Source organism: Nocardia aurea (genome assembly GCF_003123685.1).
Classification (GTDB): Bacteria; Actinomycetota; Actinomycetes; order Mycobacteriales; family Mycobacteriaceae; genus Nocardia; species Nocardia aurea.
This window is the reverse complement of sequence record NZ_QCYJ01000132.1, coordinates 57004-114674: the sequence shown is the minus strand read 5'-3', so window position 1 is coordinate 114674 and position 57671 is coordinate 57004. Positions and strand designations below refer to the sequence as shown.

The following is a 57671-nucleotide window of genomic DNA, read 5'->3' as shown; positions in this document are numbered from 1 at the left end:
ACCAGCGGCGTAGACGCCCTCGGCCCCGGTCGCCAGGAACTCGTCGCAGACCACACCATCGTCGACACCGACACCGCTTCCAGCGAGCCAGTCGGTCGCGGGCACCGTACCGATCCCGACAACGACCAGGTCGGCGCCCAGGACGGTCCCGTCAGTGAGACATACCCGCGCGACTGTGCCGCGTTCTCCCTCGATCGCGGCCACCTCGGCACCGCAGGACACTTGCGTTCCGTGTGCGCGATGTATCCGTGTCAGCGCCGCACCGAGATCGGGGCCGACCGATCGAGTCAACGGGGCGGTTCGAGCTTCCACGACGGTGACGGGCAGGCCGCGTTTGCGTGCTGCGCAAGCGACTTCCGAACCGATGAACCCGCCACCGATGACAACGGTGCGGGCGTTCGCGTCCAGGGCAGCGCGCACCGCGTGCGCGTCATCGTGGGTGCGCAGGACGTGTACCCCCGACAGCGTCTCCGCGGGCCCGGGAATTCGGCGCGCGGCGGCACCGGTTGCGATCACCGCGGCGCTGTAGTCGATCGAGCGTTCGCCCACCGTGACGGTTTTCCGATTCGTGTCGATCCCCGTCGCGGCGGCGCCGAGCACCAGTTCGACGTTCAAGTCCTCGGTCAACGTCTCGTATGCGCGCAACCGGGTGGACTCCGGCAGCGGTCCCGCCTCGAGGATTCTCTTCGACAGCGGAGGGCGGCCGTAGGGCAGGTGCGGTTCTTCGCCGATGAGCGCTATCGCGCCGCCGTAACCCGCGCCGCGAGCGGCTTCCGCTGCCCGTAGGCCCGCCAGTGACGCGCCGACGACGATCAGTCGCTCGACCGTCATCGCTAGTCGTCCTCGAGGCGTAGCGCCTCGGTCGGGCATCCCGCGACAGCGGCGCGTACCGCAGCGCCAATCTGCTGGGGTATCTCGGCGCGCCGAACCAGCAGGGCACCGCTCTCATCGATTTCGAAGATCTCCGAGGCGAACGACTCACAGATACCGAGACCCGCGCACCTGCTGTAGTCGACGGCGACTTTCATGACGGCACTCCTTCGCGGCCGGTCGATGCACTCCGCATCGCAGTCAAACATAACATAACTCATGATATGTTTGCAAAGGTCGGCGCCGTTTCCACCGGATTGCCACCACACTCCAACGAAGGAGACAATTCATGTCCGAGCCAGCACCTGCGCACACATCGACGCCCACCACCGCGCATCCCACTCTCACGACCACCTCGAACACCGAGATCACGGCAGCGGTCCAGCGGCTGCGCACCCGATTCGCTACGGGGCGCACACTGTCTGATCAGTGGCGCAAGGACCAATTGCTCGCACTGGAGGCCCTGCTCGTCGAACGCGAGCAGGAATTCATCGCCGCGCTCGCCGCGGACCTGGGACGCCCCGCAACGGAGGGATGGCTGGCCGACCTGGCACCTGTGATCGCGGAATCGCGCTATGCGCGAGGACATCTGAGGTCATGGATGCGGCCACGCCGTACCGGGATTCCGTTGAGCGCGCGGCCCGGCCGTGCCTGGTACCAGTACGAGCCTCTGGGGGTAGCCCTGGTCATCGGGCCGTGGAACTATCCCGTCTTCCTCACCCTGGCACCGCTCGTCGGTGCGATCGCAGCGGGCAACTGCGCCATCGTCAAACCGTCCGAGCACGCCCCGACAGTGTCGGCGTTGCTGGCCGAACTGATTCCGAACTATCTCGACCCGCAGGCGTTCGCCGTGGTCCAAGGGGCGGCAGAGCAGACACAACAATTGCTGGGCCACGGGTTGGACCATGTGTTCTTCACCGGCGGCGCACAGATCGGCAAGGCCGTTATGGCCGGTGCTGCCGAACATCTGACGCCGGTGACCCTCGAACTCGGCGGCAAGAGTCCGGTCATCCTCGCCGAGGACGCCGACCTGCGGGTCGCAGCGCGCCGCATCGCCTGGACCAAGGCGATGAACTCCGGCCAGACCTGCGTTGCCCCGGACTATGTGCTCGTCCATCTCGATCAACGCGAGCAGTTCATCACCGAATTGCGTCGCGCGATCACCGATTTCGGAGCCGACCGCGATACGTTGCTGCCTTTGGTGCACTCCCGGCACGCCGCGCGCATCGCGGACATGCTGAACAGCAGCGGTGGCCGGATCGTCCACGGTGGGACCGTCGACGCCGATCGAGCGCGGGCCGAGCTGACGATCGTGATCGATCCCGATATCGACTCACCCCTGATGACCGAGGAGATCTTCGGACCGGTTCTGCCCGTGATCACCATCGACTCTCTCGACGCGGCGATCGCTCACGTCCGTGGTGGCCCCAAACCACTCGCTGTCTACCTGTTCAGCTCCGACCGTCGAACCCAGCGGCGCATCCTGACCGAAATCAGCAACGGCAGCACCGTGATCAACCACCTCATGTTCCAGGTGCTGGTCCACCAACTCCCGTTCGGCGGGGTGGGAAACAGCGGAATGGGCGCATATCACGGCCGCTGGGGATTCGAGACCTTCAGTCACCGCAAATCCGTCGTCCGCAAAACGACCTGGCCGGATCCGAATATTCTCTATCCGCCCTACACCACCGCGAAGAAGTGGCTTCTGCGACGCGTGTTCTGACCTTTCGAAACAAACACCGCGACCGGCCTCACCACACGGGCCGGTCGAACTCGTCCCCGGCCCTTCACCCGGCAGCCCGACCGTAATACGCGCGGAGCGCGAGTATACTGAGGCCGATCATGTCGGGCAGTGTGTCCGCGCTATTTTAGGGAGACTGATATCCGTTGCGGTTGTCGGTGACACGAGAAGATTATTTCGAGGCCGCGATGCGGATACTTGCCGATCGAGGACACCACTCGCTCAAGATGTCGACCCTGTGCAAAATGCTGAATGTGACAACGGGATCGTTCTACAACTATTTCGGAAATTGGGCGAATTTCGTCACCGATCTTCTGGAATATTGGGAGAAAGAGCGAACCGATCGCATCGCCGAACTGTCCTCCAGACCAGCTGATCCCAGTGACCGGGTCCGCCTGATGAAAGAGCTGGCCATTCAGGTCCCGCACGGGGCGGAAATCGCCATACGCGCGTGGAGCAACGGTGATCCGATCGTCGCAGAATTCCAGCGCCGTGTGGATCACAGCCGGTTCGAAGCACTGCGCACCCTGGTACGCGATCTGATCGATGACGAGGCAAAGGCGGATCTGCTCTCGGTGATGGGTATCAGCCTGCTCATCGGCATGCAGTCCTGGCGCTCACCGGTCGATATCGAAGAGCTGCACCGCGTGTTCGACGAGTTCGAAGGCGTCATCACCCGATACGCGGACAACAGCGTGCACTGATGCCCGCGAGGTCGATCGCGTTCCGGACGATCCCTACTGCTGTCGGTTCCGGTGATCTTCGACGAGTCCGCGGACACCGGACTCGTAGGAGTCGCGGGCCGCCCGATCCGGACGGTCGAGAACGTGCGCGGCGCCGACATTGCGGCTGATCGCTTCGGACCAACGCCGAGGAACCAGCGACATCAGCGTATAGAGCAGTCGGCCCGTCACAGGAACCCACGCCTCGAAGCGCGGCTTGGCGATCACTTCGACAATCGCGTTCGCGACATCGGCGGCCTCCACCGTGCGCTGGCCCTTCACGGTCGACAATCCCGCCCCCAGTTGGGTATTGACGATCATCGGTACAACGCACGACACTTCGACACCACTGTCGCGCAGTTCGGCGCGAGCCGCTTCGGTGAAACCGATGAGTCCGTACTTCGACGCGCTGTAGGTCACCGCGCCCGCCAGAGCGACACGTCCGACCGCAGAGGACACATTGATGATGTGCCCTCCGCCACGGGCCGCCATCGACGGCGCCACCAGTTTGGTCCCGATGATCGGGCCGTGCAGATTGATATCGATGATCTTGCGGGTCAGTCCCTCGTCTTCCTCCAGAATCCGCCCCAACGGCATGATCCCGGCATTGTTGATCAAGACGTCGATAGGCCCCAGCCGTTGCTCCACCTCGGCGATGAACTCCCGGAAGGAGACACGGTCACTGACGTCGAGGTGCCCGCCGTACGCCGCGACACCCAGCCCCTCGGCGGCAGCCCGCGCTCGGTCACCGTCGAGATCGCCGAGCGCGACGGATGCGCCCTCACCCGCCAGCGCGACGGCCGTGGCGAACCCGATCCCCCGGGCACCGCCGGTAATCGCGACAACTTTGCCGACATGGGATCGCGCGGTCTTGGATCTGAGCATCGGTGACTTCCTTGTCTTCGAATCGTCGACGAGCCAGGACCGAACCGGACTCGACACCGAACAACGCCACTCGCTCGGCCGCCGGGGCGGCCAACAGGCATGAATCATAACATAATCTATCTTATCTATGTGGCCTACTCGAAGTTTCCCATAAGCCGCATTCACTTGGCGGCTATTCCGGTGCGGCAGCCGTTGCCGCGGCAGCAGTCCGCTGACCTGCCTGGCAGATCGGTCGCCACTTCCGCACCCGATCGATCACCGTCTGCGGGATGCTCCCGTAAATGTCATGTGGCCGGCGTAGGTTCTGCGGGCGGGCGGGTCTTTGCGTAATAGACCTGCTCGAGCGCGGAGTCGTTCAAGGCAGCGCATGAGCCTCCGGACTCTCCCCGGGGGATTCAGCTACCCATCCCGACACTCTCTTCGGACCACCGACGCGTCGTGCTGGTGGTAGTCATCGTGGTAATCGATCCGTCTCTCGCGCTACAACCCTGAGTTGCTGTGAACCAGCGGACTCACGTCAGGCTGACACATAGGGCCTTCCCGTAATCGGACAGCTCCGGGGTTGTCGCCGGGTGGGCGCCGAACTCACGATTCAGGACTGTGAACTGATCCATTCCTCAATAGCCAGCGGGACCGGGCCGTGTTCGAAGCAGATGACCACTGAGCCATGGCGTGTCGAGGGGGCTGGGATATCAGGGTCACGGCAGACGCCCGAAGATGTTGCGGTGGTGGCGATTTCTGTGTCCATACCTGCGCTTTGTGACATGCCTGCGCCACCCCCGCTACCACCTCCACCGTTGAAACTTTGGGTTGAACCGTGGAAGCCTCCGCATCCACCCGGGTTGCCACCTCCACCGCCGCCTCCACCGCTGTGGTCTCCATTAGGGGAACCGCCGCTCCCACCGCGGCTGTCCTCGTTGGAGGCTCCCCCGGACGGACAGTTCTCGGCCTTATCTGCAGCAACCTGACCCGGCCGCCCAGCACTACCTCGGTATGGACTGGCGATGATGTCCGGACTGCCTCCGGGGACCGTACTGGTCGACGCACTGTCCCCGCCGTGTCCTGCTGCGCCCGCTGTTCCGCACCCCACACAATCCGGCCTGCTGTCGACTGTGCCCCCTGGGCCTCCGCGGTAGCCGTCGCCCTGCCCGCTTCCGGCCGCGCCACCGCCGCCGCCGCCGGCGGCGATGATCAATTGACTCTCGTCGGCGGCCCGGATCTCTGTGGCATCACCACCTGCACCACCGATACGGCCATCCTGTAACTCGGGGGCGCTGCGCCCGACGATAACGGTCAGTTGTTCGTGCGGTTTCACCATGAACCGCGAGGTAACCTGCGCTCCCAACCCGCCGGACCCACCCACCGCACCTGCAATTCCGTTTCCGCCCTTACCGCCCTTGCCTCCGATGGCAGTAACGACGATTTCGGTAACATTGAACGGGGGGACAGTGAACGTGAACTTCTGCTCAGCAGGGGTGAACGGTTCCTTTGCGGGGTCCAGCATGAAGGTGCATCGGGCGATGCGATTGGTATTGGAGAACCACTCGTCCCAGGTAGGCAGGTCGCAGTTGTCCCACCTGGGTGGCTCCGCCGATGCCGGTGGCGGACTGATAATCAGCGATGCCGCAGCCAGAGTGACGGCGCACGCGCCGATAATTGCTCGCCCGACGAATCGACTGCGCGGGCGAATCGCCGGAGGGGCTGTCACTTGGCTGACTCCTGTACATGCAAAAACCGTCCACTTGAGTAGCCCATGGAAGCAATGTCCTTCCGGCAGTTGGAGGAACAACGTATTTGTTGGCAAATCGTCCGTGTTTGCCAGATCCGAACCCATCGACATTTGGGAAAAACGCCGTGCCTGCGCTTATGCTATTTCGCGCATCTGACCCGAACGAGCAGAAACCGTTCCGGAGCCCATCGAACGTAGACCAGCCACCCTTGAAGCGAACCAGGACACGCCGTCGCTGCCCGCAGGACACGCCGCTCTATCCGAATCCGCATGTCCGCCGCTGTCGAATACGGTTCTGTCACTGGGAAAGGCGATTCGAAGCTTGACTTCGGCAGGTCGGATCCAGGTGGCACCGATGTCCTACAACACTCGTGCGACCCGCAGAAGACATGACCTAAGCACAGCTGGAGGACGTCGGGGCGACGCCCTCCCGGGACATCCTCACAGGCTCCGCCGCCAGCACATCGCCCCCGAGGCCCCGAACAACCCGGTCGGTAGCTGGTTTCACCCGATCAACCATCCCAGTGGTGATGAATACGTTGCACCGCAGTTCAGCCCGACACACCGATTAGTTCTGAACTGATTTGTAAGCAGGGTGTCGGCAACGCCTCCGCGTTCAGCACGGCACCCTGACCATCGAACCCGGCGCACCGTCACATCGCGCCGAGTCCCGCCCCCGCGGCCGACGATCCATCATCGAAATCGACGCCGGTTCGCTGGGAATCGAGGGCGGAATGCTCAAGTTCAATACCACCGCTGGTCTCGGGACCGCCTACAGCATATGGAAATCGGCCGTCGCCGGGCTGGCGGAACTGAGGATTCAAAGGTGTTTCCGGCCCGATTCGCCGACAGGGTGTTCAAAGGGAAGGTGCTGTAATGGCAACAATTGATGTCGTGGCTAGATCGAAACGAACCTCAACGCCACATCGCGCACTGCGCGGGCTTCTTCCTCACTCAAGAAGAAGTCAGTGCAGCCTGGAAGCGCGTGCAATACCCTTTTGTAGAAGTCCGGGCGGCTGATCCCGAATCGAACCAAGATCTCACCTGCGGGCGCTCCGCCGTAGGGGGCCCAAATCCGTGCGAGTTCGAGGATATCTCTGCGATCGACCGGACCCATCTGCGACCCTCTATCTCGCATCGGAGATCACGGATTGGTCGGTTCGCTCCGATCGACAGTGTTCCGGTCGGTGAGCACCGTTTCCGCGCAGTGTCATGACAGGCGCTCGATGACCATCGCCATACCTTGCCCGCCACCAACGCACATCGCCTCCAGGCCGATGGTCTTGCCGGTAGCCCGCAATCCGTTGAGCAAAGTCGTGGTGATACGGGCACCCGTCATCCCGAACGGGTGGCCAAGCGCGATGGCACCGCCGTGGACATTCAATTTCTCACCGAACGGATCGATGCCCAGCGTTCGCGCCGAGGGAATGACCTGCGCGGCGAATGCTTCGTTGATCTCGACGAGATCGACGTCTCCAATGGTCATTCCGGCACGGGCCAAAGCTTGCCGAGATGCTTCCACCGGGCCCATACCCATGATCTCGGGAGACAACGCGGTCACTGCTGTCGAAACGATTCGTGCCAGGGGAACGATCCCGAGTTCGCTCGCTCGAGTGTCCGACATGACGATCAGGGCGGCCGCGCCGTCGTTGAGCGGGCAGCAGTTGCCTGCGGTGACAAGTCCGTTCGCTCGAAAGACCGGTTCGAGCCGCTCCAGAGCCTCGTAGGTCACGCCAGGGCGCGGACCGTCATCCGCACTCACAACCGATCCGTCGGTCAATCGGACGGGGGTGATTTCGAGGTCGAAGAATCCGTCGGCGATTGCCTTCTCCGCAAGATTCTGCGAACGAACGGCGAACCGGTCCATCTCCTCGCGGCTCACACCATGCAATCGTGCGACGTTCTCGGCAGTCTGTCCCATGGCGATATAGACATCAGGCAGGAGACCGTTCGTGCGGGGGTCTATCCAGTCCTCGACCCCCTGTTCGGCGTGTGCGGCCGTGCGGGCTTGTGCCTGGTCGAATACCGGATTCCGGGTGTCGAGCAGAGAATCGGAGCTGCCTTTCCCGAATCGGGAGACCGTCTCGACGCCCGCCGACACGAACACTTCGCCTTCGCCGGCTCTGATCGCGTGCAGTGCCATGCGCGTGGATTGCACCGAGGACGCGCAGTACCGGGTGATGGTCGTCCCCGGCACCGTGTCCAAGCCCGCGAGGACAGCGACTATTCGGCCGAGATTGTTGCCCTGCTCACCCCCTGGGAGACCGCAGCCCAACACGAGATCATCGACGGTCGCCGGATCCAGTTCGGGCACCTGGCTCAATGCGGCTTGGACCATCTGGGTGGCGAGGTCGTCAGGGCGGACAGTGGCGAGCGACCCTTTGCGGGCGCGCCCGATGGGCGAGCGCGCGGCCGCCACGATGACTGCGTCGGGCATGGAACCTCCAAGTGAGCATCGGTGACAGCGTTCACTCCCGCGCTGCCGCTACGGCAGCGCAGGAGCGCGGCTAGTTGTCTGCGAGGACGAAATCGACGGCCAGTGCGGCGAATTCGGTTGATGACGGGGTCGCGGTGTGGTCGAGTCCTGCGACGACAACGGTCCGCGCAGCCGGGACCGCTCGCATAAGAGGCTCCGGGTCCTCTGCGATCCGATCGTCCGCACCTACCACGAGCAGAACTTTCGAGCGGATTCCGGCCAGCGCTGCGCGGCTGATCGGACGTGGCGGCCGGCGGATCACCGCCGCCAAGCCCGCGGGATCGTTCCCGGATGCGAGCGCGTCAGCCACCACCGACCGAATGGCCTGCGGCGCATCGGAAGCGGGGCCGTGCAGCAGTGCTTGCGCCACTTCCGCACCGGCCTCCGCGCGGAAGATATTCGCGCCCACTCCCCCGACGGCGAGCCGACGAAGTCGGCCGGGTTGCTGGGTGGCGAGTTCCAGGAGCAGCTTGCCGCCGAGCGAGAACCCGATTGCATCGAGCACTCCCCGTGCAGGAAGCTCTTCGGCGAGCCGATCGGCGAGGAACTCGTAGTCGGCAGGATCGTGGGAAACGGGCCGCTGACCGTGGCCTGGCAAATCGATCTCGAGCACGGTGCGCCCTGCCGCACGCAGCGCTTCCTCGATGCGCGAGCCACGCCACGTGGTGGCGTAGGACCCACCCCAGCCGTGCAGTAGCACGACGGGAGCGGGTACACCCACCTGCGAAGTCACCGACTCTCCCCGGCGCGCAGCATGACCGAGTCGTTGTCCGGCGCCACGAACACCGCAGTGAGTTCGCGGTGTTCGATCAGCCATCCGCTGTAGGTCAGGACGAATCGGTCCTCGACATCGCAGATCGCCGAGGGCGAGGACACCGTCAGCGGAGCGACGCCGTTGGCAGCGAACAGCGAGAGCGCGTACGAGGCGTGAGCCCTCTCGCTGTCGGTGCAGGTTGCGACCAGGTTCGACACCAGGTGCCTCGACAACCGCGGACCGTTGCTCTGCCGCTTCGCATACCCTTCCGCGATCTCATGTCGACCGCGCATCGTAAGCGCAGGCATCACGCAGACTCCGCCCTCGGCGAACAACAGTTCGCTTCCTACTCCGAGTTCTCGGTCGACGTTCCACCAGCTTCGGTGAACGGCCTCGACGATGGCGTCCCGTGTTCGCAGCACGTTGTTTTCCGGTTGCATCATGACCTCGAGGGCGTCGTGGTTACGAGCCGATCGTCATGAACGTCTCGGGCATGTTGTAGGCCCAGCCGTTCATGATCTCGGGGAACTTCTCGGGGCTGGTCTCGGCCATGTAGTACTCGTGATCCTCGAACTCGTTCATCCCGGCGCTGAACTCGTTGCGGTTGCCGGTCGGGTCGAAGGCGTAGGCGAAGCAGTTGGTGCCGAAACCGTAGGTGTCGCGCGGGATCCCACCCATGTGACGTCCGGGACCGAACTCCCAGCGGTTGCCGGTCTCGACCAGGCGGTCGCTGAGCCGGAAGTAGTGGTTGCCGTCCTCGACGGCGAACGCGATGTGATGGAGGCGGTCGCTCGGGCGCTGCGCCTGCATGTAGGCGATATCGTGATCGAGTTTGGTCGCTCGGAGCCAGGATGCCGCCCACTTACCGGCCATCGTCAGCACCAGAGACTGCTTGAACCCGAGAACCATCTTCATGAAGTCCGACACCTCGCGCGGGTCGGCCTCACCGAGCAGGTTGATGTGATCGATGTCGGTCGGCCGGAAGCCGCCGTCGGACTTCGTATTCGTTTGGCCCGCAGTACGATCACCGTAGCCGACGACGAACTCCATCCGGTGTCCACTGGGAAGGTCGAACCCGAGGATTTCGCCGTGCCCGGGGCGGTCCGGCTCCTTGTACCGTTCGAATTCGACACTGTTGGCTTTCAAACGCGAGACGATCTCGTCGATATCGTCGCCGTGATCGACACCGAAGGCGAAACTGACCACGCTCTGGCCGCCGTTGATGAGGGTGAGGTCGGCCTCCTCACCAGAGCAGGCGAGCAACGCCCGTTCGGAGTTGCGGTCCAGGACCGTGAGTCCGAGGACGTCCTCGTACCATTCCAGGGCCTGTCCGAGATCAGCGACCCGCACCGCAGCGTGATCGATCCGATTGATTGCCATAGCTCCTCCTCGAGCGTTCTTCTGAGATTCATCGGCGGACAGTTCGCCCGCGGATGAGGGATTCGGGGGTTGTCGGGTCAGGGGGTTGTGAGGGCGGTCATCAGCTCGGCGGCGGCGGTCCGCAGCAGTGATGCGTCATTAGCCACGAGCACGAAGTCGTAGCGCCGCGCACGCTCACGCGCCGCGGCGCTGTCGGCACCCACGGCGGTGCCGAGTGGAATTCCGAGCCGCTCGGCGGTCATTTCCACTGCGGATACGAGTTCGCGGAATTCGGCCGAGTCCGGCGCCAGGCCGGTGGCGACTGCCAAGTCGACCGGGCCGACGAACAGTGCCCCGAGCCCCGGTGTGGATGCGATCGCGGCGACGTCCTCGATCGCGGCCCTGCTTTCGAGCTGCGGGGCAACGAAGGCTTCGGTTCCGCTCGCCCGGTAGGTTTCGGCATCGGCACCCCAGGCTCCGGCGCGGACCGTCGGCCCGAAACCACGGGACCCCTCAGGCGGAAATCGGGCGGCGCTCATCACCGCAGCCGCCTCGGCGGCGCTGTCGACGTGCGGCACCAGCACCCCCGCGGCTCCCGAGTCGAGCACCCGGGAGATGTTCGAGGGCTGCCGGTCGGGGACCCGCACGAGTGCCTGCATGCGGTGCCCACGCGCCGCGCCGATCAGCTCGTGTACGGTTTCCAGCCCCAGCGGGGCATGCTCCATGTCGATGACAACGAAGTCGAAGCCAGCGAGGGCGAGCAGTTCGACACCGACCGTCGTCGGCATCTTGACCCAGGTGCCGAATAAGGTCCGTTCCGACCGGCGCAATAGATCCGCGAAGTTATCGGTCACCGACGACCTCCTCCGACGGTGCCGGATAATCTGCGGCATTAATCACCCAGCCCGGTTGCGCCGAGAAATCGGCGCGCGGCGGGCAAAAGATGTCGACGAGTTGATTGCCGGCTTGGCTCACCGACTGACTGGTGTGCACCGTCGGGGGCGGGATTATGGCCACGGATGGGCTCGACACCCGCACGTGCTCGTCCTCGCGCCACGTATTCGAATCAGATGTCCATGGTGAGCGGATGTGGTGGATGTACTCGCCCCGCACCGCCAGCGAGCACTGCTCGAAATCGTCGTGCGTATGCGGGGACAGTCCGGCGGCATCACGCGGTGCCAGGTCCGGGTCGAAGACATTCACCATGAAGGTGCTGCACCGGAAGATCCGGGCGAAGCGTCCATTCTCATAGGGATAGTCAGCGATCCGGTACGTACGCAGCCGATATCCGCCGACCGGTGCGGGCCACGGGACGAAACCAGTGACATTGGGGTGTGGTTCCGTGTACTCATCGTGATTCGCGCATTTCGCGAGCACGTCTGGGGAGGCGGCGGAGAACATACGCACGACGTGGGTTTCTCGCGTGCACTCGATCGCACTGACACCCGGGGGCACCACGACGAGCGTCGCAGCGCTTACCTCGGTCCAATCGGTATCCGAAGTGATTCGAGCCTCGACCGGTTCCCGGGGGAACAAGGCGATGTACTCATCGGGCTGGTCGTGGCGGGTCAGGACATCACCGGCCTGCGCGATCGTGTAAGCGAGCGCGAAGTTCTGTCCACGAACCCACCAGGTGCGGCTTCCGTGTTCGGCGACTTCGGGGGCGATGCGAGTGAAGTCGAAGTACTGGGGAGCCGCACAGGGCCGCCCTGCCACAGCGGGCGCAGCCGCCAGGCGGGAACGCGGGTCGTCCTCAACGAATGCCACGACGGAACTCCGCGGCCGTGAGCGTGTTCTGCAAGAGTGACGCGATTGTCATCGGGCCCACCCCGCCCGGCACGGGCGTGAGGTGGCCTGCGATCTGTCGCGCGGACTCGAAGTCGACATCACCGCAGAGACCGTCCTCGGTGCGATGGATTCCGACATCGATGACCGCCGCGCCGGGCTTGATATGCTCAGCGCCCACGAGGCCCGGCACTCCGGCCGCGACCACGAGAATGTCGGCCGTCCTCGTCGCCGACGCCAGGTCGGCGGTGTAGCGGTGACAGATGGTGACCGTCGCATCCCGAGCGAGCAGCAGCTGGGCCTGGGGCCGCCCGACCAGATCGGATCTGCCGACCACGACAGCGTGCGCGCCCTTGATCCCAACTCCCGCCCAGTCGAGCAGGCGGATCACTCCCGACGGGGTACAGGGGCGCAGACCGGGCCGATTCAGCGCCAGACGACCAGCGCTCACCTCGGTCAGCCCGTCGACGTCCTTGTCCGGATGGATGCGAGCGATCACCGCCGCGGCGTCGAGGTGGGCGGGCAGCGGCAACTGGACCAGGATCCCGTCGACCTCGTCGTCGGCGCCGAGCTCATCGACGACTCGTTCCAGTTCTTCCTGGGTGACGTCGCTGGGCAGATGACGGTGCAGATCGCGGAATCCGGCAGCGACCGAGAGCTTGCGTTTACTCGCGACGTAGATGCCCGAGGCCGGGTCTTCGCCGACCAGGACCGTCGCCAGACCGGGTGCGATCGCCGACGCGGCAGTCCGGCCGGTCACCTCCCGGCGCACGATGCCGGCGAGTTCCTTCCCGTCGATCAGTGTCGCGGTCATCGGGCGAACACCACCGTCGAGTTGCCATACCGCAGGACCCGGTCCTCGCAGTGCCACTGGACCGCTCTGGTCAGCACCGCCCGCTCGACATCGGCGCCGCGACGAGTCAGGGCCGCGACGTCGAGTGCATGGGAGACCCGCACGACGTCTTGCTCGATGATGGGGCCCTCGTCCAAGTCCTGGGTCGCGTAGTGCGCGGTCGCGCCGATGAGCTTCACGCCACGCCCCTTCGCCTGCTCGTAGGGCCCCGCGCCAGCGAAAGCGGGAAGGAACGAATGGTGGATGTTGATCACCGGGCAACCGATGCGGTCGAGAAAATCGGCGGACAGGATCTGCATGTAGCGCGCCATCACCACGAGGTCGAAATTGCCCGACAGCAGCTGCAGTTGCTTCTCTTCCGCAGCGGCCTTGTCCTTCCGGTCGACCGGAATGTGAACGAAAGGCACGCCGAAGCTGCGCACATCCTGTGCCAGGTCGGGGTGATTGGAGACCACCAGACCGATATCGATCGGCAGTTCACCGCGGCGAGCGCGCCACAGCAGGTCGAGTACACAGTGGTCGGTCTTCGAGGCCATGATCGCGACTCGCTTCGGAATCGCCGCCTCGGTGAACTGCCACTGGACGTCTTCGAACTTGTCGGCCAGGCTCAGCTCGAAGTTCTTCTCGATATCCGCGAGGTGGACCGTCAGATCGACGCGGCGGAACGTCATGCGTAGGAAGAACCGGCCGCTTTCGGGATCCGTTGTCGCCTGGTCGGACTCGACGATGTTCGCGTCGTAATCGGCCAGGAACTGCGATACGGCGGCGATGATGCCCGGCCGGTCTCCGCACTGCAGGACGAGCCGACCGAGGTCCTTCGCGACCGCCGTGGTCGCGCCGCTGAACGTGCGGGGGGCGGGGGGCCGGCTCTCCGTTGAGCGGGCCTGGACCGTGGTTGGCATGGCTCCTCCTGCTTCCTTCGATGACACCTCCCAGTAGGTGCTTCTGGGTGGCTGACATCACAGTAGGAGCGCGGAGTGGCCTCTTTCGCCCTCATAGCAGGGGGGGAATTCGATCCCCTGGGGGCACATTTCAACGGGTTTGAAGGCCAGAGAATGCGATCGGGAACAGCGGATACGGACGCGTCAGGCGGAATCTTCTTCGGCCATCGCGTCACGAAGACCTTCGCGGGTGGCTACCCCGAGTTTGCGGTAGATATTTCGCCGGTGCCACTCGACAGTGCTCATCGTGAGGTACAGGCTCTCGGCGATGTTCCGCGTGGATGCACCCTTGGCCATGAGCGACGCGATCCGGTGCTCGCTCGGGGTGAGCGCGTTGACCCCCTGCAGGACGGCTCGGCGAGGGCGCGCGCCACTGGCGAGCAGCTCTTCGTGCGCACGACGTTCCAGAGCGACGGCGCCACATTGATGGGCCAGATCCAGTGCCCTGCGCAAAGTCTCGCGGGAGTGCACACGCTGACCGGAGCGTCGCTGTGCGGCACCTAGCTCGCACAGCGTGTGAGCGAGCTCGAGCAACGAAGCCCGAGGGTTTTCGAGGATGCGCACGGACTCGCTCAGCAACTCCATGTCAGGGCCGCCCTCGGCGGTCAACGCGCGGATGCGCAGGCAGGCACCCAAGGTTGAGGGCAGCCCGAACTCGCGCGACAACTCGACGTCGCGATCGATCAGTATGCGGGCTTGGCCGGTCTGACCGAGCGCGTTCGCGGCGAGCCCGGCGTGGGAGCGCCACGGCAACAACATGTAGCCAGGGTTGGCGAAAGTGTTGGCCTGCAACAGCGATCCGACGAGCAGGAAATCATCGAGTGCTCCCTGATACTCGGTGCGGGCGAGGCGTAGGCGGCCCCGCGCCATATAGAACCAGACGTTCAGCGTCCGGGTATCGCCGCTGCGCAACCGATCATGTGCGTCCTGAAGAACCTCGTCCGCCTCATCGAGTTCTCCGCGATCGACCAGGCAGTAGGCCAGAACACCTTGCGGAGCGGGCACTGTGGATTTCCAACCACGGCGCATGCCGATGATCGCGGCCTGGGCATCCACCATCGCGTCACCCACTCGGCCGAGCGAGTACATCGCCAGAGACCGGGCGAGTGAGACTTCCGCGAAAATAAGCGAATCACCACGTGAGCGGGCTTCGACCAGCAGGCGCTCCCCGAGGTCGGAGGCCTCCTGCCCGTAACCGCACCACGTCAGCGCCAGGATCGCGTGACTCATGGTCATCCCGTCGGATGTCGCGCGCCATAATTGCACTCCATCGCCGAGCGCCCGGAGTAGCAATTCCGCATGGCGTTGCGCACCCGGGGTACACATCGCACCGAAGACCCCGAAGTGCAGGGCGAGAAGCCGCTCCGATAACGACAACTCTGGGGCCTCGAGGAACGTCGCGGTAAGTTTCGCCGCTCGCGAGTGAGCTTCCGACGCACGATCCACCAGATAGGCCGCGGAGGCCATGAAGCCGGCCTCGTAGCGCAACGAGACTTCGGGATTGTCGGCGAAGGCGTCCGCGCCGCGACGGAACACCGTCCTCGCCTCCGCTGAACGTCCGTACCGGAACAGAGTCTGCCCCAGGGCATACATCGCCCGGTCTCGCTGGGCTGGTTCTTCGATCAATTCCAGCGCTGCTTCCAAATGCGCTAAGGCCGTGCTCTCGCCGGCAGCAGCTTCCATCAAACCGAGGTCCACCAGCAGTTTCGCGTTCTGCTCCCGATCCGCTCGTGGTATGAGCAGTGCGCGTTGGAGGTATCCCGCCGCTGTGGCGGGCGCTCCCTTCCGGCCAGCATCTCGGGCTGCCTCGTGCAGAGCCGAACGTGCCCACTCGGCAGTGGTCGGGGTACCACGCATCAGGTGCATCGCCACGTGATCGGTGGCACCACCCCCGGCCCGGATCAGTTCTGCGGCACGCAGGTGTGCCGCGGCTCGTTCGCTGGCTGGGTAACGGTTGTAGACCGCCGAGCGGATGATCGGGTGGTAGAAGGACAGATCCTGTCCGTCGGAGAAGATCTGCGCCGCGCGCAACTTATCTGCCGCCGCCGATGCCGCGGCGAAATCGAGCACCGCGAGTTCGGCCGCGTTGATCAACGAGGTGGAGGTCCCCAGTACCGATACCGCCCGCGCCAGCGTGACCGCGTCGCCGCCGAGCCCGCCCAGCCGCAACATCACGCTGCGCGCTACCGACTCCGGAGCGAGATCGGAAATACGACGAGTGAGATCCTGTCTGCTTTCGCCGACCTGCGCGGCAAGCGCCGAGACGACCTGCCCGAGCAGGAAGGGATTGCCGCGCGTCGCCGTCCAACTGTCTTCCGCGAGGTCACCGTCACCGGGAGCATCGGGCAACAGCGCCGTGAAAAGGCGTTTGGCGCCGTCCGCGGACAGCTCCTTCGGGCGCAAATTGTGATCGGCCTGCATCAGCAACCGCTCGATCAATTCGGTCTCGGCCGCCGGCTCACCGGTACGGATCGCACCGATGATGGTGATCGGCAACTCAGCCAACCGCTGCGCGAGGTAGAGCAGGAACCGTAGCGAGAGCTCGTCTGCCCACTGCAGATCATCGGCGATGAGAACGAGGTCGGTATCGTCGACAAGGTTCGCTACCAACCAGTACAAGCTGTGGATCAGATGGAACTCGTCGGTCAGGGGCGACTCGCCCCGAGCGGCGGCTGGTTCAAGCAGTGACTCCGCCAGGGCGGCGTGACCACGAAACAGCGCAACCCGCTCCGAATCGGTGGCTTGCAGTACCCGCGCCTCGAGCAGGCGACGAACTAAGCCGAAAGGATACTCACGCTCCAGCTCACCGCCACACGTCGCGAGGATCTCCACGTCCTTCTCAGCGGCGATCGCTTGGGCTGCGTCCAGCAGCCGCGACTTGCCGATCCCGCCGGGCCCCTCGATGATCAGGAGCCTTCCGTCTGCACTGCGGCCACGGTCTATGGCGGCCTCGATGACTTCGAGTTCGGCGTCACGCTCGAGCAGTGGCACTTGATGGATCAGCGGGCCACCAATCCGAGGCGACGACGTCGGGTCACTATTACGGGCGTGTCGGCCACGTTGCCGCGTTTCTCGCACTGCTAGCTACTCCGGTATCCGTCTGCCGAGCGTCGCAGCGCCTCAGCGAGCACGACAGTTGTGTCGATGGTGACGATCAGAAATGGCGCGATCCGAGATGTGATCGACGCTACTCCCTGAGCGTCAGGGCCGACGTATCTTCGCCCCGGCTCCGCCCGGCGACACCCCTGGGGTTTGAGAGCCACCCGGGGGGATCGAAGCGTCGGCCGTGACACCGGGCCATGCAGCCATGCAACGGCATGCCGGTCACCACCGGCTCGGAAGGGGGCACCGGCACCGGCACAAGCACCGATCTACCCGAAGTCGTAGCGAGGCAGAACCGCGGTTCCCCTCCCCCTGGGGCTTAAACCCCCCCGCCCGACAGGGGTGAGTATGAACTCGCGGCCTCCATAACCTGCGAAAGACCGCCCAATGTGGTCGCGGTCATATCGCCCCAGGAGGATCTCCATGAACGACCCCAGGCCATACCGCGCGTTCTCCGAGAACGCCCCGCAGATCGAGTTTCCCCCACAAATCAACCGACTCGAGTTCACCGGCTGGATGGACGAGCAGTTGTCGTGGAAAAACACCTGCTACATCGGCGACTGGACCTTCGTGCCGCAGATCCGGGTCAAAGGCCCCGATGCGCTGCAGCTGTTCAAGGACCTGTCGGTGAACAGCTTCGAGAATTTCCCCCTGCACCGCGCCAAGCACTGCGTGCAGGTCAACGAAGACGGCAAGGTCATCTCCGAGGGCATCCTGTTCCGCCACGACGAGGACGACTTCGAATACCAGTGCGGCACCCCGCAGTGGCTGCGCTACAACATCGCCACGAAGGGCTACGACGTCGAGACCAGTTTCCCGCTCTCGCACAAACTGCAGGTCTCCGGGCCGACCTCGCTCGCGCTGCTGGAGAAGCTCACCGCGACCGGACTTCGCGACGTGAAGTTCATGGCGCACAAGCGGGTTCCGCTCGCCGACCACGACACGACCTTCCTGCGTCAGGGCATGGCGGGCGAGATCGGGTTCGAGATCCACGGCCCCATCCAGCAGCACGACGAGATCTGGAACGCCGTCTACGAAGCCGGCAAAGAGTTCGGCATCCGCCGGCTCGGCCGTCGCAACCTCATGATCAACCACATGGAGGCGTCCTACCCCACCGGATGCATCCACTTCTTCAACGCCCTCGCCGACGACAGCAAGGCGGAGTTCCGGAAGTGGGTCGATGAAAACCCCCTCCCGGACGGTTGGCGCGGCACCGCGATGGAGGCATGGCCGTACAGCATCTCGACCTCCTACACCGGTAGCTGGGACGGCGACGACATCCGGGAGATCTACCGCAGCCCGGTCGAGATGGGCTGGGCCGCCAACATCAAGTTCGACCACGACTTCATCGGGCGAGCCGCGCTCGAGGAAGAAGTCGCCAATCCCCGCCGCAAGGTCGTGACGCTCGAGTTCAACAGCGACGATCTGATCGCCATGTACGCCACGCTCTTCGGCCAGGGCGATGTCATCCGCCCGTTCGAGATCCCCCATGCCCCCTACGCCATGGTCTGGGTCGACAAGATCCTGAACGCCGACGGCGAGACGGTCGGCCACGCAACCTTCCCGGGCTACAGCCTGCACTTCCGCAAGGCGCTGGCGCTCAGCTTCATCGACGTGGCCTATGCCGAGCCAGGCACCGAGGTGACAGTGCTCTGGGGCAATCCCGGCGAAGCCCAAACCAAGCTGCGCGCCACGGTCGCGACCGCTCCCTACAAACAGGATGACCGCCGACGCGACCTCTCGGCCGAACCTGCGCTCAGCGTCTGACCCGCTCCACCGAGGCAGCGTCCTCCGTGCCGGTCGGCCGGTCCACACCGACCGGCACGGGAGCACACCGTTGCCGAGACCTATCGCCCGAAGGGAATCAACCGTGCCGGAAGAGTTGTCCGACAGGCCGCTCTGGACGCCTGATCCATCAACAGCCGAGGGGTCCAACATCGCCGCGTTCCAGGTATGGCTGGCCGATCGACGAGACCTGGATTTCGACGACTACCGAGCGATGCACGCTTGGTCCGTCCGCGAGCCCGACCGATTCTGGGGGCTGCTGTGCGAGTACTTCGGCATCATCCGGTCGGGAAGCGATCACCCGGTGCGACGTGGCGATCGGATGCCTGAAGTCGAGTGGTTCCCCGACCTGCACCTCAACTATGTCGAGCAGGTGTTACGTCACGCGGACACCGATTCTGTCGCGATCATCGATGAATCGGAGCCCGGCGGCCTCGATACGCGAAAGGTGACCTGGCGCGAGCTCCGACGCCAAGTCGCTGCTGTAGCAGCATTCTTGCGTTCCCGTGGTGTCGCACCGGGAGACCGGGTGGTGGGCTATCTTCCCAACATCGCCGAAGCGGTCATCGCATTCCTCGCCACGGCGAGCGTCGGGGCGATCTGGTCTTCCTGCGGACAGGACTATGCCGCCTCCGCGGCCGCTGATCGGCTCGGTCAGCTCGAACCGGTCGTCTTGATCGCCGCCGACGGCTACCGGTACGCCGGCAAGCAAGCCGACCGCCGCAGTTCGATCGCCGAATTGCGCGAAGCCATGCCGAGCGTGCGCACCACGATCGTCGTCGCCCGACTCGGCCTGGAGATCGTTGACCTGACCGGTATCGAAACGTGGGCGGAGGTCAGCGCGGGCGAGCACGAACTCGAGCCGACGCAGGTGCCGTTCGAGCATCCGTTGTGGGTACTGTTCTCCTCCGGAACCAGCGGCCGACCCAAAGGCATCGTCCACGGTCACGGCGGGGTCCTGATCGAACACCTGAAGCAGATGACCTTCCATCTCGACCTGCGACCCGGAGACACCTATTTCTGGTATACCTCACCGAGCTGGATGATGTGGAACTTCCAGGTCGCGGGACTTCTCGTGGGTGCGACGATCGTCGCCTACGACGGCAGCCCCACTGCTCCGACTCCAGAGCAACTGTGGTCGATCGCGGCGCGACACAATGTCGCGGTGCTCGGCACGAGTCCCGCCTACCTGCAGGCGTGCGAAAAGTCTGGTAGCCGACCAACTTTGGGGCGCGACCTCCGCGCCTTGAGAACTCTCGGTGCCACCGGCGCGGTACTGCCCCCGGCATCATACGAGTGGGCCGCGCGAGAACTGGGCGGCCGAGTGGCGTTGGCTTCCACGACGGGCGGAACCGACGTCGTCAGTGCCTTCGCCGGATTCGTGCCCACCGTGCCGGTTCGGATCGGCGAATTGTCGGTACCGTGCCTCGGCGTCGCCCTCGAAGCGTGGGACAACGAGGGCCGTCCGGTGATCGATGAAGTCGGTGAGCTTGTAGTAACGGCTCCGCTGCCGTCGATGCCGCTGTGTTTCTGGAATGACGCGGAAGGCGCACGCTACCGCGCCGCCTACTTCGACAGCTGGCCCGGCGTGTGGAGGCATGGCGATTGGATCACGGTGACCGAGCGGGGGTCGGTCATTGTGCACGGACGTTCGGACGCCACTCTGAACCGCAACGGTGTGCGGATGGGTAGTTCCGATGTATATCAGGCGGTTGAGAAGCTTGCCGAAGTCAAGGAATCACTGCTGCTCGGCGTCGAGTACCCGGACGGCAAATATTGGATGCCGCTGTTCGTTGTTCTTGCCGACGGCGTCGAACTTGACGACGATCTTCGGGGTAGGCTGCGCACCGCAATCGTGGAGGGAGCCTCCCCGCGGCACGTCCCGGACGAAGTTATCGCGGTACGCGGCATCCCCCACACCAGGACGGGAAAGAAACTCGAGATTCCGCTCAAGCGGCTGATGCAGGGCGCCGATCTCGGTGACGTCGCCGATGCCAGATCCATCGATGACCCGGCGCTGCTCGAGCTGTTCGCGGCGATCGCCGCCGAGCAGCAGATTCGGCGGGGTAGCCGCGAAGAAGTAAGCCGATGAACGAGTCCGAGCACAGTCTTGTGCGCGTGGAGATCGCCTCGTCGCTAGCCGTGCTGACCCTCGCACGACCGCGCAAGTTCAATGCCTTCGACCTCGCGATGGCGCGGGACCTGCTGGACGCCGTCCGGCAAGTCGATCATCTCGCGCGCAGCGGAGCTGCTCGCGCGATAGTCTTCGCCGCTGAAGGCAAAGTGTTCTCCGTCGGAGGCGATCTCGGGTATTTCACCGAAGGTGACGATCGTGGCGAGCGGATGCGCGAGGTCGCCACCGCGTTGCATCACGCGGTAGATATCCTCACCACTACCCCGGCCCCGGTGGTGACCGCGCTGCACGGTGTCGCGGCGGGAGCGGGTGTCGGCTTGGCCCTCGCCGGCGACATCATCCTCGCCGGACCGCAGGCCCAACTGCGCCTCGCCTACACTGCGGCGGGCCTTTCGCCGGACTGTGGCGCGTCCTGGGCCCTGATCCGCATCATCGGATCAGCACGTGCGATGGATCTCGCGCTGACCAACCGCGCACTCGACGCGGCCGAGGCGGAGAAGTGGGGTCTGGTGAGCCGGCTCACCGACTCCGACGATGTCACAAGCGAGGCACTGACAATCGCGCAACAACTCGCCACCGGGTCGGTCGACGCTCTCGCGACGACCAAGGCCTTGCTGCGGTCGAGCCTCGCACACACGCTGCCGGTGCACCTGGACTCGGAAGCGGACGCGATCTCCCGTCTCGTGGACAGTCCGAACGGCCGCGAGGGAGTCGACGCCTTCCTGGCCAAACGCACTCCCACATTCGGCTGAGCGGCAGCAGGGCGGGCGGACCGGTGCTGCGTGGAACCGAGTGGTCAAGATTCGATGACCTGTGTGCGGGAACTGCCTGGCTGTTCCCCGCGATCAAGACCAGTCTCGTCGCCTGGCAGCATCACGAGGTGCCAGCCGTGCTGGCCGAAGTCGAGAAAGCTACAGCGGACGGCCGGTGGGCGTGGGGATTCGTATCCTACGAGGCGGCCAGCGGTCTCGATCCCACTCTGCTTGCTCACCCACCGATCGACGGACTGCCCCTGGCGTGGTTCGGTATCACCGTTGCACCGCTGCCCGCTCCAGCTCTGAGGACCGGCCCCCACCGCGACTACACCGCTGGTCCCTGGGGCTGTGATTGGCCAAGAGCGACGCATCGTTCTCGGGTTGCGGCGGTGCGGGCAAGGATCGCCGAAGGCGAGACCTACCAGTGCAACCTGACCACCCGACTGCGCACCGATCTGCGCGGCGACGCCCAAGACTTCTACTCGACTATCGCGCTCGGCCAGCAGGGAGCCTACAACGCCTATCTGGATCTCGGGCGGTACGTCATCGCGAGCGCCAGCCCGGAACTCTTCTTCGAATTGCATGCCGATCGGCTCACTATGCGACCGATGAAGGGCACCGCTGCGCGCGGCCTGACGGACGCCGAGGACGCCGTGATCCGCGCCCAGCTCCAAGCGAGCCCCAAGGAGCGAGCCGAGAACATCATGATCGTCGACCTGATCCGTAACGATCTCGCCCGGCTAGCCACGATCGGATCGGTCTCGGTCTCCTCGCTGTGCACCGCGGAGCGCTACGAGACAGTTCACCAGCTGACCTCCACCGTCACAGCGCGGCTTCGGCCCGATCTGGGCTTGGTGGATATCTTCCGCGCCTTGTTCCCCTGCGGATCGGTCACCGGCGCCCCCAAGTGCAACACCATGCGCATGATTCGACACCTGGAGGACGACGCCCGCGGCGTCTACTGCGGCGCGATCGGTGTGATCGCTCCTCCTGATCACCGATTCCGGGCCCGTTTCAGCGTCGCGATCCGGACCGCACTTATCGATCGGGACACCAGCAGCGCGGTCTACGGCAGCGGAGGCGCGATCACCTGGAGTTCGGACCCCGACGACGAATACGACGAGCTGCTCACCAAAGCGAGGGTTCTGCACGGGTGGCAGCACAAGGCACCGGAAGACAGTCGGGCGAGGGTGAGTACGGGAGACAGCAGCGCGAACATGCCTGTCAGTCAGGGACGACGGCGATCAGGTGCTCGACCAGCCTGAGGAGCAGCGAAATTCGCAGTCACGTCGTCTCGCATCGCACCACTGCACCGCCAGCCCCGAGTCGAGATTCAGAGCGTCCCGGACTTCGTCGGCCGGATACAGCGGGTAACCGTCCAAATGGTTGACTCCAACGACGAACGGGGCGTTTGTGGCGTTTCGAGATAGTCGATGGCGACGAAAGAGAGCCAAGTGGCGGGGGTCGGCCAGCACGATTGCGCCAAGGTCGCCGCCGGACAATTCTTCCGACAGGACCAGTAACGGTCAGGCCAGGAGTCCCGAGAATGGACCACCATACCGATTGGCAAGGATCACGACCCAAGAAACAGACGTTCGCATGGCAGACGAGGCAGCAGTCGCAGGTCATCGAGGGTGCTGCGGATCAGTTCGATCGTGCACCACCTATACCGCGTCCAGTCATCGATCACGTGGCGTGCCGCCGCTACATTGGCCGCGTAGTCGAAAGGCATACCCCTGAGCCAAATCCGTAGATGCACATCACCACCCGGCGCTGACCACCCATCAATGCTCATGGCATGCCGTAGCGGTTAGAAAACCTGACCAGGATGCTCGGCTCACCGACGATACGACGTTCGCACGGGTACGTCCGCATCGCTTGTTGAGCCCTGTTTCTTCTAGTGACTGTCATGTGAAACCTTCCTGATCGAAGTTCAACATTGCCGTTGCAGTGCCCGGGTCAGAACCCACTGCCGGTGGGCATCTGCGACGCCGCTAGCTGTTCTGAGGACATGTCACCGTGTCCGCGGGCGCTACTTGTGTGATCAAGAATTCGACCAGGGTGAGTAGCAGTGCCTTGGTCGAATCGCGGTGTCGTGCATCACACGGCTGAATCGGAACCACAGCGTCGAGGTCCAGGGCGGTGCGTACTTCGCCTGGGCTGTAGGTCGGACCGCCGGTGAAGCAGTTGACACCAACAACGAAAGGAATGCCTCGGCGTTCGAAGTAGTCGACGGCGGCGAAGGAGATATCGAGGCGGCGTGGGTCGGCGAGGACGACAGCGCCGAGTGCTCCTCGTGCGAGTTCGTCCCACAGGAACCAGAAGCGATCCTGGCCCGGGGTTCCGAACAGGTACACCACCAACTCCTCATCGATGGTGATGCGTCCGAAGTCCAGCGCTACGGTCGTGGTGGTCTTACGGTCGACTCCGGTGATGTCGTCGACGGCGAAGCCAGCGTCGGTGAGTAGTTCTTCGGTGCGTAGCGGTGGAACTTCGCTGATGGATGAGACCATTGTCGTTTTGCCCACACCGAATCCGCCGGCGATCAGGATTTTGGCGGACCTCGGAGGTAAAGGCTGATCCGTTGTGGACTCAGAGTTTTCGAATGCCATTGAGCACCGCCTGCAGTAGATCTCGGTCACGGGAGATGTCGCTCTGTGGCGGCGCGGGTGGACGATAGGTGAGATAGCCCCTGTCGATCAGTTCGCTGATCAGAATTTTCGTCACGTACAGCGGAAGCTGTAGTTGGGCTGCGACTTCGGCCACGGATTGTGCTTGAGTGCACATCCGCACGATGTTGGTGTGCTCGGGTTCCATCCGAGCAACGCCGCGGTAATGCTCGACCGTCACGACGAGTGTGATCATGTCGAGGTCGTGGCGCACAGTTCCGCCGTGTCCGCCCGTCACAGCGTACGGGCGGATCAGAGGACCAGCGTCGTCTTCGAACCACGACTCGCGCGCGGGCGTCATTGTCGTGATTCGACCCGGCTGAATTCGCCGTGCCGCTTCGCCGCTGACAAGTAGGTTCCCAACCGCTGCACGGTCTGGTTCATCTCATAGGCGACCATTCCCATGTTCGCCGACTCGTCCGCCCACAGAGCCAGACACGCGTTGGGACCACCCGTGGTGACGAACATGACAGCTTCGTCGAGTTCGATGACCGCTTGCCGCACGCTGCCACCGGCGAAGCGACCGCCGGCGCTACGCGCCAACCCGTGCAGTGCCGACGCCATCGCGCAGAAGTGCTCGGCATCGTTGCGCGTGATGGTGCTGGAGCGCGCCATCAGGAGCCCGTCGGTCGATAGCAGTACCGCGTTGCGTACTCCGGGCAGTCGTTGCACGAGTTCCTCGAGAAGCCAGTCGAGGTCGGTGGATGCCGAGGGTGTCATGACGATTTCTCTTCCTCTTCGTTGGCGGTGGCCGGGCGGTTGATACGGCCTTGTCGGGTTCCATTGGCGATCGCCGACATCAGGTCTCGTGCCTGCTCCGCAGTGCGTGACCCGGCCGCGTTCGGTGCGGGCGCATCCACGCTGACGGTCTCGGCCAGTTCCGGAGCGAGACTCTCTTGACGGCGACGGCGTGGAAGCGCAGGCCGATCATCAGGTTCTGACACCGGTCGACGCCCGGAGCCCGACTGGACCGGAGGCTGGGAATTCGTGGGTTGCTGCCACCGGTCGAGGAGAGGGGCCTCGCCGATTGCCGGTACCGCTTCGTCCGACGCGGGAATCGGCCGAGAGTGCTCGGTGGAAGGGATCTGCTGGCGGACGTCGTCGATAACAGAGCGATGTACTGGTCGGCGGACAGGGCGCGCCGTTTCTCTCTCGGCCAATCCCTTTCCGTCGAAGGCCAGGGATCGGGGCTCGTCCCGTGAAGCCTTTGGGGGGTCGTCGGCCAGCAGCGTCGCCGGAATGAGAACCACAGCTTTGATTCCGCCGTAGTCGGACTCGGTCAGGCGTACCTTGATTCCGTTTCTGGATGCAAGCATCGACACCACGATCAACCCGAGTCGTGAATCGCTCGACAGCTGTATCAATCCGAAGTCCGGGCTGTCACCGAGCAACACGTTGAGGCGAACACGCTCGTCTTCCGGAATGCCCAGCCCCTGGTCGATGATCTCGACCACCGCGCCTTTGCCGACCACCGTCCCGGACGCTTCGACGCGAGAAGTTGGAGGCGAATACGTAGTCGCGTTGTCGATCAACTCAGCGAGGAGATGGATGACGTCCGCGACCACGGAGCCGTTGATTCGCACCTCCGGGAATCGGGTGGCCTGCACCCGCGCGTAGTCCTGGGTCTCGGCTATCGCACTGCGAACGATGTCTTGCAGCGCAACAGGATTCCGCCACTGCCGCCCCGGTCGTTCACCGCCCAAGATGATCAGGTTCTCCGCGTTGCGCCGCTCCCTGGTCGCCAGGTGATCGAGCTGGAACAACAAGCTCATCAACGCGGGGTCTTCCTCACGAGCTTCGGCGGCATCGAGGACCTCGAGCTGCCGGTGGGCCATCAACTGACTGCGATGGGCCAGGTTGAGGAATACCGCGTTGACCGCCTCCCTGGTCTTGGCTTCGGTCACCGCGGCCGAAACCGCAGCACGCTGCGCGGCATCGAACGCGTTGGCGACCTGTCCGATCTCATCGCCGCCGAATTCCAATGTCGGCAGCTCGGAGTCGATATCGACACGTTCACCGGCCCGAATCCGCTCCATTATCGCGGGCAGCTGCACATCGGCTAGAGCCAGAGTTTCCAGTCGCAACCGCTTGAGTCGCCACGTGAGTCGGTTCGCAAGCCACAGAGTCACCAGAAAGGCCGCGATCGTCACAATCAACGCGACGGCGCCGACGAGGATTGTCGACTGCGTGGTGTTCTGCGCGTTGTCGGCAGCCCGCCGCTGGACTTGCTCGTAGTAGCTGCGCCACAACGATCGGAGCCGATCGACCGACTCGTCCGAATGCTCCTGCAGGAAAACCTGGTCCACCATCGGCTGCGTGGTTGCACCGCTTCGTGATACAGAGGAACTTGTTCGGTCAGGAGCCTGGTCGCGGCTGCCACGATCGATCAGGGCGTCTTCGAAATCGGCAAGTTGCTGCCATTGTGGGTCTGTGGTGAGTTCTGTGATCTGTCCACGCAGCCGTGCGTCGTCGCCGTGGCTCAGAGTGTCGATCTCGGCATGGTAGGCACCGATCCGGCTGACGAATTCACGCAGGGTGCGACTGTCTAGTCCTTCTTCGGTCATCGCGGCCGCGGCCAGCGAATGTGCCGCAGACATGGCATCGGCTGCCCGAAACAACGCTGCGGTGTTCGCCATGGCGACAGCACTTCCGATATCGGGTGCATGCCGGACCATGATGTCGATGGCGATGGCCCCAGCACCAGTCAGGCGACTGAATGTTCTATATACCTCATCAACATTCGAAGCATCGGCATCGACACGGGTTCGCAATTCGGTCAGCTGGCGGACAGCATCGCCGAACCCGGCCCCGAAACTGTCGAACGTTCCAGGAATAACTTGACTCAATTCTCCAACCGCTGCCATCAATGTGCGGCCTGCCGCGTCCACGCGCTGCCGTTCTGTGCGCAAGTCCATCTCATCAAAAGGCCGATGCGCGGTTTGCAGCAATGTCAGCCGGCGCTCTTGCAGAATCGCTTCATTGAAGTCAACAGCGTGCGGAGCCGATTGCAAAATGACGTCGGCCCATTCTCGATCTTGGCGCGCCTGACCGATGAAATGACTCATCACGCCTGCGACAGCCGCGGCGAGCACGATACTCGGAATCAGGGCGATCGCAAGAATTCGTGAACGAACGCTGCCGAGTCGCGTCTCTCCTATCCCACGAAATCGAAGGAGACGACGGCGATGTTTCGGGGCGTCAGATATCGAGGAAGTGTTCATCGAAGGTGTCCCTCTGCTCGACGGTCGGGGACCAAGCGACCGGTCACCACCAACTCATGAAATGCGGCGCGCTTACGGGCGCAAGTACCTACTCGGCACCGCCGATGAAGTTGCATCAGCGTGTGCGCATCATCTGTGGTCAGCGCCCCGAAGAGAGGCTTGTCGCAGTGGCCGACCAACTGTCCTGGGGCGTTGGCCCGATCTGCGATATCGCCGATTTCGCCACCCGAGACCAATTCTTTTCGCCTATATTTTGGGTTGGATCTAAATAGGGTCAGTCCACCGATATAAACACCGATGAGGACCAGATATACACCGATCAAAAAATCCATGAGGTATCCGAAGAGTAGAAGGGGTCGACCAGACCGACAGAACCTGCCAGGCAGGAGAACCGCCGAAGACTCGACAATTCAACCGATCGTGCCGCCATTTGAGTTTCCGAACACCGATCCGCATTCGGTCTGCTCGCGCAATGAAAATAGCAGATCATTCGCATAACCGAATTCGCGAGAAATGCGTGTACACGTTCATGGCCCGGCCGCGCAGGAATCCGATGAGGGTGAGGCCGGTGTCCTCGGCCAGATCGATCGCGAGTGACGTGGGCGCGGAGACGGCTGCAAGGATCGGGATTCCCGCCATTACTGCCTTCTGAGCCAGCTCGAACGACACACGACCACTGACTAGCATGATGGTCCCGCGCAGCGGGATCCGGTTCTGTTCGAGACTCCAGCCTATGAGTTTGTCGGTGGCATTGTGTCGACCGACGTCCTCGCGGAGAGCCAGCAGTTCACCGCCGGTTGTGAACAGGCCCGCCGCATGCAGTCCGCCCGTAGTCGCGAAGACCTTCTGTGCGGCAGCCAATGCGTCCGGCAGTGTCGATACAGTGTGGCTCGAAACCGTAGCGATGTCGGTGGCAGGTGAGTACTTGGTGCGCTGCCGGATGGCGTCGAGGCTGGCTTTGCCGCAGATTCCGCAGGAGGAGCTGGTGTAGAAGTTGCGTTCGAGAGCGAGTTGCGGAGGCGCGATATGGGCAGCCAATTCGACGGTGAGCACATTGTAGGTGTTGCGGCCTTCAGCGTCGCGGCTGTCGCAGTAGCGTATTGCGGCGATGTCGTCGCGGTCGGCAATGATACCTTCGGCGAGTAGAAAGCCCTGCGCGAGTTCGATATCGGCACCAGGCGTGCGCATGGTGATCGCAACCGGCTTGTTGTTGATCCGGATCTCGAGGGGTTCCTCGACGACAACGGTGTCGGGCGCGACACAGTCGAATCCATCGCGGTATCGGTTGATTCGCACACGAGTCGTGACTCTGCCCATCACGAGCCGCTCTCGGCGCGGCGCGGAACCACGCGGATTGTCACAGCCTTGGAGACGGGTGTGTTGGATCCCGTCGCGACATGATCGAGTGCGATCAGCGGGTTGGTTTCGGGGTAGTAGGCCGCCGCATTACCTTGCGGGGTGGGATAGGGAACGAGTCGGAAATTCTCGACACGCCGTTCCTCGACCGAACCGTCAGGAAGGGATCGTTCGGAAACAATGTCGACAAGCTCGTCGGGCGAAAGTTGCATCGACTCCAGGTCGGCGGTATTGATCAGCAGTACCCGGCGTCCGCCCTTGATGCCGCGGTAGCGATCATCCAGGCCATAGATGGTGGTGTTGTACTGGTCGTGAGAGCGCAAGGTCTGCAATATCAGCCGTCCTGGCGGAACAGGCAGCCAGGTCAGTGGGTTGATAGTGAATTTCGCCTTCCCGGAATCGGTTTCGAAGCGGCGCTCATCCCGCGGTGGGTGCGGTAGAACGAAACCGTCGGGCTGGCGGACCCGTTTGTTGAAGTCCTCGAAGCCAGGCACGACCCGGGCGATGGCGTCACGGACGCGGTCGTAGTCAGTAACGAACGTTGCCCACGGCACAAAGTGGTCGGGGCCGAACAGTGCCTGAGCCAGACCGCACACGATCGCGATTTCGCTGCGCACCTGCTTGCCTGGCGGGGTGAGTGCCCCGCGGGAGAAGTGCACCACCGACATCGAATCCTCTACGGTAACCTTCTGTTTCCCGCCGGACTGGATGTCGCGGTCTGTACGCGCGAGCGCCGGCAAGATCACCGCAGTGGCACCGTGGACGAGGTGGCTGCGGTTGAGCTTGGTTGATACCTGCACGGTCAGAGTGCAGCTGCGCAGCGCGGATTCGGTGACCGTAGTGTCGGGAGTTGCGGCGACGAAGTTGCCGCCCATGCCGACGAAAACGCTGGCACGGCCATCACGCATCGCCCGGATGGAGTCCACGACGTCGTACCCGTGATCTCGCGGAGCTTCGATACCGAACTCGGAATCGAGTGCCTTCAGAAACGATTCGGGCATCTTCTCCCAGACGCCCATCGTCCGATCGCCCTGAACGTTGGAGTGACCGCGAACAGGGCACACTCCTGCACCCGGTTTGCCGATCATGCCTTGCAGCAACAGCAGGTTGACCGCGTCTTTGATGGTCGCGACACCATGGACGTGCTGGGTCAAACCCATCGCCCAGCAGATAACTGTCCGCTTGGAGGTAGCCAGCGCCTGGGCGGTTTCGCGGATGCGGTCGATGCTCAGCCCAGTTGCCGCCACTGCGATATCCAGGTCGAAGCCGCGTATGGAGGCGACGTATTCATCGAAGCCATCGGTACAGGTCGTGATGAATTGGTGGTCCAAAACGGCGCCGGGCCGCGCGTCGTCGGCTTCCACTAGCAGCCGCCCTAGTGCCTGGAACAGGGCTTGATCTCCGCCGAGGCGGATCTGCAGGAACTCGTCGGCGATGGCGACTCCCGTGCCCAGTACGCCGTGAATCTTCTGCGGATCCCGAAAACGCAGCAATCCCGCTTCAGGAAGAGGGTTGATCGCGATCACCTTTGCGCCGTTGGCCTTCGCTCTCTCCAAGGTCGACAGCATCCGCGGGTGGTTGGTTCCGGGGTTTTGGCCGACAACCAGGATGAGTTCGGCATGCTCTATATCGGTCACCGAGACCGATCCTTTGCCGATCCCGATCGTGTCGACCAGGGCAGTGCCAGACGATTCGTGGCACATATTCGAGCAGTCCGGCAAGTTATTGGTGCCGAACGACCGAACCAGCAACTGGTACAGGAACGCAGCCTCGTTACTGGTACGTCCGGAGGTATAGAACACAGCACGATCAGGACTTTCCAGCGCTTTCAACTGCTCGGCGATCATGCCGAACGCCTCATCCCATTCCAGCGGGACATAGTGGTTGCTGCCGGGTCGCAACACCATCGGATGGGTCAGCCGCCCCTGTTGCCCCAGCCAGTACTCGCTCCGGCCCAGCAACTCCTGCACCGAGTGCTGTGCGAAAAACTCGGGAGTCACGACTCGCGTTGTCGCTTCCTCAGCGACAGCCTTGGCGCCGTTCTCACAAAATTCCGCGTGCTTGCGGTGCCCCGGCGTTTCCGGCCAAGCGCAACCTGGACAGTCGAACCCGGATCGCTGGTTCAACTTCGACAACGTGCGCACTGTGCGCACCGCACCCATCTGCTCGAACCCGCGCCGCAACGACACCACAACAGCGCCGATACCTGCTGCATAGGACTTCGCAGGACTGACGACGAGATCATTCTCATCGAACTCGTAAGGATCGGGACGCGGCACTGACATCTACTACTTTCTCTGTGGTGTTCGGGGCGATCTACGCAGGGCGATCGCCCCGAACAAGGCACTCAGTTGGCGGCCGCGCTCGTGGTGGAACGGCGGTCTGCGCTGTCGGCTGTGGAACTCACGGACGGGCGAAGACGCACCACACCGAGGCCGATCAGGATCAGACCAAGGATCACCAACGTCACCGGGACGACGATCGACCCGATAAACAACAATCGCGACGTCGATGCTGCGGTATCGGCGGCCGCCGCGATCGAGGCACTGGTGAGCTTGGTGTCCAGCGCCATCACCGGCATGATCGCGACCTGTTCGCCGGCGATGTCGACATTGACGACGACCTTCATCGCCATGGTGCCGTCCACCGGTGTACCCAAGGTTTCGTCTACGGCGAGTGCGAGGTCAGACGCGGCCGTGTACTTGAGCGGGACCGGATCGGGCAGCGTTGCCGCAGCAGCACCGATCTTGGCCTGTACGTCTGAGGGCAGCAGCGGCGCGAGCCCCGCGAGCTGAGCTTTCGGCAATGCCGCGGGCAATGCTGAAAGAATAGCCTTGTCGCGGAGAGCCCCTGACGCCGTGATCGCGTAGCCGAGGGTGCTACGACCCGAGACGGTCGCGGCACCCGTGTACTTCATCGGAACGGTGGAACCGGTCGCGAAATCGTAAAGTTGGTAGGCGGTGCCCGAATCCGGCGATATCGGCAACCCGATGGTCAGTCCCTGATGAGGTTCGACGTCGGTCCCGGCCGGTGCCTGGGCGGCCTCCATCGACTTGCGGTCGAGGGCGTAGATGTGATTGGTGGGCAATGAAATTCCGCCCGGCGCGTTCACAGTGAAATCGTCATGCACGATCGCGGTGTCACCCTCCACACCACTGACATAGGTGTGACGGTCGACGGTGACAGGCACGTTCGAGGCCACGGCGTTCGCGGTATCTCCCGCCTGCAGAGCCGCTGCGTTGAGTAGCGTGCCCGTTCCTGCATAGTGATTGGTGACATCGAGATCGTTCGGCAACTTCGACACCGACGGGACGACGTAGAACCGCATGACCGCACCGGCCAACAACAGTAGTACGCCCAATGGAATCAGGATCTTGGCTGATCGACGTCTCGACATGGGGGTTCCTCCTCGATGAGGGATTCGCGGGCTGCCTGACTAGCGGCTCGCAGGGACAATCGGGTATTCACGTGGTTTCGCCTCTTACGGCGCCAGCAGGCCGCACGATCCTTCGTGGACGGCCCGGCCGCGTGCCAGAGCTGAGGCAACAGGCCAACACAGGGCCAGGTGGGTGGTTCGCATTCAATACCGGAGCCCATTTCGACTGCCGCACTTCTGGTTCGGCCGACCAATGGCTTGCTTTGCGACGCAACCGGCAAGTGCGGCAGTGCCTCGAATGCGGTAAACGATGCCCGACCGCGCGGAGTGGAGTTCGGTGTCGAGCTCGTCACCCCGTGTGGGTAGCCGTGTTTCAATGACCGAATCGATCGACATATCGTTTACCTGATTCACTCCAATGGTCGTCGATCCAACATGGTCGGGCACTAACCGAATCTGCTGATTAACAGTATTCGCGTGGCCTTCAGGCAGAAGCATCCAATGACCGCCTGCTTGTCGGGTGGATGCCGTACCACACCTACGTTGTTTGCTGTATGCCTCCTACGCCGTCGCGTTCGCATGAACTCATTCCGACTCGGAACAGTTCAGTCCGCTACTGATTCGCCCCAAAGGCGTTACCGCACCTCGAATGATTGGCCGTACACACACCGTTTGATGTGATGCCGCGACGCTGCGGCAGATGGCGTAGCAACCTCGCGAAATACCTGTCGAGGAATTGCCCATCTGATGGCCCTTCAAGAACTGAGTTACGAATCGCGATCGTGTCCGCCAGCTCCAATCCCCGTAAACATCAGCGTCTCGTGGAGTGTGTTGGCGCCCCGGTGCGATCACGTCGACCCGGGTGCGAATTCGACCGGCCAAGAGTGTCACCGTAAGACGCATGCGTGTAGGGGTGAATTACCCGGTCGCACTACCCCATTGTGATTTGAATCATGGAGCCGCTCGGCAACCGCCCCCGTCCGTCACGACCGATCATCGGTGCCGCGGACCTCCTCGAGCATTGCGATGGTGTCGAACGTCTCCGCGCGGAGGTCAAGCCACCCTGACGTCACGAGCATCGTTGACCACGAGAAGTTGATCGCAACAAGCGAACCGACGACAGCCCAACGGGTCGGGCGAGCTGACCGAGCTACTCGCTGACGCGCTGGGAACCTGGCCGAGGATCAGATCCCGGTCGCGATCGAGACCCCCGCGGCTGATGGTCGCGGCGTCGCCCGCGACCGGTCGTCCGGTGTTCGTGATCAACCTGATGGCAGTGGCCCGATTTTCGAGAACCTCAGAGTGCCGCTGCTGACCAAGGCCGGGGTCGCGGGCCGCGCTGCGCCGTGCAGGCCGCCAACCGACGAGTTGGAGGTGGACGAGGAAGTCTGCAAAGACCGTGACTACGTCGTCATCACCGGTTCCCGAGATCGGCGACCTAACTCACGCCAGATCGCTCGCCGAAGTCAATGCCGACCGCACCCGATTTCCGCTACGCGGCTCAGCGCCGATCACCACGGCCTCGGGCAAGGCCATCTCGATCACCCACCAGCGGATCGAGAACGCCCGCCTGGCCGCCGTCGGATGGGGGCTTGGCTACTGCGATGGTCGTGAATCATGGTCCCGCCCGAGACCACTACCGACGGCGACGCGCAGACGGAGATCGCCATGCACCCGCGATGCGCCCACGACCGTGTTGAGCTGGGCGACGCCGTGTGCTCCTCCCCTGTGACCATGACAGCGCGCACGATCCATGATTCCGCCCGCGACTGTCTCACAGATCCAGCACGAGGCGGCCGCACCGAGGTCGCGAAACGCAGATCATCATAGTGTCGTTGGCGGCGCGCTCTTCGTCGGACAGCACAGCGTCCCGGTGGTCGATTGTGCCTTCGATCACCGGAGTCTCGCAAGATCCACAAATACCTTCCGAGCAGGATGAAATGACGTGGATCCCGGCATCGGCGACCGCCCGCAGGATCGAGGTTCCCGCGGGCACCTCCAGAGTCAACTGCGATGCTCGAAGCTCGACCTCTACCGGCTGATCCTCGCCGGTATCCACAGGTTTCGGTGGCGTAAAATGCTCCACGCGCAGCGCGCCAGGGTTCCACCGCGAGCTCAGCTCTCTGATTGCGTCTAGCAGAGGCTCCGGACCACAGCAGTAGATCAGGGTGTCATTCAGCCGATGTCCGATCGCCTTTTCCAAGTCGAGCCGCCCATGTTCCTCCCGTGGGAAGAAGCTGACTCGGTCGCCGAATGAGGCGAGCTCGTCGGTAAAGGCCATTGTTTCGGATGAGCGACCACAGTAGTAGAGGTGCCAGTCGGCGCCAGTTCGGTCGGCCTCGGCGACCATCGGCAAGATCGGTGTGATGCCGATGCCGCCCGCGATGAATACATATCGAGGTGAAGGATGGAGCGGAAAGTGGTTGCGGGGCCCTCGCACTCGGACACGATCACCCGGTGCAACGTGGTCATGGATCCAGTTCGACCCGCCCCGCCCATCTGGTTCGCGCAGTACGGCGATGCGCCAGGTGCTGACCGAGCGGTCATAGCCGGTGAGGGAGTACTGCCGAGCCGAGCCGTCCGCGACGAAGACATCGATGTGTGCGCCCGGACTCCACGGCGGCAGCTCATGCCCCTCGGAGACCCTGAATCCGATCTCCACCACGCCGCTCGTCTTCGTGATCCGTGAGCTCACCTCGAGCATTGCATCGAGCTCCGCACCGTACGGGGACACCGCCTGCTCAGTAGCCGAATCGATCGACATTTCGCTCACCTCACTCGCTCTCGCGGCCGTCGATCCGACTCGGTCGGACATTGACCGTTGGGATACCGACGCTATTCATTGCGGCTGGCACGCAGAAGCGCGCAACGTCCACGTACTGCGGGAGTATCCGTCCCAGGGCATATACGTCATTTGTCTCGTAGGGCGCGGCGATTCCGGTCATGATTCGATTTCCGGGGAAGGCACGAGCGCAACCGCAAGGATTCTGTCCCGGACGCCGACAAGAGCACAGCTTCGCATCCGGGCAGGACCACTGCCATCGCAGAATGCCTTCCCGAATCGGCCGGGCCTGATATGGTCTGAGTTGCTTTTTTCGGGCGCACCACGACCATGTAGGCGTGATGCCTGCGCGACCGCGCCGACGGCGCTCGAGGTCTTTTCCACCTGGTTGTCCTTTGTAGTACCGAAAGTCTGTCTCGCCCACGCTCGCCGCGAATCCAGTAGCTGCACGCGGCCCGGCAGATGAGAATCTCAGCGGACACCTCGACAGTCCAGGGGCGAACTACCCAGTTGCTCTACCCAACTGTGATTCGTGACATGAAAGCCACCCCGAGATCAATTTCGGGCCGGGGCGTAAACCCGGGATGATCGGGCCGCCGCATAGACCAGGGCCCTGCGATCTGCCCGCAACGACTTGCACCAGCGCAGGTACGACGGGGTTTGGGCAACTACGCCCACAGACGGCCTGCCGCCCGGCGCACCGGCCGCTCTCTGGCCACCGTAACTAGCACCGCGACGTGCACAGCAAGACACCGTGCAGACAGAAGGCATCCAACCCGCGAAATCCCGACCACGCCGCCCAGGTCATTTTCAAGGTCGGTTGTTGCACTACTCACCAGCTGCGACGTCTGGCCGCCCTGTTTGTCAGTCGATCGAGCCCCAGACGGCTTCGAGCATCGCCACTGTGTCCACGGTCTCGGCGACATCATGCACCCTGATGATGTCGACACCAGCCGACCACGCAGGCGCCACAAGAGCCAGCGAGCCGGCTAGCCGATCGCTAACAGTCCGCCCCGTCACCGCACCAATAAAGGATTTGCGGCTTACGCCGAGCAAAACCGGCGTTCCGAGCGAACACAGACGCGGGAGAGCGCGCAGGAGGGCGATATTGCCCGCTGCAGTTTTGCCGAAGCCGATGCCTGGATCGATCCACAACTCGGTGATGCCGTCAGCTGCTGCGGCGCGAGCCACTCGACGCAAATGCTCGAATACGTCGTCACAGACGTCGGATTCATCGAGCGTCGTCTCGGATGCCGGAACTCGAACGGAGTGCATACCCACATAGGCTGCGCCAAGCTGTCCGGCCACCGGATGCAGCATGCCCGAGACATCGTTGATGATCGAGGCGCCGAGCGCGACAGCAGCGTGAGCCACGGGGACATGCCGGGTATCGACCGACACTCGACCGAACGGCGCAATCCCGGCAACGACCGGTGCGATGCGCTCAAGTTCCTGTTCGGCGGTGACCGGCACCGCGCCCGGTCGGGTCGATTCTCCGCCTACGTCGATGCACCAAGCACCGAGCTCGAGCATTCTCTTCCCGGCTTCAACAGCTTGCTCGGGGCTAAATCGGCTGCCTGACCAAAACGAATCCGGGGTGGCATTGACGATCCCCATCACCCGCATCGGCCCACACTGCCCGGGCCGGCCCGACATCCGCGCAGAGCGGGTGGGTCTGCCGGGAGCGCGCAACTGTTCGATCGTCATCGCAACGCCTTCTCCGCGGTCGTGGCGTGTGTAGCCAGGCGGTCGATCACCGGTCTAGGCGTTGGTGTGTTCGAGCCGCCCACTGCACCAGATGGCCGCGTTCGAGGGTTAGGCGGGCGAGGCTGCACAGGAGCGCTGGCTCGGACAGCAGCTCGAGGGACACGGTGCACAGCCGCCCCCGCGATCGATGCCACGCACGACATCGAACCCTCGACCGGCACGAATTGCCGCCCGGATTCTTGAATGTCGACATCGACGTTGGCGCGCTTCACCGCGGACTGGCTTCGACCTCGGCGAGGACCGTTTCGCGAGCCCACTTCGCCTCGAGTTTGCCGGTGGGGGTTCGGGGCAGCGCCGCTTTGATCACGATTCGGCGCGGCACCTTATAGCCTGCCAGTTCACGGCGCACCCACTCCTGCAACTCGGCTTCGGTCAGCGCATTGTCGTCGGTCGCGACGATCGCAGTGACCCGTTCCCCCCAGGTGTCGTCCGGCACCCCGATCACAACGGCGTCGTGGATCTTCGTATGGGCCAGCAGAACATCCTCGACCTCCTGCGGATGCACCTTCTCACCCCCGGTGTTGATCACTCCGGAGCCCCGGCCCAGGAATCGGATGGCGCCATCTGCCTCGACCTCGACAAGATCGCCCGGAATGGCGAAACGAACACCGTCGATGGTCCGAAAAGTGCTGGTGGTCTTCGAGGTGTCCTTGTAATAGCCGAGCGGCATCGGCCCGCTGTAGGCGAGCATGCCGATCTCTCCGCTGCCGGGTACTACTTCGGTGTCGTCGCTGCGAATGATCCGCGTCGCGGGTACTGGGAAGAAGCGCGCAGGCAGTTCCTCGAGGGAAGACGTCACCGCGAAGGCGAACGGCCCTCCTTCACTGGAAGCGATCGCGTCGATGATGGTGACTGCGGCTCGCTCGTGCAAAGCCTGCTTCCAGCGATCGCTGAGCGCTGTGCCCGAGCTGAGAATTGTTCGAAGCGAGTCGATCTGGTGAGCTGTGTCGGCATCTTCGGCTGCGATCAGCTCCTCGACCAGCGGACGACAGACAGCGTTGCCCGCGACGATCACCGTGCTCACTTGCTGCTCGGCCACGGTATTCCACACGTGCTTCGGGTCCAGCCCACCGCGCCGTGCTGTAATGACCCGACCCCCGACCAGCAGCGCGCCCATAGCGTTGAACAAGCCTGTCGCGTGCATCAGAGGCACAACTGGCATGACCGTAGGCGACCGCCCCTCACCCCGGGCGCGGACGGCGACATCGACGGCTTCGTCCAGAGTCCCGGGCAACGTGTCGACACCCAGTGGCCGGAAGACAGGGACCGCCAGCGAATGCAGCAGGTCCGCTTGCTGCCAGATGACCCCCTTCGGTTTCCCCGTAGTGCCGCCGGTGTACATGAAGATCTGGTCTATTCCCGGACGCTGGCGGGCTGGGAGACGATCCCCAGCAGCGAATAGTTCCTCCAGCTCAGGGACGTCGGGGCCAGCGGCTCCAGGGACTGCGGCCCCGACGCGGACAGCGAGCCGCAACGTTGCTACGTGATTTGTCGCGTGCACCACATTCGGCGCCAGCTCGGCACTGAACACGATCGCTGCCGCGTCTGCGTCGTCCAGCAGCGAGGACAATTCCTCCTGGGTATAGCGGTAATTCGCGTTGACCGGGACTGCACCGATTTTCAGCGCAGCGAAGACGGTTTCCAGGTAGGCCGACCCGTTGTACAGGTAGCACGCCACCTTGTCACCGCTACCGACTCCGGCCTCCGCGAGAACAGCGGCGAGGCGCGCGGACCTGTCCTCGAATTCTGCAAAGGTGAAATCCCGATCCGGCTCGGAAATGGCCACCGCGTCGGGAAGCGCCCTTGCGACCGCTTCCCAGATCGTTCCGAAGGACACGTCCATCCGATTCACCCCTCTGCGCCGGGTACGCCGCCCAGACCGAACAGGCGGATGGCGTTCTCTCGGAGAATGAGTGGACGAACCTCGTCCTTGATGTCAAGCGTCTCGAAGTCCTTCAACCACCGTTCAGGAGTGAGCGCCGGGAAATCGGAGCCGAAGAGAACCTTCGTCTTCAGCAACGAGTTGGCCTGTGCCACGAGCTGCGGCGGAAAGTACTTCGGCGACCATCCGGACAGGTCGATATAGACCTGCGGCTTGTGCCCTGCGACCGCAATAGCCTCGTCCTGCCAGGGCACCGACGGGTGGGCGATGATGATCGGCATGTCCGGGAAGTCCACCGCGACATCATCGAGGTGAAGGGGATTCGAGTATTTCAGCCGGATCCCGCCACCTCCACGCTGACCGGCCCCGACTCCGGTCTGCCCGCTGTGGAACAGCGCGGGCAGTCCTGCCTCGGCGATCACCTCGTAAAGTGGATACGCGACAGGGTCATTGGGGTAGAACCCCTGATCGCTCGGGTGGAACTTGAAGCCGCGCACGCCGTACTCGTCGATCAGTCTGCGGGCCGCCCGCACACCCGCCGCGCCCCGCCCTGGATCGACGCTCGCAAACGGGATGAGCGTGTCGGGAAATTCCGCAGCTTGTTCGGCGATCTCTTCGTTGGTGACACGAGGTCCAGTGCCGGTCCGGGTAATAGAATCGACAGTGAAAACGATCGCGGCCATATTCCGGTCTCGGTAGTATGCAGCCAATTCCGGCACGGTCAGCTCCGGAATCTTCCCGAAAACACCTGCCAACGAATCCGCGCCACTACCGTCGCGCTTCTTCTCGGTGACCGATGCAAGTACGTGGGTGTGCACGTCGATCGCCGTCAGTTGGCTGGTATCCATTTCGGTGCTCCTCGTCGAGTCGGTGGTGCCCAGGTCTGATCGTATGGACTGTGAGAACTTGGAAAAACGGTCAAACGCCGACGACATCCAGCCGCGCTGCCTAGCCGTGGCGTGACAAATGTCGTAGTCATGGGAGGCCGGACTGCGCAATCCTGCGATTCGTCGTGGCGCTCTCCGCTCGCGCAGCGCATCCTGGCCGAGTCGTACTTCCATTCAAAGGCCGAAACTCCCTTCCCGGAGGTTGACTCTGATGCCCCGTGAACCCGAGCGGACCTCGCCTGCGCTGACGCGCACACGTGTACTGCTGGTCGACGACCATGTGTCGGTGCGCCGCAGTATCAGGGCCTACCTGGAAATGGTCGGGATCGAAGTAGTCGCCGAAGCGGGAGAGGGACGGGAGGCCCTCCATGTGCTCGACACACTGTCTGCGAGATGCGGGCTTCCCGACGTCGTGCTGATGGATCTGGTGATGCCAGGGATGGACGGCGTCGTGGCTGCAGGCCGGATTGCGCGCAACTTCCCCGAAGTGCGGGTCATCGTGCTGACGGGCTTCGGCAGACCGGACCAGATCGAGACCGCGATGGCAAACGGAGCGGACAGTTTCCTGCTCAAGGACGCCGCGCCGGGGGAAATCGCTCGTGCCATTCTGCAGCCGCAGGTCTCGCCGCGTTCGGGTGCACCGGGGCCGCCGACCGTCGGTGAAGCCGCTCCGCGACATCCGACGTAGTCCGTCTACGTCGGAAGCACTCGTAAGTGCGGTCATCGGAGCGATCCGAGAGCCGATGTCGGCTTCTAGCGTCGATCCGGAGGCTGGAGGAATCTCCGTCTCCGCACGTATCTCGACAGACCCGACAGCGCCATGCGCTTCGTTCAAGGAGGACTCATGCTCGACGGCAGAGTTGCCGTGGTGACCGGATCCGGTCGCGGCCTCGGCAGGGCCTATGCGCAAGCACTGGCGGCGGCAGGTGCGGCGGTCGTAGTCAACGACATCGACGCGGACGTTGCGGCGGAAACCGTGGCGGCCATCACCGATGCCGGTGGCCGGGCCGTGGCCGAGGTTGGCGCGGTCGGAGAAAGCGAAATGGCCGACGCGCTGGTGCGCCGGGCCGCCGATACGTTCGGCCGGCTCGACGTGATGGTCACCAACGCCGGTGCGCTGCGAGACAAGACCTTGCGCAACACGACCGATGAGGACTTCGACCTCGTGGTGGGCAGCCATCTTCGCGGCACCTTCACTTGCGGTCGTGCCGCGGCGGCGCAGTTCCGCGAACAGGGCGAGGGTGGCCGACTCATTCTGGTGGGCTCGCCAGCGGGCCAGCGGGCCAGCTTCGGACAGACCGCCTACTCGGCATCCAAGGGCGCCATCGTCGCCATGATGCGCACGTGGGCGGTCGAGCATGCCAGGATCGGTGTGACCGCCAATGCCATCGTGCCGACTGCGCTGACCCGGATGGTTGCCACCATCCCTGGTCTGGGAGAACTCGTGGCCAAGGTCGAGGCCGGTGAACCGGTACCGGAGCCGGCACGGCGCAAGGGTCTCGGCACGCCCGCCGATGTCGCCTCGGTGATCGTTTATCTGGCCTCGAAAAAGTCCGAGCATGTCACCGGTCAAGCCATCGCGGCCGGCGGCGATCGGATCGCCCTCTGGACACATCCGTCCGAGGTGGACGAGCATCAACAGCGGGGTGGCTGGTCGGCCGAGCAGGTGGCCGATTTGTTCGGCGACACTCTTGCGGGTCGGCTGCAGGGCTTCCAGCCTGCCCCACTGGTCATTGAGGAGGTCTGACATGGCCCCGGTCGTAGTCGATGGCGTCGAGGGTGTCCGTTCTCTGCCGATCGGGGAGCTTCTCGGCCGCAGCGAACCGATCGAGATCACTCAGGACGCGGTCGACATGTTCGCCGACGCCACGGGCGACCATCAATGGATTCACGTCGACGTGGAACGTGCGAAGAACGGCCCCTTCGGCGGTCCCATCGCTCACGGCTACCTGACGTTGTCGCTGGTTCCACGCCTGCTTCCGGAGATCGTCGAATTCACCGGCTTCGCCCTGACCGTCAACTACGGGTGTGAGAAGGTCCGTTTTCCTTCTCCGGTTCCCGTGGGAAGTGTGGTGCAGGCTGCCGCCGTACTCGACGAGGTCACCGAGGTCAAGGGCGGATTGCAGCTCGCCATCACGATGACGTTCACGGCCGAGGGGTCCGCGAAGCCAGCGTGCGTCGCCACTATTCTGGTTCGTCAACTGGTGTAAAAATTGGCATGGACTCCGGCGCCGATCAGCTCGATCGGCGCCGGAGTTCTGCGCGTGATTACGCGGCAGCGGCATGTGTCGCACTCTGCTTCACTCACCTGCGTTGCGCTGCCGGTTCGACAACTTCCTGCGGATCGAGGCGATGGCCAGGGCAATCAGGACGCAACAAGCCATCGGTCCTCCTCGGTTCGGTGACGGTAGCTTCGGGCCACGATGAGCACTGCGCCGATGATGCTGAGTGTGCCGCCGCCGACAGCGGTCAGCCATGCTGCCTCCGGAAGTCCCGCGCCGTGCACTCCTGGTACTCCGCGCAAAAGGCTCAGCCCAAGTAGCAGGTTCACCGGAACGCCGACCAGAAGCATCGCTATCGCTGCCCGGGTCGGCAGAGCCGACTCCGGCGGACCCGCCGACAGGATCATCGACCAGAACAAGAAACCGCAGACCAGGAAGTAGGCGCCAGTGACGAGGTGCACCGCTCGGTATGTGGTCGCCCAGGCCAGAAGCGGTGTATGCATGAAGACCACCATGGATCCGTAGTAGTCGACCACGAGCAGCAGGCGCACCAGCGGTCCCACGGTGACCGACCTGACTGCGGGATCCTGCAGAATTTCACGCAAAGCCGCTGCACGGCGCGTCGGCAGTGCTAGCAGGAGCAGTTGCACTGGCTGTCCGGCCAAGAGCAGTGGTGGGACCGCCATCATGAGCAGCAGATGCCGCCCGATGTGCCCAGCCAAGTCGGGATGACTGCCACGCACCCCTCCGAACAGCGCCGATGCCGCGACCAGGAGACCGCAACCGAAGACGAAAGATCGCCACAACGGCCAGTAGTCGCCGGTTCGGGTCGACCGTGCAGCCGCCGAGGCGTAGAGCACAGCCATCGACACCACCGCCGCCATCCCGACGATGGTGTACCAGTCGGCTCCGGTCGCATTTCCGGCCTGTGCGTGGGCGAGAACCACACTCGACGCTAAACCGCTCATGGGTGCGGATCCGCCAGATTGTGACCTCGCAGCCGATACCCGATTCGGAACCACCGTGACCAGGCCGGGATGCTCATCCATTCGCCAGGTTGCGCGGAGACCCGTTGGGCGACTGACTCGCGTGCCGCGGGCAGAACATCGATCAGACTTCGAAAACGCCTTGCGTTCACTGCGGAACCACCCTGATCTCGCGGCGCCTTTCGACGTCGACCAGAAGGGTCAGCCGTCCCTGCTCATCGGCGATTCCGTCGCTCTCGACAGCACCGTGCACCGTGTATCGACCGCCCGGGCGAAGGCGAGCCAATCCGATTTCCTCACGGGATCCTGCGTCGGTTGATCGGAGGACCACGCTCAGATCCGCGCCGTCGCTGACCGCCCGCGCAATCATGACCCGCGGGTAGGGCACCGACTCAAGGATCGGGCCGGTCGCCCACGTCTCGGGCATTCCCTTCTCGATCAAGTCCAACCACCCGCCCTGGCGCCCGAACAGCGCCCGACCCAGGAGCGTGTGCGCCAGGATCGAGGCGCCCTCGACGGTCAACCATCCGCGCTCGTCGATGCTCACTGCGGCGCGCTCTTTCAGCTCCTCAAAGCTGCGGGTGAACAGTTCTTCGTCGCCAGCCTCACGTCCTTCCTCCATGAGCGCGGCGTACGCGGTGAGCGGGTGGAAGGAGTAGTTGCCGGGGTCGAGCAAGCTCTCCTCGTCGGCGAACGGTGTCCGTAGCGAGCCCGGCTCACCACAAGCCGTGCGGAGTAGGACGTATCCCCGATCGGCGACATGCGGCAGTAGTGGACGGAGGTCTGTTGCCGAGACGACTCCGAGCTGTCCGAAGCCTGCCCGGCTCGACCGGTAGGCGTTGACCATGCCGTCGGGCCGGACCAGTTCCTGCTCGAAACCCCGGACGTAGCCATCCTTGATCTGGTCCCAGAAGTTGGTGCCGTGTACCCGATCGTGTACTCGCAGGGCAGTGCCGCCGCGGAGATTGCAGAGCGAGAAGATCCAATTCGGCTCACAGACCACCAGTCCCCACGGCGAGCGTACATAGTCCGCGGTGAGTGCAGCGCACAGTTCGCCGAGGCTGTACTGGTACCGGCGTCGGCGGCTCCATTCGAAGGCGATGGCACCCGGATGGCTGTGGGATAAATCCCCGCTCACCGTCTGGTAGAGACCGAGCGACAGCGCGAAGTAGCCGGTCATCATGATGTTCTGCTTCTTGCCAGGGTCAGGATCCCATTCGAGGTTGCCCCAGAGGTTTTCGAGCGCCCAATACCCCCAGACTTTCTTCTGCTGGTAACGCTCGATGAGCCGGCGTTGCGCCTCGTCCAAATAGGCTGTCGCCGAGGGGTTCCGGCTGTAACGCTGCAGGGCCAGTGCGTTGATCATCGCGTCGATCTGATATCTCAGCGCCGCGGGCTGAAATTGGTCGATCACGGTCCAGTTCGACCAGTCTCCCGGCTCCTGGAACGCCATGTCCACGAACCGCCTGGTCAGCGCCAGTTCTTCGAGGCCGAGCTCGCCAGCGGCATGAACGGCTGGCCTGGCGTCTCCACGTAGTGGCGGTGTCGCCTGCGCCAGCAGAGTGTTCGCCGCGCGAGCCTGTTCGACCTGGGCCGCGTGAGTGCGGCGACGCAGACGGAGCTGTTCAATCCCTACGAGCAGCACCGCTGCGGCAACTCCCCACGGGACACCGGCCCGCAACGGTCTCCCGCCCGCAGCGCGCTTGGCCGCGAGCGCGGCCGCCGTCACCCAGACGAGCGGAGGCAGTGCCATGCCTCCGGCCCCGAACCACAGGAGCAGGCTGAAGGCGAAGGCGACCAGGGTTGCAGCGAATCTGCCGTGGTCGCGGGTCTGCAGGAATCCCACGCCAGGCAGCATCATGCCGGTCGCAAAGGCCTTTTTCCATGGTGGAGCCGAGCTGGCTGCCGCCAGCAGGCCGACGGCCTGGGTGCTTCCCAGCACCGCCAGCAGGCGCCGCTGGCGGGCCCGCGACATCGGCCCAGTCGCGTGGTCTGCGATCGGGATCTCCAGCGAACGCTCGAACATCCGGTCGGCCCAGTGCTGTTTGTCGATCTCCGGGTGCTTCATCCCGGCCAACAGGGTGGTGAGCAGTGGCGCGACCACCGGAACCCACGCGCTGGAGGACAAACGGTCAACGACCGCGAACACGGCTTTCAGCTCCACAGGCCGGTGTCCCGGCTGCCTCCGGAGTGCGGACAGCGCTTCGTCGACAGCGTCCCACCCGTGCTCGCCAACAGCTCCGGCAGCGGCCTGCACCAGACCGACCAGTGCATCGGCAGTACTGGCGATCTCTCTATCCGTACGATGTCTCACCAGCTACTCACGCTTCCCCGAAGAGCAGGACCGGCTTGATGGTCGAACCGTCTCGGGCGTCCGCAGCCGCCTGATTGATCTCGGCGAACGGGTAGGTCTTCACGAGCTTGTCCAGCGGCAGCCTTCCCTGCCGGTAGAGCTCGACCAGCAAGGGGATGAAGGTCTCCGGGTCGGAATCGCCCTCGGTGACTCCGATGATCGATCGCCCCACCAGCAGGCCGGTGTAGTCGAGCACGATCTCGGTACCCACCGGGGCAGCGCCGACAGCCGCACACGATCCGAAAGTTCCGAGCGCTTCTACCGCGGTGCGGAGCACGCCCATGTTCGCTGTCGTGTCGATCGCGTAGTCCAGGCCGGCTCCGCCGGTGATCTCGTCGAGCGCTTTCGGCACATCTTCGCTGCTGGCGTCGATGCGATGGGATGCGCCGAGTTCCATCGCCAAATCCAGGCGGGAACCGACCCTGTCGATGGCTACTACAGCGGCCAGCGGGTTCAGGGCGGCGGCCGCGATCGCGGCGAGACCGACCGCGCCGGTTCCGAACACCGCGAGGGTTGTTCCCGGTTCCGGACGCAGGATGTTCAGCACCGTGCCTGCACCGGTCTGGATGCCGCAACCGAGCGGTGCGACGAGTTCGAGCGGGACGTCCGCAGGAACTTTCACTACGCTGCGTTCATCGACCACAGCTGAGGCGCTGAACGACGATTGACCGAAGAACCGCCCCCCGAGGACGGTGCCACCGCGCCGTACCGTGGCGCTGCCGTCACCGCGCACACCGCCGTTGAACATGTTCGTCGGCACCCATGTGGTGCAGTAGGCGGGGTGGGCGCTGCGACAGTGACGGCAGGCCCCGCAGGAGGTGAACGACAGCGCGACCGAGTCACCGGGGGCGACGCGGGTAACCGCGCTTCCCACCGCGGTCACGACACCTGCTCCTTCGTGGCCGAGAATGCCGGGAAGTGCGAAGGGGATGTAGCCGGCCTGCACGCTCAGATCGGTGTGGCACAGCCCAGCTGCCACCATACGGACCAATACCTCGTCGGGGCGCAGGTCGTCGAGTTCGACTTCGTGCAGGGTGAACTGTTCGCCGGCGGATTCGATGACTGCGGCTGTCGTGGTGGTGGGCATCGTTGTCCTCGTTGAATCTGGAAGTGGGATCGTGAGCTCCGGCTGAAACCGGAGCTCACGATGAGCTGGATCTCAGCGGATGCGGATCGGCAGGGAGTCCAAGCCGCGGGTGATGCTGTTCGGGGTCAGCGTCGGCTCCCCGGTCAGCTCGATGGTGGTGACTCGTTTGGCAAGCGCGCCGAACAGGGCGTGGCCTTCCATCGAGGCGAGAGTGCGCCCGGGACAGGTGTGCACGCCGATGTCGAAGGCGACGGTGTCAACCGGGTTGCGTCGGACATCGAATCGATCCGGGTCGGGGTAGTGCCGCTCGTCGCGGTTGGCCGAGCCGTAGGAGTGCACCACGCGTGCACCCTTCGGGATGACCGTGCCGTCGACGTCGACATCGCGGGTGGTCACCCGGGAGAAGAATTGGGCGGGCGACTCCAGCCGGATGCCTTCGAGGAAGGCGCTGGGGATCAGCTTCGGGTCCTGGCGGACCGCCTCCCACTGGTCCGGGTTCTGCGCGAAGAGCATGAGAGTGCTGCCCACGGCGTTGATGGTGGTGTCGAGGCCGGCGTTGGCGTAGCCGATCATCATCGTGACCGCTTCGTTCTCGGTGATTTCGCCCCGTGCCGCGGCGTCGTAGACGACCTTGCCGAAGCTGTCGGGCAGCAGGTTCTCCGGTCGGGCATTGGTGATGAGGTATTCGAGCTGGGCCTGAGCGGCCGGGAGCGAGTCGGTCTGGCGCTGTCCGAGAGGGCCGGCGAAGTTGAAGCTGTTGACCGCCCAGTCCAGTATCTTGTCCCGGCCCTCGTCTCGTGGGAAACCGACCAGGTCCATCACGATGTTCACCGGCAGCGTGCGCGCGAAGTCGGTGACACCGTCGAACTCACCACGCTCGAGAAGTCGCTCGACGAGGTCCTCGGCCTGCTGCTCGATGTCGCCGGCGACCTGTCGGATGAACTTCGGCCGGAGCGCGTCGTCGAAAACCTTGCGGATGTGGCGATGCTTCGGCGGATCCATCGCCAGGATGGAGTCCTTCCACGCGTCGTTGGCGATCGGGTTGAGGGCGGGGCCTTGTGCCGAACTGAAGATCTCCCAGTTGTCCAGCGCCCACCGGACCTGGTCGTACCGGAACAGTCCGTAGAGGTCGTACTTGGACAGGTACACCACCGGGCCCGCATCACGCAGAGCCTTGTAGTGCGGGAACGGATCGAGTAGCACCTCGTCGGAGAAGAGATCGATGTCGGTCTCGAAAGCGGAGGTGGAGGTTTCGGTAGTGGTCACCGTTGTTTTCCTTTCGGAAGGAGTAGTTCAGCCGAGGCGGACGGCGTGCATCGGGCAGGATCGCTCGGCGAGTACGGCGCTGCTCTCCAGCTCGCCGGCGACGTGTGGACTGAGGACAACCGAGTCGCCGTCATCGTCGAGTGCGAAGATTTCCGGGGCGGACTGCACACAGACCCCGTAGCCTTCGCACAACGATTGATCGATGTTGATTCGCATCTGCAACGCTCCTACAGGCTGATCAGTACGGACTTGGTCTGCAGGTATTCATCGAGCCCCTCTGGCCCGCACTCGCGTCCGTAGCCGGAGGCCTTGTAGCCGCCGATCGGCATCGCTACATCGAGCACGCCCCAGCCGTTGACCCAGACCAGGCCGGCCTGCAGGGCAGCGGCGACACGGTGAGCGCGCGTCACATCGGCGGTCTGGATGCCGGCAGCCAGGCCGTAGGGCGTGTCGTTGGCCAGCCTGATCGCCTCCTCCTCGGTGTCGAAGGGCTGCACCGTCAACACCGGACCGAAGATCTCCTCCTGTACGAACGGCGAGTCCTGGGCGACATCGGCCAGCACCGTCGGGCGGGCGAAATAGCCGGCGGTGTCCGATTCCCACGAGGCACCCGGACCCAGTACCCGTACTTCGTCCTCGGCGGCACGGCGCAGGAATGCCCGGACCTTCTCGAGATGCCGGGGCCCGGTCATCGGGCCGATGACCGTGCCCTCGTCGAGGGGATCACCAACCGGCACATGCTCGGCCGCCGCCGCGATCGCTTCGACAACCTGGTCGTAGATCGGGCGCTCGACGAGCAGGCGGCTACCTGCCATGCAGAACTGCCCGGTGTTGTAGACGAAGCCGTTGATCGCGGTGGTGACTGCCTGGTGAACGTCGGCATCGGCGAAGACGATGTTGGCACTCTTGCCGCCCAACTCGACAGTCACGTGCTGCAGGTTCTGACCTGCAGCGGCGGCAATAGCGCGACCGACGGCCGTCGAGCCTGTGAAGGCGACTTTGTCGACGCCGGGCGCCTCGGTCAACGCGCGCCCGGCCTCGCTGCCGCCGGTGATCACGTTGAAGACTCCGGCTGGCACACCGGCCTCGGTGAGCAGGTCCGCCATGCGTAGCGCGGTCAGGGAGGTCTCCTCCGACGGCTTGTGCACGACGGTGTTGCCAGCCGCCAATGCTGGTGCGATCTTGGAAACGGAGAGCACCAGCGGGAAGTTGAACGGCGTGATTGCGGCGACCACGCCTAACGCTTCACGGCGGGTGTAGGCCATCATCGGGGCGGCAGTCGACCGCACCGACCCTTCGATCGAGGCGGCCAGGGAGCCGTAGTACTCGAACATCTGTGCCGTGGTGTCGACGTCGATCATTCGGCTGAACATGATCGGCTTGCCGGTGTCGAGGGACTCCAGGCGGGCGAGCTCTTCTCGGTGCTCCCGGACAAGCGCGGCTGCGGCGAGCAGCACTCGACCGCGTGCCCGACCGGGCAGCCCGCACCAGGATCCAGCGTCGAACGCCTGCCGGGCTGCCCGAACCGCGCGCGCGACATCATCGGCGTCGGCTTCGGCGATTGTCGAAATCTCAGAGCCGGTCGCCGGGTCGATTACCGGTCGACGCCGATCCGGCACCGTCTCCCATGCGCCTCCGATGAAGAGCTGCCCTGGTCGGATCGCCGTGGCCGTAGTGGCCTCGGCAGGAGGATTTGCTATGGAGGTCATCGTCGTCCCTCTACTCGTGGTGTGCGTCACAGCGACCGTGTCATCTCTGCCTGGCACTCCGGTTAGGGGGAAAACACCCGGGTCCACTACCCGACCGCTTCCGCGGGTAGACACTCCCAGCCCTCGGCCGGGTGGACGGGCGGACAAAAGGTCAATATGGACTAAGTCATTCGTCGCGTTTTCGTTGCTTAGGTGGCAAACTCCGCTTTCGATTCGCCGCGAGCTGCCAAGCTGGGCCTCTGATGGACGATCAAAGGGCTTCGCGCTCCGCTGGCAATGTGCCCAATCTGGTGAGCAGTTTTGTGGGGCGACACGGTGAACTCGCCGAAGTGCGACGTTTGATGGAAGGCGGCCGGTTGCTGACGCTGACCGGACCTGGCGGCGTCGGTAAATCCCGGCTGGCGATCCAAGCGGGCACTCTCGCACGTCGAGCATTTCCCGATGGTGTGTGGCTGGTCGAACTCGCAGCCCTGCAGGACGCTCAGCGGGTGCCCGACACCGTCGCCGACGCGTTGCAGATCAAGGATCAATCGGTGCGCCTCGCCAAGGAGCAGTTGGCCGACCATCTGGCCAGTCGCCAGTTACTGATGATTCTCGACAACTGCGAACATCTACTCGTCGCGTGCGCGGAGCTGGTCGATTGCCTGCTTCGTCGCTCGCAGCGCCTCCACATTCTCTGTACCAGCCGCCAGCCGCTGAACCTTCCGGGCGAGCGAGTGCTGGTAGTCCAGCCTTTCCCGGTGCCCTCAGTGGAGCACACACCAGCAACCGAGTTCCTTTCCAAGTTCGAAGCGGTCGTGCTCTTGGTGGATCGCGCCTCCGCGGTGCAGCCTGGATTTGAGGTGGACGAGAACAATCGGCGAGCGATCGCGCGGTTGTGCCGGAGGCTGGACGGGTTGCCCCTCGCCATCGAACTGGCTGCTACGCGGCTACGCTCGATGGCGGTGCAGCAGGTTGCCGACCGACTCGACAACCGGTTCGAGTTGCTCAGCCGTGGAAATCCGGCCGCATTGTCACGCCAGCAGACCTTGCGCGCACTCATCGACTGGAGCTACCACCTGTGCACGGAGCAGGAGCGGCTGTTGTGGGCCCGACTGTCGATATTTCCCGGGGACTTCGATCTCGGGGCGGCCGAGGGAATCTGCGCGGGCGACGGCATCGTCGCCGAGCAGATGTTCGACGTACTGGACGACCTTGTGGCCAAGTCGGTCGTGGTCACCCGTCACGACCATCCCACTCCTCGCTTCCGGCTCTTGGAAACGATCCGGCAGTACGGGCGCGAGTTGCTGGAACGCAGCGGCGACGAAGCGAGACTGCGCAGGCAGCATCGCGACTACTTCCTGGCGTTGGCCCAGCGTGGCTGCCGCGACTGGTGTGGTCCCGAGCAAGCCGAGATCCTTCGCCGGTTCCGTCTCGAACAAGACAACTTCGGCGCCGCCTTCGATTGGTCGTTGGCCGACCCCGGCGAGCAGATCTCGGCCCTCGCCCTGCTGTCCGCACTTCGCTATCACTGGACACTCGGTGGGTTTCTTTCCACCGGAAGACGCCTTTTTGATCAAGCACTGGACAGCGTCGAAGACTCGACTGTTGAGCGCGGAGACGCCTTGTGGGTCGCCGCGTGGATCGCGCTTCTACAAGGAGATCACACCGCGGCGGCGCGCTGGCTACACGAATGCGACTTCATCGCGCGTGCCTCCGGCAACGATCACCTCCAGGGGTACGCCCTCCTGCTGTCCGGCACCGCGAATCTGTTCAGCGGCAGAGCCTCCGCAGCGGTCCGCTTCTTTCACGCCGCCCTGGTTCGCATGCGCCGACACGGCGACACCGCTGCCACGTTGTGGGGGTTGTTTCAGTACAGCGTCGCCCTCTCTCATGTCGGCGATCATGCTGGAGCTCAAAACGCATGCGAGGATGCCATCGGCATCGCTGAACAGCGCGGGGAGCTTTGGGCACGATCGGAAGCGATGTGGGCTCGAACGCTCGATCAGTGGCTCGCGGGTGGGGAGTCCGGAACCGTCGCGGAACCGAGGGTGATTCGCGAGGCACTGGCGGTCACCCCCAACGCCAATGATGTCAGTACGGTACTGGGCGTCGAGTTGCTGGCATGGATCGCGGCCTCGCAGACCGAATTCGAGAACGCGGCGCGCCTGCTCGGCGCAGCCAGCGCATTGTGGACTTCCTTCGGCACCACGATCAACGCCTTCGGCCCACTCTTCTCCGGCCATTCCACGGCCTGCCGCGACGCAGCAATCAAGGCATTGGGAGGTCCTCGCTTCGACGAGCTCCACGATGTGGGCCGGGCGCGACCACTCGAGATCGCCGGGATCAGTGATACTCCGATGGCTCCAACCGACACTGCATCGGGCCCACGGTTGACCCGGAGGGAGCGTGAGGTCGCCCAGCTCATCACCGAAGGATTGACCAACAAAGCGATCGCGGCCCGCTTGGTGCTGTCCCCTCGAACCGTCGAAGGCCACATCGAACGGGTTTTCGCCAAGATCGGTGTCGACTCCCGTGCACAGGTAGCAGTGTGGATGGCACAGCACGAGGCGCAGACGCACGGAGCTAAGACATGAACCATCCAGGAACAAGCCTGCTCGAGGAGGCGATCCGGTCCGAGCGCGACGCTGGCCGGCTGGCCCCGTACGGACTCGCGGTTATCAAATCCGAAGGCACATTCTCGTGGGTCAACGCCGCAGGCGCCCGGCTTCTGGGACGCGCCGTGGATCTGTTGGTCGGCACGCCGTCACCGTTCCCCGCGTCGGAAACGAGCAGCGCGAGCGACACCGGCCTCTTCGAGTACGACTCCGAACGGATCGCGGCATGGGAGGACTCGCAAGGGCGGCTGCGCGATCTTGCATTTCGAGTGCATTCGCTCACCAAAGGCGAGGGAGTGGTCGCCGCTTTCCGGGATGTGACCGACGAGCGACACCGGCAGCGGCGGGTGGCGGCGATCGCGCGCAGCGCGGCCAAGCTCGCCTCTCAAGGGTCTCTGGCAGCCACCTTGGACGCATTGGCCGAGGAAGTCCTGCAGACCGATGCGGTTGCAGCTGTGCAGATCCTGACCATCGATCCCGGCAGCCAGACTCTGCGAATCATGGGATCGGCTGGCTTCGGGCACTGGCCGGACTTCTTCGACCGCCTTGTGGAGTGTCAGGAACGCGGGGCGTCACTGGTCATGATTGAGGCGTTGCACGGCGCAGAACCGATCGTGGTTTCTGATCGCTGGTCGGCGATCAGGACAGATCCGGCGTGGGAGCCCTTACATCAGTACCTCGGTGAACTGCGCTGGGAATCGTTCGCGAGCGTGCCACTGATCATCCGAGGACGCGTCGGCGGGGTTCTCAACGTCTTCTTCTCACCGGGACAAACCGTGGCGGGCACCACCCTCGACTTCCTCGTCGCCATGGCAGACCAGGCCGCGGTCGCGGTCGACTACGTAGCGCTGCTGCAACGCGAACGCGATGTCGTGCGACGAGAGGAACGGCAACGCCTGGCCCGCGACCTGCACGACTCCATCGTCCAGCAGGTCTTCTCGATCTCGATGCAGGCCAAGTCACTCGAAATATTGGGACAACGGAACAGTTCGGTTGCTGCGGCGCCAGTGCGACGAATCGCAGACGAGGTCGGCCTGCTGTCGCAGACGGTCCTGGCCGATTTGCGGGCCATGGTCCACGAGCTACGCCCGGTATCGGCCACCGAACTCGGGGGGCTCGAAGAAGCGGTGCGGGCGCTGGTCGACAGCACGACCAACAGGACCGGCATGCGGTTCAGTATCGTCGCCGGTCAAGGACTGGACAGCATCGACAGCTCGATGGCCGACGACGCGTACCGGATCGTGGCCGAGGCCGTACACAACGTTGTCAAGCACGCTGATGCCAGTAAAGTCGTGATTCGGCTCGCAGTCCGCAAAGCGATGCTGCGCGGAACCGTGACCGACGACGGCTGCGGGCTGCCCCCGGACGCTGGAAAAGGCTCTGGGTACGGATTACAGACGATGCGCGAGCGCGCCGAGCAGTGGGGCGGAAACCTCACTGTCGGCGCGGGCAGAAGCACCGGAACCGTAGTTAAGTTCACTCTACCGATCACCGGGCAGGCGCCGACCGCGAACAGGAGAAGAATGTCGTGAATGATATAGCGGCGCAAACCGTCAAGGTCATGCTTGTCGACGATCACGCTGTCGTCCGGCGCGGAATCCGCGCCTACTTCGAAGTTCTCGATGATATTGACGTAGTCGAGGAAGCCTCCGACGGTCAGGACGCGTTGAACAAACTCGGCACGATGGCGGCATATGATTCCCTGCCCGACGTCGTCCTGCTCGACCTCATGATGCCCCGAATGGATGGTGCAGTCGCGACCGAGCGAATCATCGGCTCGCACTCGGGGGTTCGTGTGGTCGTGCTGACCAGCTTCGGGGAAATGCCGCGGGTGCACGCAGCGCTGGCTGCCGGGGCATCGGGCTACCTGTTGAAGAGTGCCGGCCCCGATGAAGTCGCTGCGGCGATTCGCGCGGCAGCACGTGACGAGGTCTTCCTCGATCCCGCCGTCGCGCGTCGCCTGACCCAGGAGATGGTCGCCCCGCCGACCGGACTATCGGCGTTGACCGACCGTGAGAAGGTGGTGCTGCGTCTGGTTGCCACTGGCCAGTCGAACAAGGCGATCGCCAAGGAGTTGGTGATCAGCGAGCGAACCGCGCGTACCCATGTCAGCAACGTCCTTCGCAAGCTGCAGCTGAACTCTCGCACGCAGGCCGCGCTGGTCGCGGTACGTGAGGGATTGGTTCCACCACAGAAATGACTGTCCCCGGCCGCGGACACCCGTGGGTGTCCGCGGCCGGGGATGCGATCAGGCGCGCTCGGGAGTCGGCTCGATCGAACTGTTGCCGGTTCGTGCAGGATCTGGGACAGCCGTCGTCTCGCCTGGGCGCAGGATTCGGTCTCCTGCTGGCAAGATCGCCAGCAGACTGATCGCCGCGGCCGCAGCGAGAAGCGCCGAGACCGCTAGACTGCTACCGAAACGGGCGAACAAGGCTGTGGCGAGGATCGGTGTGATACCTCCGCCCAGGATAGATCCGGCCGTGTAGCATACGGATGCACCGCTGTAGCGCAACCGGATCGGAAACATCTCGGTGATTAGCGCCGGCTGCGGCCCGGCCATGACGGCGTTGGCCGCAGTGATGACGGCAAGGCCGATGAACATCCATCCCACAGAACCGGTGTCCACAAGAAGAAACATCGGCACTGCCCAGACCACTGCCAGTCCGGCCCCGACGAGGAAGGTGGCTTTGCCGCCGAATCGGTCGCCAGCGGTTCCGGCGAGCAGCATCATGCCGATCCAGAGCATGCTCACCGCGACGATAATCCAGAGCATTGTGCTGGTCGCCATGCCCAGTTGCTCGGTGCCGTAGGAGACCATGTACACCGATACGAGGTACCCGATGGCCGGTGCGGCGATAGAGGCGAGACTGCCGACGACGAGCTGAATCCGAGACAGGCGGAACACCTCCACGACAGGCAGCTTGACCACTTGGCCTGTCTCTCGAATTTTTTCGAATTCGGCGCTGTCTTCGATCTGCAACCGGATGACGAGGCCTACCACGATCAACACGGCACTGATCAGGAAGGCAATACGCCAACCCCATTCGACGAAGGCGCCAGCGGGAAGCACTGCAGTGAGGACGAGAAATATCAACTGCGACAACAGGATTCCCGATGGCAGGCCGAGCTGCGGGAAGCACCCGTATAACGAGCGGCGCCGCGGAGGAGCGTTCTCCACTGCCATGAGCACCGCACCGGCCCATTCGCCGCCGACTCCGGCCCCTTGCACCAGCCGCAGCACGATCAGCAGAATCGGGGCCCAGATACCGATGGCTTCGAAATTGGGAATCAGTCCAATCGCGGTGGTAGCGATACCCATCGTCATCAGCGAGACGACCAACATCGACTTCCGGCCCACCCGATCACCGAAATGGCCCATGACCACCCCGCCGAGTGGGCGCGCCACGAAGCCGACGGCGAAGGTGCCGAGTGCGGCAAGGGTTCCGCCGAGTTCGGAGAAGGTCGGGAAGAATTGGCTTCGGAACACCAGGGTGGCGGCAATTCCGTAGATGAAGAAGTCGTACCACTCGATCGTGGTTCCGATGTAGCTGGCCAGGGCGACGGTGCCCGCTTTGCGAGTACGCGGGGCTGAGCCGCTTGTTGTCATGATGATTCGGTCGATTCGTGGATCGAGCAGCGTCAGCGCTCTTGGGGGTGGGTGGCGAGTGCCTCGACGGCGATGTCCATCCACCTCCACATGGGAAGCGATGCCAGCGCGTCGTGCAGGGCTGCCGGGTCCGCCGCCTCATAGAGACCGACGGTGGCGTTGCGCCCGGGGACGCGCCACAGTCGTTTCAGGACACCGGCTTCGCGAAGTTCGATGGCGCGCTCACGCTCCTGTGCGCGCAGTTGCTCACGTAGTTCGTCGGGGAAGTCGGCGGGCATGCGGTTCTCGGTTCGTACCAGGAATTCCATGCTTATCCTCAGGAGTAGGCCGGGGCCAGCAGCAGCGCGGTCAGCTCGTCCGGTGCAGTGACCATGGCTTCGTGTCCGGTGGCGATCGTCCGCACTGGCCAGCCGCGCAGCGCGGCCTTCTCGGCGTGCGCCTGGAAGACGCGCTTCCAGGCGGTGCACTCGATGAACTCGGCGGGGACTTGATCGACCTTGCCGGTGATTCGTAGTGGCTCGATGTAGCTGCGCCAGGGGTGAGGGGTGAGCCGCGCCGAGAGCCAGTCGAGGTCGGACTGCTCGGTGATGCCGAGCACCTGCAGAGACCGCACCGGGATGAGCCAGCCGAACCCGGGCCCCTCGACCGACTCTCGGTAGTGCTCGGCGATGACAGGCGGCTGCAACTCGATTGCGCGATCACCGTTGTCACCGACGAACGCATCGAGGTACACCCGCCGGGCGATCCGGTCGGGGATCCGGTCGGCGACTCCAGTGACGACCTGACCTGCGTAGCTGTGGCCCACCAGTACGACGTCATGAAGGTCGTAGGCTTCTGCCAGCGCGACGATGTCTCTGATGTGAGTGCTCAGCCCGACCGATGGGCTCAGCAGATGCGCACGATCGCTGACTCCTGTCAGGGTAGGCGCGTGCACTGCGTGACCGGCCGCGCGAAGTTTCTGCTCGACCTTCTCCCACACCCAGCCGCCGTGCCAGGCACCGTGGATCAGCACAAAGGTACTCACCCGACAACCGACCCATTCCGGTCCATGACCTCGAACAGCGCTATACCGGCAGCGGTGTTCGACGCCGGTACATGGTAGCCATCGGAGATGCGACGGATATTGGGCCCGAGCGCGCCCCGCATCACGAGCCACATGATCAATTCGAGCCCCTCGGTACCTGCTTCGCGGATGTAGTCCTCGCGTGTGAGCGCGGTTAATCGGGCGGGGTCGGACTCCACTGTTTCCAGAAACATCCGGTCGAAAGGCTCGTTGATCATGCCGGCTCGGGCACCGGCCAGTTGGTGGGACATTCCCCCGGTGCCGAAGACCGCGACACGCAGATCCTGAGGGAAGGAGCGGATCGCGCGCCCCAGCGCCTGTCCCAGCGCGTAGCATCGCGCCGCCGTCGGCTGCGGATATTGAATGACGTTGACCAGCAAAGGCACAACGGCACACGGCCATGCGTCGCCCGGGTCGGGGCAATAGACCGACAACGGGACGGTCAACCCGTGATCCACATCGAGTTGATTGAAAGTTGCGATGTCGAAAGAATCGTCGATTAACTCTCGAACCAGGTGGGCGCTGAGTTCCGGGGATCCGATGACCGGAGGTACGGGGCGACGGCCCCAGCCTTCATCCGCCACGGGATAGCGTTCCGCAGTCCCGAGCCCGAAGGCAGGAACGAGGTCGAGGCCCACGGAGTTGGCGTGGTCGTTGTAGATGACAACAGCCACGTCGGGGCGATGGTCCTGCATCCACTTACGGGCAGGCGCGTATCCGTCGAACAGCGGTTTCCAGTACGGCTCGTCGGTCTTGCCGTGGTCCATCGCAGCACCGATGGACGGGACATGAGACGTGGCCAATCCCCAGATCACGTCAGCCAACTTTCCGCCCTCCTGCCAGTAGAGCCGCGGTGAACTCCTCGGTCGACATGCCGGTGAAAACGCCACCGAGATACTGCATCGACTTCTTGTCCAGCATCGCGAGTTTGAACGTATAGAAGATGGAGG

The 57671-nt window shown here is 63.9% G+C and carries 46 protein-coding genes (2 of these 46 only partly in view); 12 read left to right on the top strand and 34 right to left on the bottom strand.

Going from position 1 to position 57671, the window contains the following annotated elements:
- Both DAT37_RS35755 and DAT37_RS35750 read right to left on the bottom strand, forming a co-directional pair.
- Nucleotides 1-831 carry the 5' portion of an NAD(P)/FAD-dependent oxidoreductase gene (locus tag DAT37_RS35755; protein ID WP_109529370.1) on the bottom strand. Its footprint begins 390 nt before the window's first position, so the window shows 831 of its 1221 coding nt (coding positions 1-831); it begins with the start codon at nucleotides 829-831; its stop codon lies off the left edge, out of view.
- A gap of 2 nt (nucleotides 832-833) precedes the next feature.
- The gene (locus DAT37_RS35750) at nucleotides 834-1028 is read right to left on the bottom strand and encodes a ferredoxin (protein ID WP_109529369.1); all 195 of its coding nucleotides are present in this window, start codon (nucleotides 1026-1028) and stop codon (nucleotides 834-836) included.
- A gap of 131 nt (nucleotides 1029-1159) precedes the next feature.
- On the opposite strand from DAT37_RS35750, the gene DAT37_RS35745 reads away from it, so the two are divergent.
- Together DAT37_RS35745 and DAT37_RS35740 are read left to right on the top strand one after the other, a co-directional pair.
- Nucleotides 1160-2593 (top strand): aldehyde dehydrogenase family protein, encoded by a 1434-nt coding sequence (locus tag DAT37_RS35745; RefSeq protein ID WP_109529368.1) that lies wholly within the window; start codon nucleotides 1160-1162, stop codon nucleotides 2591-2593.
- Between the two features lie 206 nt (nucleotides 2594-2799).
- Nucleotides 2800-3315, top strand: coding sequence for a TetR/AcrR family transcriptional regulator (locus DAT37_RS35740; RefSeq protein WP_269814827.1), 516 nt, complete (start codon nucleotides 2800-2802; stop codon nucleotides 3313-3315).
- 33 nt (nucleotides 3316-3348) lie between these two features.
- Here the strand turns inward: DAT37_RS35740 and DAT37_RS35735 are convergent, their stop codons facing one another.
- The 10 genes from DAT37_RS35735 to DAT37_RS35680 all read right to left on the bottom strand — a co-directional run bounded on the left by DAT37_RS35735 (nucleotide 3349) and on the right by DAT37_RS35680 (nucleotide 17106).
- A complete protein-coding gene (locus DAT37_RS35735) occupies nucleotides 3349-4218 on the bottom strand; it encodes an SDR family oxidoreductase (RefSeq protein WP_109529366.1) in 870 nt (289 codons plus the stop codon).
- 2939 nt (nucleotides 4219-7157) lie between these two features.
- Nucleotides 7158-8384 carry an acetyl-CoA C-acetyltransferase gene (locus DAT37_RS35720; RefSeq protein ID WP_109529363.1) on the bottom strand — a complete coding sequence of 409 codons (1227 nt, stop codon included), beginning with the start codon at nucleotides 8382-8384 and terminating at the stop codon, nucleotides 7158-7160.
- A 70-nt stretch (nucleotides 8385-8454) separates the two neighbouring features.
- Nucleotides 8455-9156 carry an alpha/beta fold hydrolase gene (locus DAT37_RS35715; RefSeq protein WP_157978855.1) on the bottom strand — a complete coding sequence of 234 codons (702 nt, stop codon included), beginning with the start codon at nucleotides 9154-9156 and terminating at the stop codon, nucleotides 8455-8457.
- Nucleotides 9153-9617, bottom strand: a complete 465-nt coding sequence (locus tag DAT37_RS35710) for a nuclear transport factor 2 family protein (RefSeq protein ID WP_232840210.1) — start codon at nucleotides 9615-9617, stop codon at nucleotides 9153-9155. The genes DAT37_RS35715 and DAT37_RS35710 overlap by 4 nt, the downstream gene beginning before the upstream one ends.
- 22 nt (nucleotides 9618-9639) lie before the next feature.
- Complete coding sequence (locus DAT37_RS35705) at nucleotides 9640-10557, bottom strand: VOC family protein (protein ID WP_109529360.1); 918 nt, start codon at nucleotides 10555-10557, stop codon at nucleotides 9640-9642.
- A 77-nt stretch (nucleotides 10558-10634) separates the two neighbouring features.
- Nucleotides 10635-11390 carry an HpcH/HpaI aldolase family protein gene (locus DAT37_RS35700; RefSeq protein ID WP_157978854.1) on the bottom strand — a complete coding sequence of 252 codons (756 nt, stop codon included), beginning with the start codon at nucleotides 11388-11390 and terminating at the stop codon, nucleotides 10635-10637.
- Nucleotides 11380-12303, bottom strand: a complete 924-nt coding sequence (locus tag DAT37_RS35695; RefSeq protein ID WP_109529358.1) for a cupin domain-containing protein — start codon at nucleotides 12301-12303, stop codon at nucleotides 11380-11382. Before DAT37_RS35695 ends, DAT37_RS35700 begins: the two co-directional genes overlap by 11 nt.
- Nucleotides 12290-13135, bottom strand: a complete 846-nt coding sequence (locus DAT37_RS35690; RefSeq protein WP_109529357.1) for a bifunctional 5,10-methylenetetrahydrofolate dehydrogenase/5,10-methenyltetrahydrofolate cyclohydrolase — start codon at nucleotides 13133-13135, stop codon at nucleotides 12290-12292. The genes DAT37_RS35695 and DAT37_RS35690 overlap by 14 nt, the downstream gene beginning before the upstream one ends.
- Nucleotides 13132-14076 carry a formyltetrahydrofolate deformylase gene (gene purU, locus DAT37_RS35685; RefSeq protein ID WP_109529356.1) on the bottom strand — a complete coding sequence of 315 codons (945 nt, stop codon included), beginning with the start codon at nucleotides 14074-14076 and terminating at the stop codon, nucleotides 13132-13134. The genes DAT37_RS35690 and purU overlap by 4 nt, the downstream gene beginning before the upstream one ends.
- Before the next feature lie 183 nt (nucleotides 14077-14259).
- Nucleotides 14260-17106: an ATP-binding protein gene (locus DAT37_RS35680; protein ID WP_198654597.1), complete on the bottom strand. Its 2847-nt coding sequence runs from the start codon at nucleotides 17104-17106 to the stop codon at nucleotides 14260-14262.
- A 534-nt stretch (nucleotides 17107-17640) separates the two neighbouring features.
- Here DAT37_RS35680 and DAT37_RS35675 point away from each other — a divergent pair.
- The 4 genes from DAT37_RS35675 (at nucleotide 17641) to DAT37_RS35660 (ending at nucleotide 23156) form a co-directional block, all read left to right on the top strand.
- The gene (locus DAT37_RS35675) at nucleotides 17641-18984 is read left to right on the top strand and encodes a glycine cleavage T C-terminal barrel domain-containing protein (protein ID WP_157978853.1); all 1344 of its coding nucleotides are present in this window, start codon (nucleotides 17641-17643) and stop codon (nucleotides 18982-18984) included.
- 103 nt (nucleotides 18985-19087) lie between these two features.
- Entirely contained in the window at nucleotides 19088-21094 is a 2007-nt protein-coding gene (locus DAT37_RS35670) for an acetoacetate--CoA ligase (RefSeq protein ID WP_232840207.1), read from the top strand.
- Complete coding sequence (locus DAT37_RS35665) at nucleotides 21091-21888, top strand: enoyl-CoA hydratase/isomerase family protein (protein ID WP_109529352.1); 798 nt, start codon at nucleotides 21091-21093, stop codon at nucleotides 21886-21888. Before DAT37_RS35670 ends, DAT37_RS35665 begins: the two co-directional genes overlap by 4 nt.
- A gap of 23 nt (nucleotides 21889-21911) precedes the next feature.
- Nucleotides 21912-23156, top strand: coding sequence for a chorismate-binding protein (locus tag DAT37_RS35660; RefSeq protein ID WP_109529351.1), 1245 nt, complete (start codon nucleotides 21912-21914; stop codon nucleotides 23154-23156).
- A 729-nt stretch (nucleotides 23157-23885) separates the two neighbouring features.
- Here DAT37_RS35660 and DAT37_RS35655 read toward each other — a convergent pair.
- From DAT37_RS35655 to DAT37_RS35605, 11 genes are all read right to left on the bottom strand, one after another.
- The gene (locus DAT37_RS35655; RefSeq protein WP_109529350.1) at nucleotides 23886-24503 is read right to left on the bottom strand and encodes a GTP-binding protein; all 618 of its coding nucleotides are present in this window, start codon (nucleotides 24501-24503) and stop codon (nucleotides 23886-23888) included.
- The gene (locus DAT37_RS35650; RefSeq protein ID WP_109529349.1) at nucleotides 24484-24861 is read right to left on the bottom strand and encodes a DUF742 domain-containing protein; all 378 of its coding nucleotides are present in this window, start codon (nucleotides 24859-24861) and stop codon (nucleotides 24484-24486) included. Before DAT37_RS35650 ends, DAT37_RS35655 begins: the two co-directional genes overlap by 20 nt.
- The gene (locus tag DAT37_RS35645; RefSeq protein WP_109529348.1) at nucleotides 24858-25280 is read right to left on the bottom strand and encodes a roadblock/LC7 domain-containing protein; all 423 of its coding nucleotides are present in this window, start codon (nucleotides 25278-25280) and stop codon (nucleotides 24858-24860) included. Before DAT37_RS35645 ends, DAT37_RS35650 begins: the two co-directional genes overlap by 4 nt.
- Nucleotides 25277-27652, bottom strand: coding sequence for a sensor histidine kinase (locus tag DAT37_RS35640; protein ID WP_198654595.1), 2376 nt, complete (start codon nucleotides 27650-27652; stop codon nucleotides 25277-25279). Before DAT37_RS35640 ends, DAT37_RS35645 begins: the two co-directional genes overlap by 4 nt.
- A gap of 615 nt (nucleotides 27653-28267) precedes the next feature.
- Entirely contained in the window at nucleotides 28268-29098 is an 831-nt protein-coding gene (fdhD, locus tag DAT37_RS35635) for a formate dehydrogenase accessory sulfurtransferase FdhD (RefSeq protein WP_109529346.1), read from the bottom strand.
- Nucleotides 29098-31422, bottom strand: a complete 2325-nt coding sequence (locus DAT37_RS35630) for an FdhF/YdeP family oxidoreductase (protein ID WP_109529345.1) — start codon at nucleotides 31420-31422, stop codon at nucleotides 29098-29100. The genes fdhD and DAT37_RS35630 overlap by 1 nt, the downstream gene beginning before the upstream one ends.
- Nucleotides 31423-31484: 62 nt before the next feature.
- A complete protein-coding gene (locus DAT37_RS35625) occupies nucleotides 31485-32534 on the bottom strand; it encodes a porin PorA family protein (RefSeq protein WP_109529344.1) in 1050 nt (349 codons plus the stop codon).
- Between the two features lie 1753 nt (nucleotides 32535-34287).
- Complete coding sequence (locus tag DAT37_RS35620; RefSeq protein ID WP_109529396.1) at nucleotides 34288-35217, bottom strand: PDR/VanB family oxidoreductase; 930 nt, start codon at nucleotides 35215-35217, stop codon at nucleotides 34288-34290.
- Between the two features lie 942 nt (nucleotides 35218-36159).
- Nucleotides 36160-37002: a dihydropteroate synthase gene (gene folP / locus DAT37_RS35615; protein WP_232840205.1), complete on the bottom strand. Its 843-nt coding sequence runs from the start codon at nucleotides 37000-37002 to the stop codon at nucleotides 36160-36162.
- Nucleotides 37003-37270: 268 nt separating this feature from the next.
- Nucleotides 37271-38905, bottom strand: coding sequence for an AMP-binding protein (locus DAT37_RS35610; RefSeq protein WP_109529395.1), 1635 nt, complete (start codon nucleotides 38903-38905; stop codon nucleotides 37271-37273).
- Nucleotides 38906-38910: 5 nt separating this feature from the next.
- Nucleotides 38911-39792, bottom strand: a complete 882-nt coding sequence (locus tag DAT37_RS35605) for an amidohydrolase family protein (RefSeq protein ID WP_109529342.1) — start codon at nucleotides 39790-39792, stop codon at nucleotides 38911-38913.
- A 250-nt stretch (nucleotides 39793-40042) separates the two neighbouring features.
- Here DAT37_RS35605 and DAT37_RS35600 point away from each other — a divergent pair, with 250 nt between their 5' ends.
- The 3 genes from DAT37_RS35600 to DAT37_RS35590 all read left to right on the top strand — a co-directional run bounded on the left by DAT37_RS35600 (nucleotide 40043) and on the right by DAT37_RS35590 (nucleotide 42041).
- Nucleotides 40043-40519: a response regulator gene (locus tag DAT37_RS35600; protein WP_109529341.1), complete on the top strand. Its 477-nt coding sequence runs from the start codon at nucleotides 40043-40045 to the stop codon at nucleotides 40517-40519.
- Nucleotides 40520-40675: 156 nt separating this feature from the next.
- Nucleotides 40676-41578 carry an SDR family NAD(P)-dependent oxidoreductase gene (locus tag DAT37_RS35595; RefSeq protein WP_109529340.1) on the top strand — a complete coding sequence of 301 codons (903 nt, stop codon included), beginning with the start codon at nucleotides 40676-40678 and terminating at the stop codon, nucleotides 41576-41578.
- 1 nt (nucleotide 41579) lies between these two features.
- Complete coding sequence (locus DAT37_RS35590; RefSeq protein WP_109529339.1) at nucleotides 41580-42041, top strand: MaoC family dehydratase; 462 nt, start codon at nucleotides 41580-41582, stop codon at nucleotides 42039-42041.
- Between the two features lie 155 nt (nucleotides 42042-42196).
- Here DAT37_RS35590 and DAT37_RS35585 read toward each other — a convergent pair whose 3' ends face one another.
- The 6 genes from DAT37_RS35585 to DAT37_RS35560 all read right to left on the bottom strand — a co-directional run bounded on the left by DAT37_RS35585 (nucleotide 42197) and on the right by DAT37_RS35560 (nucleotide 49454).
- Nucleotides 42197-43021, bottom strand: coding sequence for a cytochrome c oxidase assembly protein (locus DAT37_RS35585; RefSeq protein ID WP_157978852.1), 825 nt, complete (start codon nucleotides 43019-43021; stop codon nucleotides 42197-42199).
- Nucleotides 43022-43187: 166 nt separating this feature from the next.
- Complete coding sequence (locus DAT37_RS35580) at nucleotides 43188-45203, bottom strand: linalool dehydratase/isomerase domain-containing protein (protein WP_109529337.1); 2016 nt, start codon at nucleotides 45201-45203, stop codon at nucleotides 43188-43190.
- Between the two features lie 157 nt (nucleotides 45204-45360).
- Nucleotides 45361-46479 carry an NAD(P)-dependent alcohol dehydrogenase gene (locus DAT37_RS35575; RefSeq protein ID WP_109529336.1) on the bottom strand — a complete coding sequence of 373 codons (1119 nt, stop codon included), beginning with the start codon at nucleotides 46477-46479 and terminating at the stop codon, nucleotides 45361-45363.
- A 72-nt stretch (nucleotides 46480-46551) separates the two neighbouring features.
- The gene (locus tag DAT37_RS35570) at nucleotides 46552-47745 is read right to left on the bottom strand and encodes a cytochrome P450 (protein ID WP_109529335.1); all 1194 of its coding nucleotides are present in this window, start codon (nucleotides 47743-47745) and stop codon (nucleotides 46552-46554) included.
- A 27-nt stretch (nucleotides 47746-47772) separates the two neighbouring features.
- Nucleotides 47773-47961 (bottom strand): ferredoxin, encoded by a 189-nt coding sequence (locus DAT37_RS35565; RefSeq protein WP_109529334.1) that lies wholly within the window; start codon nucleotides 47959-47961, stop codon nucleotides 47773-47775.
- A gap of 11 nt (nucleotides 47962-47972) precedes the next feature.
- On the bottom strand, nucleotides 47973-49454 hold the full coding sequence (locus tag DAT37_RS35560; protein WP_109529333.1) for an aldehyde dehydrogenase family protein: 1482 nt from the start codon (nucleotides 49452-49454) through the stop codon (nucleotides 47973-47975).
- A 278-nt stretch (nucleotides 49455-49732) separates the two neighbouring features.
- Between DAT37_RS35560 and DAT37_RS35555 the strand changes: the two genes are divergently transcribed.
- From DAT37_RS35555 to DAT37_RS35545, 3 genes are read left to right on the top strand one after another with little or no spacing between them, the layout of a single operon-like run.
- Complete coding sequence (locus DAT37_RS35555; protein WP_198654593.1) at nucleotides 49733-52030, top strand: ATP-binding protein; 2298 nt, start codon at nucleotides 49733-49735, stop codon at nucleotides 52028-52030.
- Entirely contained in the window at nucleotides 52027-53583 is a 1557-nt protein-coding gene (locus tag DAT37_RS35550) for a PAS domain-containing sensor histidine kinase (protein ID WP_109529331.1), read from the top strand. The genes DAT37_RS35555 and DAT37_RS35550 overlap by 4 nt, the downstream gene beginning before the upstream one ends.
- Entirely contained in the window at nucleotides 53580-54251 is a 672-nt protein-coding gene (locus DAT37_RS35545; RefSeq protein WP_232840204.1) for a response regulator, read from the top strand. The genes DAT37_RS35550 and DAT37_RS35545 overlap by 4 nt, the downstream gene beginning before the upstream one ends.
- A 48-nt stretch (nucleotides 54252-54299) precedes the next feature.
- Here the strand turns inward: DAT37_RS35545 and DAT37_RS35540 are convergent, their stop codons facing one another.
- The 5 genes in view from DAT37_RS35540 to DAT37_RS35520 are tightly spaced (at most 32 nt apart) and all read right to left on the bottom strand, a layout consistent with a single transcriptional unit that may run on beyond the window.
- Nucleotides 54300-55658, bottom strand: coding sequence for an MFS transporter (locus DAT37_RS35540; RefSeq protein ID WP_109529330.1), 1359 nt, complete (start codon nucleotides 55656-55658; stop codon nucleotides 54300-54302).
- A 32-nt stretch (nucleotides 55659-55690) separates the two neighbouring features.
- On the bottom strand, nucleotides 55691-55966 hold the full coding sequence (locus tag DAT37_RS35535; RefSeq protein ID WP_109529329.1) for a muconolactone Delta-isomerase: 276 nt from the start codon (nucleotides 55964-55966) through the stop codon (nucleotides 55691-55693).
- A gap of 8 nt (nucleotides 55967-55974) precedes the next feature.
- Nucleotides 55975-56670 carry an alpha/beta fold hydrolase gene (locus DAT37_RS35530; protein WP_269814825.1) on the bottom strand — a complete coding sequence of 232 codons (696 nt, stop codon included), beginning with the start codon at nucleotides 56668-56670 and terminating at the stop codon, nucleotides 55975-55977.
- Between the two features lie 8 nt (nucleotides 56671-56678).
- On the bottom strand, nucleotides 56679-57536 hold the full coding sequence (locus DAT37_RS35525) for a class III extradiol dioxygenase subunit beta (RefSeq protein ID WP_232840209.1): 858 nt from the start codon (nucleotides 57534-57536) through the stop codon (nucleotides 56679-56681).
- Between the two features lies 1 nt (nucleotide 57537).
- A protein-coding gene (locus DAT37_RS35520; protein WP_109529326.1) for a protocatechuate 3,4-dioxygenase crosses the window boundary here: on the bottom strand, nucleotides 57538-57671 show its final stretch. 211 nt of this gene lie beyond the right edge of the window; only the last 134 of its 345 coding nucleotides appear in the window; the start codon falls outside the window, past its right edge; it ends in the stop codon at nucleotides 57538-57540.

Excerpts from the sequence above, each read along its gene's own strand:
- DAT37_RS35535 (WP_109529329.1), bottom strand. The coding sequence starts at position 55,966 with ATGGAATTCCTGGTACGAACCGAGAACCGCATGCCCGCCGACTTCCCC.
- DAT37_RS35740 (WP_269814827.1), top strand. The coding sequence starts at position 2,800 with ATGCGGATACTTGCCGATCGAGGACACCACTCGCTCAAGATGTCGACC.
- DAT37_RS35675 (WP_157978853.1), top strand. The coding sequence starts at position 17,641 with ATGAACGACCCCAGGCCATACCGCGCGTTCTCCGAGAACGCCCCGCAG.
- purU (WP_109529356.1), bottom strand. The coding sequence starts at position 14,076 with ATGCCAACCACGGTCCAGGCCCGCTCAACGGAGAGCCGGCCCCCCGCC.
- DAT37_RS35585 (WP_157978852.1), bottom strand. The coding sequence starts at position 43,021 with ATGAGCGGTTTAGCGTCGAGTGTGGTTCTCGCCCACGCACAGGCCGGA.
- DAT37_RS35690 (WP_109529357.1), bottom strand. The coding sequence starts at position 13,135 with ATGACCGCGACACTGATCGACGGGAAGGAACTCGCCGGCATCGTGCGC.
- DAT37_RS35560 (WP_109529333.1), bottom strand. The coding sequence starts at position 49,454 with ATGACCTCCATAGCAAATCCTCCTGCCGAGGCCACTACGGCCACGGCG.
- DAT37_RS35655 (WP_109529350.1), bottom strand. The coding sequence starts at position 24,503 with ATGGCATTCGAAAACTCTGAGTCCACAACGGATCAGCCTTTACCTCCG.
- DAT37_RS35665 (WP_109529352.1), top strand. The coding sequence starts at position 21,091 with ATGAACGAGTCCGAGCACAGTCTTGTGCGCGTGGAGATCGCCTCGTCG.
- DAT37_RS35745 (WP_109529368.1), top strand. The coding sequence starts at position 1,160 with ATGTCCGAGCCAGCACCTGCGCACACATCGACGCCCACCACCGCGCAT.
- DAT37_RS35630 (WP_109529345.1), bottom strand. The coding sequence starts at position 31,422 with ATGTCAGTGCCGCGTCCCGATCCTTACGAGTTCGATGAGAATGATCTC.
- folP (WP_232840205.1), bottom strand. The coding sequence starts at position 37,002 with ATGACGATCGAACAGTTGCGCGCTCCCGGCAGACCCACCCGCTCTGCG.
- DAT37_RS35610 (WP_109529395.1), bottom strand. The coding sequence starts at position 38,905 with ATGGACGTGTCCTTCGGAACGATCTGGGAAGCGGTCGCAAGGGCGCTT.
- DAT37_RS35650 (WP_109529349.1), bottom strand. The coding sequence starts at position 24,861 with ATGACGCCCGCGCGCGAGTCGTGGTTCGAAGACGACGCTGGTCCTCTG.
- DAT37_RS35540 (WP_109529330.1), bottom strand. The coding sequence starts at position 55,658 with ATGACAACAAGCGGCTCAGCCCCGCGTACTCGCAAAGCGGGCACCGTC.
- DAT37_RS35735 (WP_109529366.1), bottom strand. The coding sequence starts at position 4,218 with ATGCTCAGATCCAAGACCGCGCGATCCCATGTCGGCAAAGTTGTCGCG.
- DAT37_RS35720 (WP_109529363.1), bottom strand. The coding sequence starts at position 8,384 with ATGCCCGACGCAGTCATCGTGGCGGCCGCGCGCTCGCCCATCGGGCGC.
- DAT37_RS35565 (WP_109529334.1), bottom strand. The coding sequence starts at position 47,961 with ATGCGAATCAACATCGATCAATCGTTGTGCGAAGGCTACGGGGTCTGT.
- DAT37_RS35590 (WP_109529339.1), top strand. The coding sequence starts at position 41,580 with ATGGCCCCGGTCGTAGTCGATGGCGTCGAGGGTGTCCGTTCTCTGCCG.
- DAT37_RS35620 (WP_109529396.1), bottom strand. The coding sequence starts at position 35,217 with ATGCTCGAGGTGAGCTCACGGATCACGAAGACGAGCGGCGTGGTGGAG.
- DAT37_RS35750 (WP_109529369.1), bottom strand. The coding sequence starts at position 1,028 with ATGAAAGTCGCCGTCGACTACAGCAGGTGCGCGGGTCTCGGTATCTGT.
- fdhD (WP_109529346.1), bottom strand. The coding sequence starts at position 29,098 with ATGGGCAGAGTCACGACTCGTGTGCGAATCAACCGATACCGCGATGGA.
- DAT37_RS35710 (WP_232840210.1), bottom strand. The coding sequence starts at position 9,617 with ATGCAACCGGAAAACAACGTGCTGCGAACACGGGACGCCATCGTCGAG.
- DAT37_RS35605 (WP_109529342.1), bottom strand. The coding sequence starts at position 39,792 with ATGGATACCAGCCAACTGACGGCGATCGACGTGCACACCCACGTACTT.
- DAT37_RS35550 (WP_109529331.1), top strand. The coding sequence starts at position 52,027 with ATGAACCATCCAGGAACAAGCCTGCTCGAGGAGGCGATCCGGTCCGAG.
- DAT37_RS35600 (WP_109529341.1), top strand. The coding sequence starts at position 40,043 with ATGCCCCGTGAACCCGAGCGGACCTCGCCTGCGCTGACGCGCACACGT.
- DAT37_RS35705 (WP_109529360.1), bottom strand. The coding sequence starts at position 10,557 with ATGGCAATCAATCGGATCGATCACGCTGCGGTGCGGGTCGCTGATCTC.
- DAT37_RS35645 (WP_109529348.1), bottom strand. The coding sequence starts at position 25,280 with ATGACACCCTCGGCATCCACCGACCTCGACTGGCTTCTCGAGGAACTC.
- DAT37_RS35625 (WP_109529344.1), bottom strand. The coding sequence starts at position 32,534 with ATGTCGAGACGTCGATCAGCCAAGATCCTGATTCCATTGGGCGTACTA.
- DAT37_RS35595 (WP_109529340.1), top strand. The coding sequence starts at position 40,676 with ATGCTCGACGGCAGAGTTGCCGTGGTGACCGGATCCGGTCGCGGCCTC.
- DAT37_RS35575 (WP_109529336.1), bottom strand. The coding sequence starts at position 46,479 with ATGCCCACCACCACGACAGCCGCAGTCATCGAATCCGCCGGCGAACAG.